This is a genomic window from Streptomyces sp. NPDC043853 (assembly GCF_056436025.1).
On record NZ_JBWKDJ010000006.1, the window covers coordinates 55871 to 111891 of the forward strand.

The 56021-nt window shown below is 73.5% G+C and carries 50 protein-coding genes and 1 pseudogene (1 of these 51 cut by a window edge); 23 read left to right on the top strand and 28 right to left on the bottom strand.

The window, feature by feature from the left end; all coding sequences use genetic code 11:
- Positions 1-14: the 5' portion of a gamma carbonic anhydrase family protein gene (locus tag AC067U_RS17890; RefSeq protein ID WP_478830665.1), read on the bottom strand. It extends 541 nt beyond the left edge of the window; the window shows 14 of its 555 coding nt (coding positions 1-14); its start codon is at positions 12-14; its stop codon lies beyond the left edge, outside the window.
- Between the two features lie 116 nt (positions 15-130).
- Between AC067U_RS17890 and AC067U_RS17895 the strand changes: the two genes are divergently transcribed.
- Positions 131-892 carry an acyltransferase gene (locus tag AC067U_RS17895; protein WP_478830666.1) on the top strand — a complete coding sequence of 254 codons (762 nt, stop codon included), beginning with the start codon at positions 131-133 and terminating at the stop codon, positions 890-892.
- A 251-nt stretch (positions 893-1143) separates the two neighbouring features.
- A complete protein-coding gene (locus AC067U_RS17900) occupies positions 1144-2952 on the top strand; it encodes a serine/threonine-protein kinase (protein ID WP_478830667.1) in 1809 nt (602 codons plus the stop codon).
- 60 nt (positions 2953-3012) lie between these two features.
- Here the strand turns inward: AC067U_RS17900 and AC067U_RS17905 are convergent, their stop codons facing one another.
- Positions 3013-3879 (bottom strand): EamA family transporter, encoded by an 867-nt coding sequence (locus tag AC067U_RS17905; RefSeq protein WP_478830668.1) that lies wholly within the window; start codon positions 3877-3879, stop codon positions 3013-3015.
- Between the two features lie 98 nt (positions 3880-3977).
- Positions 3978-4385: a CoA-binding protein gene (locus AC067U_RS17910; RefSeq protein WP_478830669.1), complete on the bottom strand. Its 408-nt coding sequence runs from the start codon at positions 4383-4385 to the stop codon at positions 3978-3980.
- A 115-nt stretch (positions 4386-4500) separates the two neighbouring features.
- Between AC067U_RS17910 and AC067U_RS17915 the strand changes: the two genes are divergently transcribed.
- Entirely contained in the window at positions 4501-5142 is a 642-nt protein-coding gene (locus tag AC067U_RS17915; RefSeq protein ID WP_478830670.1) for a YigZ family protein, read from the top strand.
- Positions 5143-5158: 16 nt separating this feature from the next.
- On the opposite strand, the gene AC067U_RS17920 is transcribed toward AC067U_RS17915, so the two are convergent.
- The 4 genes from AC067U_RS17920 to AC067U_RS17935 form a co-directional block, all read right to left on the bottom strand.
- Positions 5159-6487, bottom strand: coding sequence for a vanadium-dependent haloperoxidase (locus tag AC067U_RS17920; protein WP_478830671.1), 1329 nt, complete (start codon positions 6485-6487; stop codon positions 5159-5161).
- Between the two features lie 155 nt (positions 6488-6642).
- Complete coding sequence (locus AC067U_RS17925; RefSeq protein WP_478830672.1) at positions 6643-7722, bottom strand: trypsin-like serine peptidase; 1080 nt, start codon at positions 7720-7722, stop codon at positions 6643-6645.
- 18 nt (positions 7723-7740) lie between these two features.
- Complete coding sequence (locus AC067U_RS17930) at positions 7741-13251, bottom strand: trypsin-like peptidase domain-containing protein (protein WP_478830673.1); 5511 nt, start codon at positions 13249-13251, stop codon at positions 7741-7743.
- Positions 13252-13376: 125 nt separating this feature from the next.
- Entirely contained in the window at positions 13377-14249 is an 873-nt protein-coding gene (locus AC067U_RS17935) for a DNA/RNA non-specific endonuclease (RefSeq protein ID WP_478830674.1), read from the bottom strand.
- A 144-nt stretch (positions 14250-14393) separates the two neighbouring features.
- Here AC067U_RS17935 and AC067U_RS17940 point away from each other — a divergent pair, with 144 nt between their 5' ends.
- The 4 genes from AC067U_RS17940 (at position 14394) to AC067U_RS17955 (ending at position 20032) form a co-directional block, all read left to right on the top strand.
- Positions 14394-15239 carry a caspase family protein gene (locus AC067U_RS17940; RefSeq protein WP_478830675.1) on the top strand — a complete coding sequence of 282 codons (846 nt, stop codon included), beginning with the start codon at positions 14394-14396 and terminating at the stop codon, positions 15237-15239.
- Between the two features lie 72 nt (positions 15240-15311).
- Positions 15312-15737 carry a hypothetical protein gene (locus tag AC067U_RS17945; RefSeq protein ID WP_478830676.1) on the top strand — a complete coding sequence of 142 codons (426 nt, stop codon included), beginning with the start codon at positions 15312-15314 and terminating at the stop codon, positions 15735-15737.
- 117 nt (positions 15738-15854) lie between these two features.
- On the top strand, positions 15855-17021 hold the full coding sequence (locus tag AC067U_RS17950; protein WP_478830677.1) for an exonuclease SbcCD subunit D: 1167 nt from the start codon (positions 15855-15857) through the stop codon (positions 17019-17021).
- Positions 17018-20032, top strand: a complete 3015-nt coding sequence (locus AC067U_RS17955) for an AAA family ATPase (RefSeq protein WP_478830678.1) — start codon at positions 17018-17020, stop codon at positions 20030-20032. Before AC067U_RS17950 ends, AC067U_RS17955 begins: the two co-directional genes overlap by 4 nt.
- A 23-nt stretch (positions 20033-20055) precedes the next feature.
- Here the strand turns inward: AC067U_RS17955 and AC067U_RS17960 are convergent, their stop codons facing one another.
- Positions 20056-20502, bottom strand: coding sequence for an Lrp/AsnC family transcriptional regulator (locus AC067U_RS17960; RefSeq protein ID WP_478830679.1), 447 nt, complete (start codon positions 20500-20502; stop codon positions 20056-20058).
- Between the two features lie 94 nt (positions 20503-20596).
- Here AC067U_RS17960 and AC067U_RS17965 point away from each other — a divergent pair, with 94 nt between their 5' ends.
- The gene (locus AC067U_RS17965) at positions 20597-21112 is read left to right on the top strand and encodes a rhodanese-like domain-containing protein (RefSeq protein WP_478830680.1); all 516 of its coding nucleotides are present in this window, start codon (positions 20597-20599) and stop codon (positions 21110-21112) included.
- 95 nt (positions 21113-21207) lie between these two features.
- Here the strand turns inward: AC067U_RS17965 and AC067U_RS17970 are convergent, their stop codons facing one another.
- The 3 genes from AC067U_RS17970 to AC067U_RS17980 all read right to left on the bottom strand — a co-directional run bounded on the left by AC067U_RS17970 (position 21208) and on the right by AC067U_RS17980 (position 26292).
- Positions 21208-22908 (bottom strand): DUF885 domain-containing protein, encoded by a 1701-nt coding sequence (locus tag AC067U_RS17970; RefSeq protein ID WP_478830681.1) that lies wholly within the window; start codon positions 22906-22908, stop codon positions 21208-21210.
- Between the two features lie 98 nt (positions 22909-23006).
- Entirely contained in the window at positions 23007-24422 is a 1416-nt protein-coding gene (locus AC067U_RS17975; RefSeq protein ID WP_478830682.1) for a GNAT family N-acetyltransferase, read from the bottom strand.
- 187 nt (positions 24423-24609) lie between these two features.
- Positions 24610-26292 carry an alkaline phosphatase D family protein gene (locus tag AC067U_RS17980; protein WP_478830683.1) on the bottom strand — a complete coding sequence of 561 codons (1683 nt, stop codon included), beginning with the start codon at positions 26290-26292 and terminating at the stop codon, positions 24610-24612.
- Positions 26293-26793: 501 nt separating this feature from the next.
- Between AC067U_RS17980 and AC067U_RS17985 the strand changes: the two genes are divergently transcribed.
- On the top strand, positions 26794-27561 hold the full coding sequence (locus tag AC067U_RS17985) for a GntR family transcriptional regulator (RefSeq protein WP_478830684.1): 768 nt from the start codon (positions 26794-26796) through the stop codon (positions 27559-27561).
- Between the two features lie 138 nt (positions 27562-27699).
- Here AC067U_RS17985 and AC067U_RS17990 read toward each other — a convergent pair whose 3' ends face one another.
- On the bottom strand, positions 27700-28857 hold the full coding sequence (locus AC067U_RS17990; protein WP_478830685.1) for an ROK family transcriptional regulator: 1158 nt from the start codon (positions 28855-28857) through the stop codon (positions 27700-27702).
- Positions 28858-29117: 260 nt separating this feature from the next.
- Between AC067U_RS17990 and AC067U_RS17995 the strand changes: the two are divergent.
- Positions 29118-29645, top strand: a pseudogene (locus AC067U_RS17995) (IS200/IS605 family accessory protein TnpB-related protein); the annotation flags it as partial.
- Here AC067U_RS17995 and AC067U_RS18000 read toward each other — a convergent pair.
- Both AC067U_RS18000 and AC067U_RS18005 read right to left on the bottom strand, forming a co-directional pair.
- Entirely contained in the window at positions 29547-30197 is a 651-nt protein-coding gene (locus AC067U_RS18000; protein ID WP_478830686.1) for a response regulator transcription factor, read from the bottom strand. The pseudogene AC067U_RS17995 and the gene AC067U_RS18000 overlap by 99 nt on opposite strands.
- Positions 30198-30201: 4 nt before the next feature.
- Positions 30202-31380, bottom strand: coding sequence for a sensor histidine kinase (locus AC067U_RS18005; RefSeq protein WP_478830687.1), 1179 nt, complete (start codon positions 31378-31380; stop codon positions 30202-30204).
- A 107-nt stretch (positions 31381-31487) separates the two neighbouring features.
- Here AC067U_RS18005 and AC067U_RS18010 point away from each other — a divergent pair, with 107 nt between their 5' ends.
- Genes AC067U_RS18010 through AC067U_RS18020 form a run of 3 tightly spaced genes read left to right on the top strand, consistent with a single transcriptional unit; the run spans position 31488 to position 33676 of the window.
- On the top strand, positions 31488-32411 hold the full coding sequence (locus AC067U_RS18010) for an ABC transporter ATP-binding protein (protein WP_478830688.1): 924 nt from the start codon (positions 31488-31490) through the stop codon (positions 32409-32411).
- A 23-nt stretch (positions 32412-32434) separates the two neighbouring features.
- Positions 32435-33190: an ABC transporter permease gene (locus tag AC067U_RS18015; RefSeq protein WP_478830689.1), complete on the top strand. Its 756-nt coding sequence runs from the start codon at positions 32435-32437 to the stop codon at positions 33188-33190.
- A gap of 48 nt (positions 33191-33238) precedes the next feature.
- Positions 33239-33676, top strand: coding sequence for a hypothetical protein (locus AC067U_RS18020; protein ID WP_478830690.1), 438 nt, complete (start codon positions 33239-33241; stop codon positions 33674-33676).
- Positions 33677-33701: 25 nt separating this feature from the next.
- Here the strand turns inward: AC067U_RS18020 and mug are convergent, their stop codons facing one another.
- From mug to AC067U_RS18045, 5 genes are all read right to left on the bottom strand, one after another.
- Entirely contained in the window at positions 33702-34250 is a 549-nt protein-coding gene (gene mug, locus AC067U_RS18025) for a G/U mismatch-specific DNA glycosylase (protein ID WP_478830917.1), read from the bottom strand.
- Positions 34247-35680 (bottom strand): adenylosuccinate lyase, encoded by a 1434-nt coding sequence (gene purB, locus AC067U_RS18030; RefSeq protein WP_478830691.1) that lies wholly within the window; start codon positions 35678-35680, stop codon positions 34247-34249. Before purB ends, mug begins: the two co-directional genes overlap by 4 nt.
- A gap of 71 nt (positions 35681-35751) precedes the next feature.
- A complete protein-coding gene (locus AC067U_RS18035; protein WP_478830692.1) occupies positions 35752-36519 on the bottom strand; it encodes an SGNH/GDSL hydrolase family protein in 768 nt (255 codons plus the stop codon).
- Positions 36520-36551: 32 nt separating this feature from the next.
- A complete protein-coding gene (locus AC067U_RS18040) occupies positions 36552-37565 on the bottom strand; it encodes a hemolysin family protein (protein ID WP_478830693.1) in 1014 nt (337 codons plus the stop codon).
- A complete protein-coding gene (locus AC067U_RS18045; RefSeq protein ID WP_478830694.1) occupies positions 37562-38896 on the bottom strand; it encodes a hemolysin family protein in 1335 nt (444 codons plus the stop codon). The genes AC067U_RS18040 and AC067U_RS18045 overlap by 4 nt, the downstream gene beginning before the upstream one ends.
- A 182-nt stretch (positions 38897-39078) precedes the next feature.
- Between AC067U_RS18045 and AC067U_RS18050 the strand changes: the two genes are divergently transcribed.
- On the top strand, positions 39079-39537 hold the full coding sequence (locus tag AC067U_RS18050) for a GNAT family N-acetyltransferase (RefSeq protein WP_478830695.1): 459 nt from the start codon (positions 39079-39081) through the stop codon (positions 39535-39537).
- Between the two features lie 170 nt (positions 39538-39707).
- On the opposite strand, the gene AC067U_RS18055 is transcribed toward AC067U_RS18050, so the two are convergent.
- The 4 genes from AC067U_RS18055 to bioB all read right to left on the bottom strand — a co-directional run bounded on the left by AC067U_RS18055 (position 39708) and on the right by bioB (position 43922).
- Complete coding sequence (locus tag AC067U_RS18055; protein WP_478830696.1) at positions 39708-40385, bottom strand: class I SAM-dependent methyltransferase; 678 nt, start codon at positions 40383-40385, stop codon at positions 39708-39710.
- A gap of 193 nt (positions 40386-40578) precedes the next feature.
- The gene (gene bioD, locus AC067U_RS18060; RefSeq protein ID WP_478830697.1) at positions 40579-41301 is read right to left on the bottom strand and encodes a dethiobiotin synthase; all 723 of its coding nucleotides are present in this window, start codon (positions 41299-41301) and stop codon (positions 40579-40581) included.
- Position 41302: 1 nt separating this feature from the next.
- A complete protein-coding gene (locus tag AC067U_RS18065; protein ID WP_478830698.1) occupies positions 41303-42616 on the bottom strand; it encodes an adenosylmethionine--8-amino-7-oxononanoate transaminase in 1314 nt (437 codons plus the stop codon).
- Positions 42609-43922: a biotin synthase BioB gene (gene bioB, locus AC067U_RS18070; RefSeq protein ID WP_478830699.1), complete on the bottom strand. Its 1314-nt coding sequence runs from the start codon at positions 43920-43922 to the stop codon at positions 42609-42611. Before bioB ends, AC067U_RS18065 begins: the two co-directional genes overlap by 8 nt.
- Before the next feature lie 164 nt (positions 43923-44086).
- On the opposite strand from bioB, the gene AC067U_RS18075 reads away from it, so the two are divergent.
- The gene (locus AC067U_RS18075; protein WP_478830700.1) at positions 44087-45241 is read left to right on the top strand and encodes an 8-amino-7-oxononanoate synthase; all 1155 of its coding nucleotides are present in this window, start codon (positions 44087-44089) and stop codon (positions 45239-45241) included.
- A gap of 9 nt (positions 45242-45250) precedes the next feature.
- Here the strand turns inward: AC067U_RS18075 and AC067U_RS18080 are convergent, their stop codons facing one another.
- Positions 45251-45469, bottom strand: coding sequence for a DUF397 domain-containing protein (locus tag AC067U_RS18080; protein ID WP_478830701.1), 219 nt, complete (start codon positions 45467-45469; stop codon positions 45251-45253).
- 12 nt (positions 45470-45481) lie between these two features.
- Entirely contained in the window at positions 45482-46378 is an 897-nt protein-coding gene (locus AC067U_RS18085) for a helix-turn-helix domain-containing protein (protein ID WP_478830702.1), read from the bottom strand.
- Positions 46379-46575: 197 nt separating this feature from the next.
- Between AC067U_RS18085 and AC067U_RS18090 the strand changes: the two genes are divergently transcribed.
- Complete coding sequence (locus AC067U_RS18090) at positions 46576-47022, top strand: ATP-binding protein (protein ID WP_478830703.1); 447 nt, start codon at positions 46576-46578, stop codon at positions 47020-47022.
- Positions 47023-47098: 76 nt separating this feature from the next.
- On the opposite strand, the gene AC067U_RS18095 is transcribed toward AC067U_RS18090, so the two are convergent.
- Entirely contained in the window at positions 47099-47554 is a 456-nt protein-coding gene (locus AC067U_RS18095; protein ID WP_478830704.1) for a C40 family peptidase, read from the bottom strand.
- Between the two features lie 619 nt (positions 47555-48173).
- Between AC067U_RS18095 and AC067U_RS18100 the strand changes: the two genes are divergently transcribed.
- The 7 genes from AC067U_RS18100 (at position 48174) to AC067U_RS18130 (ending at position 54633) form a co-directional block, all read left to right on the top strand.
- Positions 48174-48476, top strand: a complete 303-nt coding sequence (locus tag AC067U_RS18100) for an urease subunit gamma (RefSeq protein WP_478830705.1) — start codon at positions 48174-48176, stop codon at positions 48474-48476.
- 18 nt (positions 48477-48494) lie between these two features.
- Positions 48495-48806, top strand: coding sequence for an urease subunit beta (locus tag AC067U_RS18105; RefSeq protein WP_478830706.1), 312 nt, complete (start codon positions 48495-48497; stop codon positions 48804-48806).
- Positions 48799-50520 (top strand): urease subunit alpha, encoded by a 1722-nt coding sequence (locus tag AC067U_RS18110; protein ID WP_478830707.1) that lies wholly within the window; start codon positions 48799-48801, stop codon positions 50518-50520. The genes AC067U_RS18105 and AC067U_RS18110 overlap by 8 nt, the downstream gene beginning before the upstream one ends.
- Positions 50520-51194: an urease accessory protein UreF gene (locus tag AC067U_RS18115; RefSeq protein ID WP_478830708.1), complete on the top strand. Its 675-nt coding sequence runs from the start codon at positions 50520-50522 to the stop codon at positions 51192-51194. Before AC067U_RS18110 ends, AC067U_RS18115 begins: the two co-directional genes overlap by 1 nt.
- A gap of 65 nt (positions 51195-51259) precedes the next feature.
- Positions 51260-51955, top strand: a complete 696-nt coding sequence (gene ureG, locus AC067U_RS18120) for an urease accessory protein UreG (protein WP_478830709.1) — start codon at positions 51260-51262, stop codon at positions 51953-51955.
- Positions 51952-52731 (top strand): urease accessory protein UreD, encoded by a 780-nt coding sequence (locus tag AC067U_RS18125; protein WP_478830710.1) that lies wholly within the window; start codon positions 51952-51954, stop codon positions 52729-52731. The genes ureG and AC067U_RS18125 overlap by 4 nt, the downstream gene beginning before the upstream one ends.
- Before the next feature lie 309 nt (positions 52732-53040).
- Positions 53041-54633: an alpha/beta hydrolase gene (locus tag AC067U_RS18130; RefSeq protein ID WP_478830918.1), complete on the top strand. Its 1593-nt coding sequence runs from the start codon at positions 53041-53043 to the stop codon at positions 54631-54633.
- A 63-nt stretch (positions 54634-54696) separates the two neighbouring features.
- Here AC067U_RS18130 and AC067U_RS18135 read toward each other — a convergent pair whose 3' ends face one another.
- Together AC067U_RS18135 and AC067U_RS18140 are read right to left on the bottom strand one after the other, a co-directional pair.
- Positions 54697-55410, bottom strand: a complete 714-nt coding sequence (locus tag AC067U_RS18135) for a lysophospholipid acyltransferase family protein (RefSeq protein ID WP_478830711.1) — start codon at positions 55408-55410, stop codon at positions 54697-54699.
- 15 nt (positions 55411-55425) lie between these two features.
- The gene (locus AC067U_RS18140) at positions 55426-55908 is read right to left on the bottom strand and encodes a DUF6328 family protein (RefSeq protein ID WP_478830712.1); all 483 of its coding nucleotides are present in this window, start codon (positions 55906-55908) and stop codon (positions 55426-55428) included.
- Between the last annotated feature and the right edge of the window lie 113 nt (positions 55909-56021).

A 56021-nucleotide genomic window follows, 5' to 3' on the forward strand; every position in this document is an offset into this window, starting at 1 on the left:
GTTTGATGCGTCATATCTGGTCTCTTCCCTCTGGTTCACGGTGCCGCGCTCCGCAGCACCGTAGACGATGGGGTGAAGATCACAGCAGCCCGGCCCGGATGCCCGCCGCCCGGCGCACTACCGTGGCCGGGTGCCGAAGAACAGAAACACGTTCTCATCCGTGGCCCCCGCACTGGCGTCCTGGCGCCGCCGCGTGGCCGGCCGTGCCGTGCACGCGGGCTGGCGCTGGATGCAGCAGGCCGGCGCGGTCACCGCACAGACCCCCGGCCCCCACCGGTTCGGCGCCATCGGCGCCGGCACCCGGCTCGCCTTCCCCCAGGGCACCGTCTTCGGCGCGCCCTGGATCCGGCTCGGCGACCACTGCATCATCGGCGAGCAGGTGACCCTGACCGCCGGGATGATGCCCGACCTCGACCTCGGCCCGGACCCGGTGCTGGTGCTCGGCAACGGCGTGGTCCTCGGCCGCGGCAGCCACGTGATCGCCGACACCCGGATCAGCATCGGCGACGACACCTTCTGCGGCCCCGGCGTCTACATCACGTCCACCAACCACAGCTACGACGACCCGCACGAGCCCGTCGGCCGGCAGTGGCCGCGCAGCGAGCCGGTGGAGATCGGCCCGGGCTGCTGGCTTGGCACCGGCTCGGTGATCCTCCCCGGGGCGCGGCTCGGCCGGAACGTCGTGGTCGCCGCCGGCGCCGTCGTACGGGGCGAGGTACCCGACCACGCCGTGGTGGCGGGGGCGCCGGCCCGGATCGTACGGCGCTGGGAGCCCGACACCGGCTGGCAGCCGCCGTTGCGCACCCCGGCGCCGCGCCCGATCCCCGACGGGGTCACCCCCGAACAGCTCCGCGCCCTGGCGGAGATGGCCGAAGCGGAGGAGACGGGCTGACCGGGCCCGACCGGACGGGCCCGCGCCCGTGCCGTCCGGTCGGCGAGAAGCGGCGCTAGTGATTCCGCTTGGCCTGTATCTTTCGCCCTGGCAGGGCCCGATCGGGGTCGGCGCGGCCGGCCGGGGCGGGGAGACCGTACGCGAGGCGCGGGACGGCCGGAATCCGCCGCGCGAACCGCCTGGGCACTGCCATGATGACGGCACTACGGCGGGCCGTGGCCCTCCTTCGGCCGGCCCGGGAGGGGGGCGGCGTGAAGCGCGAACCGGAGGCACTGCGAGCCGGTGATCCCGTCCAGGTCGGCCCGTACCGGATCACCGGACGGCTGGGCGGCGGCGGTATGGGCACCGTCTACCTCGGGCGCTCCCGGGGCGGCCGGGCCGTCGCGGTCAAGGTGGTCCGCCCGGAACTGGCGGAGGACGCGGAGTTCCGGCGCCGGTTCGTCCGCGAGGTCACCGCGGCGCGCCAGGTCAACGGGGTGTTCACGGCCGGCCTCATCGACGCCGACCCGGACGCGAGCCCGCCCTGGCTGGCCACGGCCTACGTCTCCGGCCCGTCCCTCAACGACGCGGTCCGGACGCACGGCCCCTGGCCCGAGCCGTCCGTGCTCGCACTGGCCGCCGGAGTGGCCGAGGCCCTGGAGGCCATCCACGGACACGAGGTCGTCCACCGGGACCTCAAGCCGGCCAACGTACTGCTCTCACCCGACGGGCCGCGCGTCATCGACTTCGGCATCTCCGTCGTCTCCGACGGCGCCACGGAACTCACGCGCACCGGCTTCATGGTGGGCACCCCCGGGTTCATGGCCCCCGAACAGCTCACCGGCGAACCGGTCACCGCGGCCACCGACGTGTTCGCCCTGGGCGCTCTGCTGACGTACACCGCCACCGGCGCGGGCCCGTTCGGCGGCGGCACCGTCTCGCAGCTGATGTACCGGGTGGTGCACGAGGAGCCGGACATCGCCGGGCTGCCCCCGAGGCTGCGCGAGCTGGTCGGCCGCTGCCTGGCCAAGGACCCGGCCGCCCGTCCCACGGTGTCCGGGCTCCTGGAGGAGCTGTCCGGCGACACCGAGGCCACCGCGGGAGCGCGGTGGCTGCCCGCCCCGCTGGCCGCGGTGCTGTTCACCGAGGACGCCGTCCGCGCCGACGGGACCGTACCGACCAAGGTCGACCCGCGGACGCCGACGGCCCCCGACCCGCGCACCCCCGCGCGGTTCGGCACCGATCCCGCTGCCCCGACGGCCACCACACCGGCACGGCACGAGCAGCCACAGCACCCGGAGCAGCCGCCGCCGCAGCCCCGGCAGCCGCCGCATCCGCAGGGGCCGCCGGTTCCGGTGCCGCCACACGGACCCGGTGGCTTCGGGCCGCCGCCCCAGGACGTCCGGCCGCTGCCGCCCACCTTTTCCCAGTACCCGGTGGACGACCGGCTCCGGGGCGGTTCGCGACCGGGGTCGGGCGGCCGGACCGCGCTCTTCGCCGGCGCCGCGGCGGCCGCCGCGGTGGTGATCGGCCTCCTGGCCTGGCTCCTGCCGCGGGCCTGGGAGGAGGCGGGCACGGGCACCGGGAGCGGCCCGGTGTCGGGGCCGTCGTCGTCGGCGCCGTCCGCCTCGGTCTCCTCCGCCCCCGGAGCGCCGCCGCTGGGTCCCCGGCCTTCCTCGCCGGGAGGGTCCTCCGGCGGCACGCAGGCGGCCCCCTCGCCGTCCGCGGACAGCGGACCCGGGGTGGTCGGTGTGTGGCGGGGCACCTACCGGTGCACCCAGGGCCTCACCCGTCTCGACCTCACCATCAACCGGGCGGGCGGAAACGCACTGCAGGCCGTGTTCGCGTTCTCCGCGCACCCGGACAACCCGGCCGTGCCGAGCGGCTCGTTCACGATGATCGGGTTCCACGAGAACGGACGGATGGTGCTGCGCGGCGACCAGTGGATCGTCCAGCCTCCGGGCTACCTGACCGTCGACCTGGAGGCGACCGTGACGGGGACCCGGCCCTCCGTGATCAACGGCACCGTCGTCGCCGCGGGATCCGCCTGCTCCATCTTCGCCGTGGAACGCCAGGACTGACCGGACGCCGGGGACCTGCCCGAGGCCGGCCCCTGGGCGGGCCGGCTTGGGCGGGTCTCCTCAGCCCGCCGCCAGCAGCACGGTGCCGGCCAGGGCGAGGCCCGCGCCGGCCGCCTGCACCGTACGCAGCCGCTCCTTCAGCAGCGCGAACGCCGCCAGCGCGGTGATCACCGGATACAGGGAGGACAGGACCGCGGCCACCGTGACCGGCCCGGACTGCGCGGCGAGCGAGTACGTGCCGTTCGCCGCGACATCGGCCAGGCCCACGAAGGCCAGCGCGGGCACCAGCGGCCACAGGTCACGCAGGCCGGTGCCCTCCGGCAGCACCGCGGCACCCCGGCGGGCGCCCAGCCACAGCGCGGTCCCGCCCGCCGCCACATTGGTCACCCGCTGCACCAGCAGCGCCAGGAACAGCCCGGTCACCGTCGAGGACGCCTCCGCGATCAGGGCCATCACCGCCCCGAAGCCGAAGGCCGCCACCAGGGTGAGCACGACCGCCTGGCGCTGCACCGGCGCCCCGCGCAGCTCGGGCCCGCCGGCCAGGACGATGCCGACCAGGGCCACCGCGATCCCGGCGACCTGCCCGAGCCCCGGCCGCTCGCCGACCATCAGACCGACGGCGACCGGCACCACCACGCCCAGCGAACCCAGCGGCGACACCACGCCCATCGGCCCCAGGGCCAGCGCCTTGTAGAAGCTGAACATCGCGACCGGGCCGACCAGGCCCGCTCCGACCGCGAACCACAGCTGAGGCCCGGCCTCCCGCCAGCCGCCCGTCGCCAGCACGATCGCCCCGAGCACCACCACGGCGATCACCTGCGAGGCCATCACCACCGTCAGGGCCGGCAGCCGCCGCGTCAGCAGCCCGCCGCCGAAATCGGCGAACCCCCACAGCACGGCGGTGGCCAGGGCGAGCAGAACGGACATCCGGGGACCTCACACAGCACGATCGGGCGAACCGACCGAGTACATCACACGATCGGCCCGGCGCACCGGTGAGGAACCCCCGGGGGAGCCCCGGCCGCTCAGCCGAGGGCGGGGATCTCGATGGCGGGGCACCGGTCCATGACCATGTGCAGCCCCGCCGCGCGGGTGCGCTCGTACGCCGCCTCGTCGATCACGCCGAGCTGGAACCAGACCGCCCCGGCGCCCTTCGCCACCGCCTGGTCGGCGACCGGGCCGGCCAGGTGGCTGTTCACGAACACGTCCACCACGTCCACCTCGAAGGGGATCTCCGCCAGCGAGGCGTACCCGGGCTCGCCGTGGACCGTCTCCGCCTTCGGGTGCACCGGGACCACCCGCTTGCCGAACCGCTGGAGCACCTGCGCCACCCCGTAGGCCGCCCGGTTCCGGTTGTTGGACAGGCCCACCACGGCCCAGGTGTCACCGAGCTCGGTGAGGATCGTGCGGATGGTCGCCTGGTCGCCGTACACGTGCGCCGCCTCCTGTGGCCGTTGGCGCGGTCCGGCCGTTCGCCGCACCGCCTGCCGGATCAACCGGCCGCAGGCCCGTACGATTCCCGCCCCGCCGTCCGCATAGGGTGGAGCGGTGAAGGCAGACCAGTACGTGACGGTGGCCCGCGAGGGCGTGCACGAGTCGGAGATCAACCGCTCCAGGTTCATCTGCTCGCTCGCACCCGCCGCGACCGAGGAAGAGGCCCAGGCGTTCGTCGCCCGCATCCGCCGGGAGCACCCCACCGCCACGCACAACTGCTACGCGTACGTCATCGGCGCCGACGCGTCGGTGCAGAAGGCCAGTGACGACGGCGAGCCCGGCGGCACCGCCGGGGTGCCCATGCTGCAGATGCTCACCCGCCGGGACGTCCGCTACGCCGTCGCCGTGGTCACCCGCTACTACGGCGGGGTCAAACTGGGCGCGGGCGGGCTGATCCGCGCGTACGGAGGGGTCGTCGGGGAGGCCCTCGACGCGCTGGGCACCGTCACCCGGCACCGCTACCGGCTGGCCACCGTCACCGTCGACCACCAGCGGGCCGGGAAGATGCAGAACGACCTGCGCTCGACCGGCCGCGCCGTGCTGGACGTCCGGTACGGGGAGGCCGTCTCCCTGGAGATCGGCCTCCCCGAGTCGGACATCGACGCCTTCCGGGCCTGGCTGGCCGACACCACCGCCGGCACCGCCGGATTCGAACTCGGCGGTGAGGCCTACGGCGACGGCGACGGGGTCGGCTGAGGTGACGGGGCGCTGATCACAGGGTGCCGTACAGGCGGTCCGTGTGGCGCAGGGCGTGCTCGCCGACGGCCCGGCCGAGCCGGACGCCCGCCTCGTCCGCCGTACGGCTGTGGATCCCCGACCAGACCCGGGCGTCGACGTTGTCCCGGGTCAGCGCCCCCCAGCTGGTGTACGTGCGCGCCACCCCGGGCGCGGTCGGGCTGGTGAAGGTGAACGGGGCGGTACGCGGACCGGTCAGGGCGTCCAGCACCGCCTGGGCGGCACCGGCGTAGGTGGCGTGGCCGCTGGGATAGTCGGGGTGTGCCGGAGTCTGGTGCAGCGGCCGCCAGGCCGGGTCCGTCCCGAGGGAACCGGTGCGGATCGCGGTCACCGGACGCCAGCGCAGGTACGTGTACTTGCTGTCGGAGGTCGCGATCTGGGTGTCGACCAGCGCGGTGTGGAACAGCGCCAGGAGTTCGGCGCGGTCGGCGGCCGAGCCGTCCGACCGGGCCACGGCCACCCGCAGCGGCTCGGTGTACAGGGTCAGCGAGGAGCCGTACCAGAAGGTCGCGGTCTCGGTCTGCCGCGCCGTGCGGACCGCGCTGTCGGCCGCGCCGTACGCGCGCACCTCGGCCAGGTCGGCCCGGTAGCGGCGGGAATCGAGGGCCGGCGGCGGGCCGAGCCGGTACTGGGACGGCGCGTCCAGCAGGAAGGGCCTGGCCACCCGGTTGCCGTACTGGACGGCCGGGGCGTAGCCGTCCGGAGTCGGCTGCCACACGCCGGGAGCCGCGGGCGGGACCGGGAACGGCGCGTTCACCGAGGCCGGGTCCAGGCCGTCCCCGGTACGGGCGGCGAGGACCGCGCGGGCCTGCCGGGCACCGGCGGCCACCCCGCGGTCCTCCGCCGGGCCGTCCGGCACCAGGGCCAAGGTGGCGGCCAGGGCGGCGTCGAGTTCGGTCCTGCGCGACGGCGCGAGGGCGACCAGGGCGGCGTGCACGGCCGAGGAGATCGCGGCGTCCTCGAAGACGGCCCGGGACCGGCCCTGCGGCGCCTCCCGGGCGGCCCGCGCGGCGGCCAGCCAACCGATGGCCCAGGTGCGGCTGTTGGTGATCTGGGTGGGTGCGGGGGCGGCGTCGACCGTCCGCGCGGTGGTGTCGTACCAGTCGAGCACGACCGAGCCGCGGCCGGCGCCGTGCGCGGGGTCCACCGGGGTGCCGACGGGGGCGGCCGAGGCGCCGGCCGAGGGCAGGGCGGCGGTCAGCGCGAGCAGCGCGGCGGCGACCAGGCCGGGGCGCCGGGTGCGGCTCTGCGTGCGGGTACGGATACGGGTGCGGGTACGGCTGCGGGTGCGTGTGGTCAGCGGCATGCGGCGAAGCAAACCAGTGCCCCACGCCGCCCACAACCACACGAAACAGTCAGGGCAGTTCGGCCACGGAAGCTTCGTGCGGACGTCGTACGGCCGTTGCACGCGGTCGCACGGACGACACACACGTCACCTGGTCGGGGGCGTGCGGGCGCGCGTCAGACGAAGTTGACCTCCGCCCTTTCCAGCAGCGGGTCCTCGGTCAGCGAGAACAGCGGCACGGCGTTGTTGGCGCTGCGGAACCGGCCGCCGTAGTGCAGGCCGAGCACCCGGTGGTCGGCCAGGTCGAACACCGGCGAGCCGCTGTTGCCGCCGAGCGTCGAGCAGTCGTGGTGCATCGTCAGCCCGTCCGGCAGCAGCGCCGTGGCCGTACCGGGCTGGAGTCGCTTCACGTTGTAGACGTCCATGAAGATCCGGCTCATCGCCACCGGCTCGTTGCGGCGGCCGTCCGCCGCCGGATAGCCCACCACGTACACCGGGTGCCCCGCCAGGTCGGGCGGGGCGTCCGCGGCCACGGCGAGGGGGGTCGGCAGCGCCCCGCCGCCGCCCGCCGTGGGCTCGACCCGCAGCAGCGCCATGTCCACCTCCGGGTGGATGCCCACGATCCCGGTGACCGCGAACTCGAAGGACCGGTCCGACGGCGGCGCGCCCAGCTCCTCTACGGTGTCGATCCGGGCGCCCATGCCGGGCCGGAAGGTGAATCCGCCCTGTCCGTCCGCCCGGGTGAACTCCGCGGCCACGTGCCGGTTGGTCATCACCACGTCCGGTGACACCAGGAAGCCGGTGCCCAGCCAGTCGAAGTCCAGGTGGCCGCTGACCTCCACCCGGCCGACCCGGGCGATGGACTCCCGGATCCCGGCCCGCTGCCCGTCCAGCAGGGCCCAGTCGCCCTGCTGGGAGGCGAAGTCCTGGTTCTGGACGAGGATCGCGGGCCGGCCTTCGAGGAGCACGATGGCCTCCACCCCGAAGTCCTCGTCCTCGTCGATGTCCTCGGCGCGGCCCGCGGCCAGCTTCTCCAGCCCGCGCACCCCCGCCGCCAGCACCCGGGCCCGTTCCCCGCGCGCGGCCAGCCGGATCCGCTCGGCCGCCGCCTCCGCCGCGGGGAGCGCCACGTCGGACTCCTGGACCTCCATTTCCGTGTCCGTGTCCAGACCCTTGCGTACGCGGGCGGCGACCGCCAGCAGGTCCTCTCCGAAGACCCGTTCGGGCGGGGTCGCCACCGGGGAACCTCCGCGCATCTCACACCTCCTGGGTTGTTACGGCCGTGCCCGGGCGGCCTGGGCCGCCGTGATCTCGGCGTGCACCTGCGGGGCCTTCTCCTGCAGGTGCCGCATGATCGCCCCGAGCTGGGTGCCCACGTTCACGAACGCGGTGCTCTTGCCCTGGAAGCTGACGTCGGAGACCCGGCGGGTGCCGCGGTGCAGGGCCACCACCGTCCAGTCGTCCGTGAAGACGGGCGAGCCGGAGGAACCGCCCCGGGTGTCGGTGAAGTACTTCAGGTCCCGGTCGTCGGCCTCGAAGACCAGGTTGTTGCGCAGCGCGATCCGCTTCGGCTCCCCGCCGGGGTGCTGGATGATGTTGACCGCGACCGGCAGGTCCGGGGTCACCCGCAGCGGCTCGGCGGCGATCCGGAGGAAGGGCCGCGGCGGTGCGCCGGCGGCCAGCCGGAGGATCGCGAAGTCCAGGTCCTCGTCCCAGGCGACGAGTTCGCCCGCGCCCACCTCCCCGTCGGTGTCCAGGTCCTCCTCGGCCAGGTAGTCGAACCGGGTCCGGGAGTGCGTCGCCTGGAGGAGCAGGTCGGCCGGGTCCACGACGGGGCGCTCGTCGGCGGTGCGCTTGCGCGCGTTGACCACGTGGTGGTTGGTCACCAGCAGGTCGGGGGTGATCAGCCAGCCGGTGCCGTTGTGGGGCAGAGCGAGTGGCTGGAGCAGGGCACCTCCCTGGTACGGCAGCACCTTGATGCGGGCGACCGAGGTGCCGGCGAGTGCGCCGCCGTCCAGGAAGCCGAAGGGGACCGTGTCGTCCCGGAAGACGATCTCCTCCTTGGTCTCCCCGGTGGGCAGGTCCGGTGCGACGTCCGGCTCGCCGGCGGCGTCCCGGGCCACCCGGTCCAGGGCGCCCTGGTAGAGGTCCCGGGCGGCGGCTTCGGTGAGCTGGTCCACGGCGTTGCGCAGCCACAGGGCCAGTGGGACGCTGCCGTCGATCAGCCGTTCCACCCGGTTCATCGCGTTGAGGTCGGAGAGGACCTGCGGGCCGGGCGCCGGGAACGTCGGCAGGGACGCGCGGTACTTGGGCAGGATCCCGGCGAAGAGGAGCGGCCGGGTCATGGGGTCGGCCAGGCCCTGTTCCACCGCCGTGTCCCGCAGGCGCCGGATCTCGTCCTGGGACAGGTAATCGCCGGAGTGGGTCTCGCTTCCGGTGCTGGTGCTGGTGCTGGTGCTGGTGCCGGTGCTGGTGCCGGTGCTGGTCTCGGTCATGTTCGTGCCAGGCCGCGCGGCGGCCGTTCTCCCTTCCACCGCCCCCGATGTCCCCACCACACTCACGCCTGCTGCCGGTGTCCCTGCTGTCGCCGTCGTCTCCCCGACGGCGCTGCCGGCGTCCCGTGCCTCGCCCGGAGCCAGTCCCGCCAGCGCCCCCACACTCATCGCCGCCGCCACGCCGGAGGCCAGCTCACCGCTGAGGTCTTCCACGGCCAGCAGCCGCCGGGCCAGCCCGTCGAGGGTTCCCAGCTGCTGAGCCTCCCGCAGGGAGTCGGGCATGCCCCGCTGCGTGAGGTCTCCGCTCGTTGTCGACGGGATCCGAGGGGCGGCGTTGCTCAGCAAGGCGTTCAGCTCGTCCTTCAGGTGGGGCTCCTCGGCGAGGGCGCGGGTGATCGCAAGGGTGAGGGCGGACACGACCCGCTGATCGTCCTGCGGCAGGCCCACGACCTCCAGGGCGCGTTCCAGCGTCCGCGGATGGCCGCGGGAGACCTCGGCCGCCGCCTCCCGCACGAGTGCGGGCTGGCTGGCCAGGTCGGCGTCCGAGAGCCGGTCCAGCCGTCCGGCGAGCTGATCCCCGGCACTGCCGACCGTCCCTGCTGCGGCACCGGTGCCCAGGTTGGTACGGGCGAACCGCGCGCCCAGTGCCTCCAGGCCGTCGCCCAGCCCCGTGGCGACCCTCTCTGCTTCGGTGAGCTCATCGGCGGCCGTGGTCAGGTCGCCGTCCGCCTCGGCGAGCCAGGCGGACAGCGTCAGCAGTTCCAGCTGGAGCCGCGGGAAGCCCGCCTCCTCGGCCCGGTCCACGGCCTCCGCAGCAGCTGCCCGGGCCTCTGCACGACGGCCCAGCCGGTCCAGGGTCTCCACCCACAGGGGGTGCAGCGGGCTGCCCGCCGTCCACGGCCGGCGCTCCGCGAGCCGGGCGGCGGCTTCGTGCGCGTACCCCTGGGCCAGCAGATCCGCCACCTCATGGGCAGCGATCCGCTCCCAGTCCTCCTGGTCGGCCTCCCTGAGCACCTCGTCAGGGGTGTAATCGCCCAGCTGCCCGCTCAGGTAGGCGGCGGACCGCCCGGCGAGGTCCTCCTCGGCCCCCTCCAGGAACTGCTCGACGCCCGGGAGCCAGCGCCGTTCCACCTCCCGCGGGTTCTCGTTGAGCCGCAGCCGGTGGTAGATCTCCTCCGCCCGGGCCTCCAGCCCCTCGCGGGCCGCGTAGTAGGCGACCGCCCGCTGCCCGACGGCCCGCATCAGGTCCATCCGAGCCCTCTCGGCCAGCCGCAGCATGATGGCGCGCAGGTCACTGCGGTGGCATACGGCTCCCGGCCCGGCGGGCTCCACCAGGTCGAGCCGGGCCAGCAGGCCGAAGAGCTCCCGGGCCTCGTCGTCGGAGTCCACGCGCAGCCCGCACGGTCCGGCGAGCACCTCCCGGATCAGTTCGGGGGTGATGCTCCGGAGCGCCAGTCCCGCGTGGGCCAGGGCGCGGACCCGGTCGTCCCTGATGCGGTCGAGGATCCGCTCGTACAGGGTTCCCTGGATCAGCATCTGGTCGACCTGGTGGAAGAACTGACGACGCTGCGCGGGCAGGCTGTCGATCAGGTCCCGCGTCGACTCGGCCCCGTTGCCGGACTGTTCGACGGCGGTGTGCGCGGCCCGGGCGGCCAGCTTCAGGCTCAGCGGGTGGCCACCCACCCGCTCGGCGAGTTCGGCCGCCAGCCCCCTGTCGGTGACGCCGCCGGACATCAGCAGGGCGACGGCGGCCGCCGGGTCGAGCTCGCCCAGCTCGATGGTGAGCGGTTGCACCACCCGGGCCGGGTGCTCCGCGAGCTTGCGGCCGGACACGACGACCCGCAGCCGGGGATGGGCGTCCTCGAGTGCGGACCAGATGGCCCAGAACCGGCCCAACAGAGGGGAGCCCCGGTACTGGGCCTCCTCGAAGGAGTCGATCACGATCACCAGCGGCGGCTGCGGATCCCCCGCGGGAGTACCGACCGCCTCCAGGACCAGGTTGGCCAGCCGCCCGGCCAGCTCGGCCTCCCGCAGCCTGGCCTGGCTGTGCAGGCCGGAAGAGGAGGACCGCCCCAGCGTGGACCGGGTGGTCGCGAGCCGCTGGAGCGCGTCGACGGAGCTCTGTGCGGCCTGGTGGGCGGTGGCTGTCTCCTCGCACTCGTGGGCCAGGGCGTCGAACGCCTCCCGGTGGTCGGGGTACTGAATGCCGAGCTGGCGGGCCATCTCCGCGATCAGAGTGGAGGGTTCGTGCACCGAGAGGGTGGGCCGCTCGAAGTCGATGTACGCGAAGGGGAACCCGGACGGGAAGTCGCGCAGGCTGTCCAGCAGGAACTTGGCGAGCAGGGTGCTCTTGCCGATGCCCCCTGGGCCGTGGAGCACCACCGGCGGCGTGGGCCCGTCGTCCTGCGGCAGGGGCCCGAGCAGGGTGGGGAGGTCCGTCGGGATGCCGATGTACGCGCGCAGTGTGGCCAGTTCGGCGGCCCGCCCCTGGAAGGAGTCCTGCACCAGACGTCGCAGGGGGTGCTGCAGGCGGGCCCGGTCCAGCAGCCGCTGGACGGTCGGGATATCCGGGATGTGCGTGATGCCCTTGATCTGGGAGAGCCACAGCACGGCCTGGAGGGTGCACGGGAGGTCGTCGGCGCTCTGCCGGGGCAGGTCGGGGGGCATGCCGCTCAGGTAGGCGAGGGTGGTGCGTTCGGTGCCCGGTCCGGCCGGCACCTGATCCAGGTTCGCGAGCAGGGCGAAGCGGGCCGGGGCCGGGCCGGGGAAGCTGCGCAGGGTCTGCTCGCGGACCTCCGGCTTGAGGGTCCAGCTGACGGTGGCCATGTTCCCCCCGCCCCGGCAATCGTCCACCAGCTCCGTCATGGCCCGGCCGGTGGGCTCCTCCTCACCGGCCAGCCGCAGCCGCGTCGGGTCGAACTGGGTGAACAGGCAGGCCGCCTCCCGGTAGGCCAGCCGGAGGTTCGACACCGGCGGCGATGGCGGTGCGGTGTCCGGGGCGGAGAGCTGCCGTCCCAGCCGGGCGACGAACGCCGTGTAGTGGTCCGTGGCAGGCGCGGGGCCAGGGCTCGTCCCCGGCCCGGAGCCCGGACTGCCACCAGGTCCGGGTCCGCCCGGTCCGGGGCCGGAGTCGGGGCCGGGGCCGGAGTCGGGGCCGGGGCCAGGGCCGGAGGACCCGTAGAGCCGGACCACGTGCACCGTCGCCGCGCCCACCTTCCGCATGAAGCTCTCGGGACCGGGGGCCTCGGCAGCAGCGTGCAGTACGGCCGGGACGGCTGCGTCCACCAGGGCGGCGACCCCCTTCTCGTCGGGCGGCGCCGCGTGGTCCGGAGGCGCGGTTTCCCGGAAGAACCGGCAGAAGAATTCCCGCAGGTCGTCGGGTGTGACGACCCGTGCGGTGTCCCGGACCTCGTTGTTGCGTATCTCGTCCCGGAGTTGCCGCATGCTGTCGGAGTAGCCGAGCAGTACCAGGCGCGGTGCGCCCGGCCGGTCCCCGTACTCGTACACCATCTCGGCGAGTTTGCCGATGCAGTCCCAGACGTCGGAGTTGAGGTCGAGCCGGTCGCAGTCGTCCAGGACGAACCAGAACTGCTCCTCGGCGGCGGTGGCCTGCATGACGATGCGGTGCACGGCCTTGTGGACCGCGGGAAGTGGATCGTTCAACTGTGTGGGATTCAACGGTGAGATGCCGGTGTGCGGGTCGGTCACGTAGTCGGCCAGCCAGTGGATCACTTGGTCGGCCGTCGAGGTCTGGTTGAGCGTGACGCGTACCGGCTGGAATCCGTTGTGGGCGCCGAGGTGGCGGATGAGGTTGTAGGTGTAGGAGCGTCCGCTGTCCGGGGCACCGTCCACCACCAGGACCGTTTTGTACTGGTCCTCGGTGAATTCCCGTAGCCGCTCCCGCAGGTCCAGCCGGTCGATGAAGACCTCGGCCCCGTTCTTCAGGACGCCCGCCTGATAGGGGTCGCGCGGTGAACGGTTCAGCTCCCTCGCGGCTGACAGTTCGCCCCGGAACTGCAGGGCGATTTCGAAGTCCGGCAACACGGTCAGCGAGTCGATCCTGCAGAGCGCTTCCAGCAGTTGGAACTGTGCCTTGACGCCTCGCAGCCGTACGGCCCTGACCAGGGCCGTCGCGGCGCTCGAAGCGGTGTCGCCGTAGGGGATGGATGCGGCGAACTCTTGGGAGAAGCCGAGGTTGACGACCTGGGACTGGTAGGCGATCGCCACGTTGAACACGTGGTCCCTGACCCATTCCCTGACGAGGTCCCATTGCGTAGTGGTGAGCGGCATAGCGCACCTGCACGGACACCGCCGCTGCGGCGGCGACACGGACTGTCTGACACCTGTCATGGTTTCACCCGCCCCGTTCGGCTGCAACGCGGCCGAACGGGGCGGGGATGACCTGCGGGGGAAGGCTAGTTCCGCAGGACCATGTCGTCGTAGGACTCCAGCTTCTTCCACCGTTCGGCGGGCGCCCGGGTGACGGGCATCAGGTCGGCGGCGGGCAGCGGGCCGAAGTCCAGCCCGGTGAGTTCGACGATGTCGGTGACCGGCACCTGGAAGGTGCGGAACGGGCCGAGCGGCGGCGGGCCGCCGGGCTTCGCGCCCGCCATGGCCCGTTCGCGGTCGCGGGAGAGGTCGGGGCTCTGGTCCAGGATGTACCCGGTGGCGGCCAGGGAGCCGTCCTGCATGAAGGCGGCCACCTTCCAGAACCGCAGGGGGACCTGGATGCCGCGGTAGGGCGGGTCGGAGTCGTGCAGCACCGGCCCGGTCATCACGGTCAGCTTGCGGTCGAACCGGGCGGCGTGGTCGAGGAGATGGTTCTCCAGGCCCTGCCATAGCTGTTTGCCCTGGTTGAACACGTCGGCCTGCGGGGCGGCGTTGGTGTAGCGGAAGGTGTCGGCGTTGGCGAGGTGGGCCTCCGCGGAGGCGCCCCAGACCGGGTCGAGGCGGCGTACCAGGTGGCCGCGGTCCAGGGTGTTGTTGCGGTAGATGTCGTTGCCGCTCTGGTGGGACTCCGGTACCCGGGGGTCGAAGTCCCAGGCGTCGTCGCGGGGTACGTCCTCCAGGAGCTTCGCGCCGTCGATGCAGACGGCGGTGGAGGCGGCGAGCCGGCGGTCGGGGCGGAGGACGACGGTGAAGTGCGTGTAGGGCAGGACCACCGTCTCGACGTCCGGGGACGCGGGCACCGGGAGGGGCACGACCGGCCCGAGGAATGCCTCGTCGTAGCCGGCGCGGCCGGCGAGGGCGTCCGCGCGGGCCTCGGGAGGCGTTTCGATTGCGTTCATATGATGGAAGTACCGCGCGGGAAGGGGCATTCACGGCGCGGTGCGACGGGCCACCCGAACAGCGGGCCACCCTGATTCGGACGGCGGCGGACGCGGAACCCATGTTGTCGATCCCGCCCGTCCCCCTCCCCCCGAGGAGTCACCGTGCCCACTGGCCTGTCCATCCACGTCGGTCTCAACAAGGTCGACCCGAAGAAGTACGACGGCTGGGACGGCAAGCTCCTGGCCTGCGAGAACGACGCACGCGACATGGCCGCCGCGGCCCGCGCGAACGGCTTCTCCGACACCGTGATCCTGACCTCCGACGGCACCGTCGACAACATCACCGGTGCCCTGCGCGAGGCCGCGGGCCGGCTGCGCACCGGAGACATGCTGTTGTTCACCTACTCGGGCCACGGCGGCCAGATGGACGATCTGGCCGGCGACGACGACGAGGCCGACCGGCAGGACGAGACCCTGGTCTTCTACGACCGGCAGTTCCTCGACGACGAGCTGCACCGCGAGCTCCAGGGCTTCGAGCAGGACGTCCGGATCATCGTGGTGCTGGACTGCTGCCACAGCGGCACCAGCATCGAGTCACTCCAGGCGATGCTCCGGCCCGAGGCGCTGGAGTCCCAGTTCCAGACCCGCGACCCGGCCCGCATCGAGATCACCTCGCGGCTGATGCCCGAGTTCAAGCAGGCCGAGATCTTCGCCCGGGACCGGGACTTCTACGAGGGCCTGCAGCAGGAGCTCAGGAACGGCAACGGCGGGCCCGCGCAGAACGCCGTACTGATCGGGGCCTGCCAGGACAACCAGCTCGCCTCCGACGGCCAGGTCAACGGACTGTTCACCGAACAACTCCTCAAGGTGTGGCAGAAGGGTGCCTTCCGCGGTGACTACCGCACCTTCCACCGCGACATCCAGAAGCGCATGCCGGCCATCCAGAGCCCGAACCTCTACACCACCGGGCGCCCCACCTTCCTCGAGCAGAAGCCGTTCACCATCTGATCTACGCTCGAAGGGAACGGGGAAAGGGCGGGCACGGGGGACCGCCGGCCCGCTCCAGCCCGCGGAGGTCCGATGCGACAGCCCACGCCGGCCGGCGCCCTCACCGGCGCCTTCGCCTTCGCCCGTGCCCTGACCACCCGGCTGCTCGCCGCCCTGCTGCTGACCGCCGGCGTGCTGTCCGGAGCGGCGGTGGCCGCCGCCCCGCCCGCCCGGGCCGCCCCCGGAGACTGCAAGGAGGGCTACGTCCACCGCGCCGCGTTCCCCGGGGACCGCGTGTGCGTCACCCCGGGGATCCGCGACCGCACCGCCGCCGAGAACGCCGCCGGGCCCTCCCGGCGCGAGCCCGGCGGCGGCGCCTACGGCCCGGACACCTGCAAGCCCGGCTTCGTCTGGCGTGAGGCCGGGCCCCTGGACCTGGTGTGCGTGCCGCCCGGGAGCCGGGAGCAGGCACGCCGCGACAACGCCGCCGCGATCACCCGGCTGGAGGGCTACCGCTGACCCGTGCGCGTTACTGTGGTGGGTGCTGCCAGCCGCGCCCACCACCGGGTCCCGCGGCGGGCCTCAAGGTCGAGGAGCGGAAGACATGCAGGTCGGGGCGGGGACTGGGGTGCGCGCGTGAGGTTCCTGCACACCTCGGACTGGCACCTCGGCCGGTCCTTCCACCGGGTCGGCCTGCTCGAAGCCCAGTCCGCCTTCATCGACCACCTGATCGACACCGTGCGCGAGCGCGAGGCCGATGCCGTGCTCGTCGCCGGGGACGTCTACGACCGGGCGGTGCCCCCGCTGCCCGCCGTCGAGCTCTACGACCGGGCCCTGCACCGGCTCGCCGACCTCGGCGTGCCCACGGTGATGATCTCCGGCAACCACGACTCCGCCCGCCGCCTCGGCGTCGGCGCCGGACTCATCGGCCGGGCCGGGATCCACCTGCGCACCGACCCGGCCGGCTGCGCCGACCCCGTCGTCCTGGCCGACGTACACGGCGAGGTCGCCTTCTACGGCCTGCCCTACCTGGAACCGGCCCTGGTCAAGGACCGGTTCGCGGTGGACCGGGTCAGCCACGAAGCAGTCCTGGGCGCAGCCATGGAGAAGGTCCGCGCCGACCTCGCCGGGCGTCCGGCCGGTACCCGCTCGGTGGTCCTCGCACACGCCTTCGTCACCGGCGGCCGGGCCAGCGACAGCGAACGCGACATCGCCGTGGGCGGGGTCGAGGCCGTCCCCGACACCGTCTTCGACGGGGTGGACTACGCGGCCCTCGGACATCTGCACGGCTGCCAGACGATCAGTGAGCGGGTCCGTTACTCCGGATCCCCGCTCGCCTACTCCTTCTCCGAAGTCGACCACCGCAAGTCCATGTGGCTGGTCGACCTCGGGCCGGAGGGCGAGATCACCGCGGAACGCGTCGACACCCCGGTGCCCCGGCCGCTGGCCCGGATCCGCGGGCACCTGGAACAGCTGCTGGAGGACCCCGCCCTCGAACGGCACCGGGATTCCTGGGTCGAGGCCACCGTCACCGACCCGGTCCGCCCCGAGGACCCGATGGCCAGGATCACCGCCCGCTTCCCGCACGCCCTCAGCCTGGTCTTCGACCCCGAGGGCCGCAGCGAGGACGGCACCGCCTCCTACGCCCAGCGCCTGCGGGGCCGCACCGACCAGCAGATCGCCGAGGACTTCGTCGCGCACGTCCGCGGCGGAGGCCTGCCCGACGAGGCCGAGCGGACCGTGCTCCGCGAGGCCTTCGACACCGTCCGCACCGACACCGCCCGGACGGAGACCGCCCGATGAGGCTGCACCGGCTCGAGGTCACCGCCTTCGGGCCGTTCGCGCAGCCCCAGGAGATCGACTTCGACGCCCTCTCCGGCGCCGGGATCTTCCTCCTCCACGGCCCCACCGGTGCCGGCAAGACCTCCGTCCTCGACGCCGTCTGCTACGCCCTCTACGGGTCCGTACCCGGCTCCCGCCAGGCCCCCGGCACCAGCCTGCGCAGCCACCACGCCGACCCCGGCACCCCCACCGAGGTCAGCCTGGAGCTCACCGTCGGCGGCCGCCGCCTGGAACTCACCCGCCGGCCCGAACAGGACCGCCCCAAGAAGCGGGGCACCGGCACCACCAAGGACAAGGCGCAGAGCCGGCTCCGCGAGTACACCGCCGAGCACGGCTGGCAGCCGCTGTCCCGGTCCCACCAGGAGATCGGTGAGGAGATCGAGCAGCTGCTCGGCATGAGCCGGGAACAGTTCTGCCAGGTGGTGCTGCTGCCCCAGGGCGACTTCGCCCGCTTCCTGCGCGCCGACGCCGAGGCCCGCGGGCGGCTCCTCGGGCGGCTGTTCGACACCCGCCGGTTCGCCGCCGTGGAGACCCTGCTCGCCGACCGGCGCCGGGCCGCCGAGGCCAGGGTGCGGGCCGGCGACGAGAAGGTGCTGGCCACCGCCCAGCGGTTGGCCCAGGCCGCCGGGGACACCCCCGACCTGCGGGACTGGCCGCTGCCCGACCTCACCCCCGGCGACCCGGGACTGGCCGGGGCGGTCCGCGCCTGGGCGGCCGTCGCCCGCAGCGGGGCCCGGGAACGGCTGACCGTCGCCGAGTACGCCCTCGCCGCAGCCGAAGGACGGGACGCCGCCGCCCGCCGCGAGGCCGACGAGGCCCGGGAGCTCGACCGGCTGCAGCGCCGGCACGCCGAGACCCTCGCCCGTGCCGCGGCCCTGGAGGCCGCCGCGCCCGAACGCGACCGGGTCCGCGCCCGCCTGGACCGGGCCCGGCGCGCCGACCTGGTCCGGCCCGCCCTGCGGCTGCGCGAGGCCGCGGCCGAGGCGGCCCGGGCCGCCGCCCGCGCCGAGACCGACGCCCGCGCCCGGCTGCCCCACACCCTGGCCGAGGCCGGCACCGAACAGCTGGCCGCCCTGGAACAGCGGCTCCGCGAGGACCTCGGTGCCGTCGGCGCCGCCCACCGCGACGAGCAGCGGAGTGCCGAGATCGGCCGTGAGCGCGCCGCCCTCGACCGGGAGGCCCGTGCGGCCGAGGAACTGCTCCACGAGGACGCCGACTGGCTGGCCCGCTGGGACGCCACCCGCGCCGCCCTGCGGGACCGGGCCGACACCGCCCAGCAGGCCGTCACCCTCGCCGAGCAGCTCGCCGGCGCCCTCGAACCGGCCCGGCTCCGGCTGGACGCCGCCCGCCGCCGCGACACCCTCGCCGCCGAGGCCGGCACGGCCGCCGCCGCGCTGCTCGCCGTACGGGAGGAGTCCGGGGCGGCCCGGGAACGCTGGCTGGAGCTCAAGGAGGCCCGGCTCCGCGGCATCGCCGCCGAACTGGCCGAGGCCCTCGTCACCGGCGAGCCCTGCACCGTGTGCGGCTCGGCCGACCACCCCGCCCCGGCCCGCCCCGCCCCCGGCCACGTGGACCGGGCCGCGGAGGACGCCGCCCACGCCCGCTACGAACGCGCCGAGGAGCGCCGCGCCGAAGCGGAGCGCCGACTGGCCGCCGTACGCCAGGCCGGAGCCGAGGCCGCGGCCGCCGCCGGGGACGCCGGCACCGCCGAACTGCTCGCCCGTACCCAGGACCTGACGGTGCGCCACGCCACCGCGCAGGCCACCGCCGGTGGACTGCACGCCGCCCGCGAAGCCCTCGACGCCGCCGAGCGCGAGCACACGGCCCGCAGCGAGAACCGGCAGCGCGCCGAAACGCTCGCCGCCGCCCGCGCCTCCCGCCGGGAAACCCTCGAAGCCGAACAGGAAGCCCTGGAAGCCGGACTGAGGCTGATCCGCGCCGACGCCGGCAGCGTCGCCGAACGCGCCCGCACCCTGGAGACCCGGATCCGCCTGGTGGCCGCCGCCGCGGAGGCCCTGCGCCGCGCCGAAACCGCCGCACAGCGCCTCAAGGAAGCCGACGACCAGCTCGCCGACGCCGCCTTCAAAGCCGGCTTCGACACCACCGGGCAGGCCGCCGATGCCCTGCTCCCCGAGGACGAACGCCTCTCGCTGCAGCGCCGGACGGACGCCTGGCAGGCCGAAGAGGCCCTGCTCGGCGATCGGTTCGCCGAGGCGGACGCGGCAGCCGCCGCCGAGCGGGAACCCGCCGACCCGGCCGGGTGCACAGCGCGCGCCGAGCGGGCCGCGGCCCGGTTGCGCACCGCCGTCTCCGCCTGCGACGCCGCCCGGGTCCGCTGCGCCGAACTCGACCGGCTGTCCCGCCTGGCGGAGTCGGACCTGCGGGCCATCGGCCCGCTGCGCGAGGCCTACGACCGGGTGGCCCGCCTGGCGGCACTGACCGCGGGCACCTCCGCCGACAACGAGCGGAAGATGAGGCTGGAGGCGTACGTGCTGGCCGCCCGGCTGGAGCAGGTCGCCTCGGCCGCCTCGGCGCGGCTGCTGCGCATGTCCGGCGGGCGGTACACGCTCGTCCACTCCGACGCCCGGGCGGGCGGCCGCGGCCGCTCCGGCCTCGGGCTGCACGTGGTGGACGCCTGGACCGGCCTGGAACGGGACACGGCCACGCTCTCCGGCGGCGAGACCTTCTTCGCCTCGCTCGCGCTGGCCCTGGGCCTGGCCGACGTGGTCACCGACGAGGCCGGCGGGATGCGCCTGGACACCCTCTTCATCGACGAGGGCTTCGGCAGCCTGGACGACCAGGCCCTGGACGAGGTGCTCGACGTACTGGACTCGCTGCGGGAACGGGACCGCAGTGTCGGCATCGTGAGCCACGTCGCCGACCTGCGCAGCCGGGTCCAGGCCCAGTTGGAGGTCGTCAAGCAGCGCGGCGGCTCGGTGGTCCGGCACCGCACCGGCGGCTTCACCGGCTGAGCGGCGTGGGCCTCCGCGCGGTCTCACGGGCTGAGCGGCCGCCGGGGGAGGGGCGAGGAGTAGACGATGCTGGTGGTGACCGGGCCGAGGCCCGCGATCCGCCCGGTGATCTCCTCCAGGTGTCCCATCGAGCGGGCGGCGACCTTCAGCACGAAGCAGTCGTCGCCGGTGACGTGGTGCGCCTCCAGGATCTCGGTGGTGGTGCCGAGCAGGTCGTGGAACGGCTTGTAGTTGCCGTGCGGATAGCGCAGCCGGACCAGGGCGAGGATGGACTTGCCGAGCTTCTCGGGGTCCACCACCGCGGTGTAGCCGGTGATCACCCCGGCCTCCTCCAGCCGGCGGACCCGCTCGGTGACGGCGCTCGCGGACATCGAGACGGTGCGGGCGAGCTCGGCGAAGCCCGCCCGGCCGTTCTCCTGAAGGGCTTCGAGGATGCGCCAGTCGGTGGCGTCCGGGGAATAGCCGGTCATGCTGCCCATGCTGCCGGGCAATCCCCGGTCCAACAAGTGATACGCCGGGGAAAGTCACTTCCAGGAGTCGATCATCGACCGTAGATTTCTGGTCATGACCACGACCGAGAACGCTTCCGCGCCCGCCGTTACCGCCAACCCCGTGCTGCGCGTGCCGCCGGCCACCCCCGCCGCCGCGGCCGCGTACTTCGCCGCCAGCCTGGCCTTCCACGCGGACGTGTCCGATGTCGCCGCCGCCTTCGCGGCCCACCGCGAGCAGGGCGCCGAGCTCGGCTTCCAGCTGATCGACTCGCGCTCCACCGCCTCCTGGGACCAGGCCCACGTGCCCGGCGCGATCCACCTGCCCACCGCCCTCATCCCGGAGCAGGCCGAGCGGCTGCTGGACAAGAACCTCCCCGTGGTCACCTACTGCTGGGGTCCCGGCTGCAACGGCGGTACGCGCTCGGCACTGGCGCTGGCCCGGCTCGGCTTCCAGGTCAAGGAGATGCTCGGCGGCATCGAGTACTGGATCCGCGAGGGCTTCGAGGTCGAGACCTGGCAGGGCCCGGCGCAGCGTTCCGAGGCCGACCCGCTGACCGCGCCCGTCGACTCCGACGACTGCGGCTGCTGACCCGGCGGGCCGCCCGCCCCACGGGGGAGCGGGCGGCCCGTCCGCGTACGCGCCGTACACGTTCGCGCCGTACACGCCGCGGCGGAGCCGGGAGGTCAGAGCCGGGACAGCTCCTCGACCAGGTCGTCCAGGCCCAGCGAGCCCTGCGACAGCGCGGCCATGTGCCACGCCTTCAGGTCGAAGGACTCGCCGTGCGCGGCCCGCGCGTTGTCGCGGCCGAGCAGCCAGGCACGCTCGCCCAGCTTGTAGCCGATCGCCTGGCCCGGCATGGACAGGTAGCGGATCAGCTCGCTCGCGACGAAGTCCGCGGGGCGCCCGCTGTGCAGGCCGAAGAACTCCTCGGCGAGCTCCGGGGTCCAGCGCTCGCCCGGGTGGTACGGCGAGTCGGCCGGGATCTCCAGCCCCAGGTGCATGCCGATGTCCACGATGACCCGGCAGGCCCGCATCATCTGGCAGTCCAGGTAACCGAGCCGCTGCTCGGCGTCCGTGAGGTAGCCGAGCTCGTCCATCAGCCGCTCCGCGTACAGGGCCCAGCCCTCGGCGTTGGCGCTGACGATGCCGACGGTCGCCTGGTAGCGGGAGAGCTGTTCGGCCACGTGCGTCCACTGCGCGAGCTGCAGGTGGTGGCCCGGAACGCCCTCGTGGTACCAGGTGGACACCAGGTCGTAGACGGGGAACCGGGTCTGGCCCATGGTCGGCAGCCAGGTCCGGCCCGGACGGGAGAAGTCCTCCGACGGGGAGGTGTAGTACGGGGCCGCGGCGCCGCCCGGCGGGGCGATCCGCGACTCCACCTTCCGTACCCGCTCGGCGAGTTCGAAGTGCGTGCCGTCGAGCTTCTCGATGGCCTCGTCCATGATGCCCTGCAGCCACGCCCGGACCTCGTCGACGCCCTCGATGTGGGTGCCGTGCTCGTCCAGGTGCTTCAGCGCCTCCCAGGGGGTGGCGCCGGGCAGGATCTTCGCGGCCTCGGTCCGCATCTCCGAGAGCAGCCGGTGGTATTCGGACCAGCCGTAGGCGTAGGCCTCGTCGAGGTCCAGGTCCGTGCCGTTGAAGTAGCGCGACCAGCGGGCGTACCGCTCGCGGCCCACGGTGTCGGGCTGCCCGGCGAGCGCGGGCGCGTACACCTCGCTCATCCAGTCGCGCAGCCCGACGAGGGCGGCGGTGGCGCCGGCGGCGGCCGCGTCGAGCCCGTCCCGCAGGGCGGCGGGTCCGTCCGCGACGAAGGCGGTGAAGAAGTCCGGCCCGTCGCCGTCCTGGCCGGCCCATTCGGTCAGCTGCCCGATGAAGGTGGCGGTGGCGCGGGGGCCCCCGTACAGGCCCCTGGACAGGCCCAGTTCGAGGCAGGCGCGGTAGCCGGCCAGGGCGTCCGGGACGGCGCGCAGCCGCTCCGCGACGGCGGCCCAGTCCTCGTCGGAGTCCGTGGGGGTCAGCGTGAACGCCTCCCGCACCGCGTGGACGGGGGAGTGGATGTTGCTGACCGCGCGCAGGTCCTCGTCGGCGTCGTGCACCGCGAGTTCGGCCGTCAGACGCTCGCGCAGGAGCCGGGCGCAGCGCCGTTCCGCGTCGCTCCCGGCGTCCGGCAGCCGCTCGGCGGCGTCCAGCCGGGCGAGCGTCGCACGGGCCAGTTCCGCGACGGCCGCGCGGCCGGCCGGGGAGAAGTCGGGCAGCCTGCCGGAGCTGGCGGCGTCGCCGAGGTACGTGCCGGTGATCGGGTCGAGGACGATCAGGGCGTCGACGTACGCGTCGGCGACCTGGCGGGGCAACTGGTGGTCCTGCGCAGCGGTGGTGTCTGACATGCGGACATCTTCGTACGGAGGACCCGCGTCCGTCACTACCGTATCGGCCCGGCCGCCTGACGGGGCCGGGCCGACCGTGACGGAACGGCGGCCCCCGCTCAGCCCTCCCGGCGCCGCGGGAGCTCGCCCGGGACCGCGTGCGGGAGTTCGTACGCGAGCCGGGACCGGACGGGGGCGGCGTCCAGCCGGGCGGTGATCACCAGGATCCCCTCCTCGATCTGGTAGTCGAGGGGCAGGCCGAGGCCCCGCATGGCCGCCACCATGCCGGTGTTGGAGGACTGGGTGACGGCGTACACGCTGTCGCACCCGGCCTCCACGGCCATCGCGACGAGTCGGCGCAGGAGTTCGGAGCCGATGCCACGGCGCTGCCACTCGTCCTCGATGAGCAGCGCGACCTCGGTCTCGTCACCGTCCCACAGCAGGTGGCCGAGGGCGACCAGTCGGCCGGAGGCCGTCGTGGCCGCCAGGGTACGGCCGAAGCGTGGGCTGAGCAGGTGGCCCAGGTACCGGTCGGCGTCGGCGACCGGGCCGTGGTAGCGCAGCCCGAGGGTGCGCTCGGAGCACCGCTCGTGCATGGCGACGGCCGCTTCGAGGTCGGCGGAGTCGGCCCGGCGCACGGTGATCTCGTTGCCTTCGGGCAGGGTCAGTACGTCCCGGCTGCGCGGCACGCGCGGGCCGAGCCGGGCGTCGAGCTCGACCAGGGCGCGGGCCCGGGCGAACTCGGTGGGGGTGAAGGGCAGGTAGGGCCGTTCCACGGTGATGGCGCCCCCGGCGGGGTCGCGCAGCCGCATCACCGTGGCCTCCAGGACGCCCTCGACGGGGGCGTCGGCGGCGGTGTTCGGGCGGCCCGAGAGGGTGGTGGCGGGAATCGAGTGGATGGTGCAGCGACCGAGCAGATGGCGCAGCGCGAGGGGGAGTTCGGCGGCGTCCAGGGCGGTCCGGGTGGCCAGGCCGAGCACCCGGGTGGGGGTGTCGACCAGGTCGTGGGCGTCGGCCCGCTCGATCCAGGTGCCGTGGCCGCCCGCCCCGGCGACGGCCCGCACGATGGAGGCCGAGGGCAGCCCCTGCGGGGTGCGCAACAGGAACTCGTCGACGGTGCCGCCCTCGGCGAGCGGGTGCGTCTGGAGGGTGAGGATGTCCACTCCGTGTGCGGCGAGGGCGGTGCACAGCGTGGCCAGGCTGCCCGGCTCGTCCCGCACGGTCGTCCGCATCCGCCACAGGCTGGTGGCGGATGCGGGGGCGGCCGCGGGGACGGCGGTATCGGACGGCGCGGCCGGTGGCGGCGGGGCGTGGCTGTGGCGGCGCGCCCACCAGGTGTGGAAGGCTGCCGTGACCAGCAGTGCGACGGCCGAGGCGATCAGGAGGACCGGGCCCTTCGGACCGTGGACCACGAGGTTGGCGATGGCGTCGGCCACCGCGACGGCGCAGAACAGGGCGGCCAGTTCGACGAGGTCGCGGCGCCAGTGGTGCTGTCGGCGGTGCGAGTGGGCGGAGTGCGCGTTGTGAGCAGTCATGTACACCACTCTGGCGAACTGGTGTTGCGTGATCACGAATGATGTGTGACCGCGCGGTTAAGGATCCCAATGGCCGATTTCGTCCGCTTTTCATGGCAGGGCGGGCGGGGCCGGGGGTTCTGGTGGTTCCGGCCGTTCTGGCGGGGCCGGCCGGGCTGGTGGGCCGTCCCGGCTCCGGCCGTCCGCCTCACTGGCCGATGCGGCCCGGCTGGAGGGTCCGCGTGAAGAGTACGCCCGTTCCCTCGCCGCGCAACCGCACGGTGAGCTCCCCGCTGTCGCCGTCGATGTCCACCTCCCCGTAGTACGGAGGGTGTTCCGCCGGGGACAGGTTGGGCAGCGGGGCCGACCGTACGAACTCCTGGCGCGGGCCGAAGGTGCCGTCGAGCGGGCCGTGCGGGAAGCCGCCGGCGCCCACCGGGCCGGAGACGAACTCCCAGAAGGGCGCGAAGTCGGTGAAGGCGGCCCGCTCCGGGGCGTAGTGGTTGGCCGCGGTGTAGTGGACGTCGGCGGTCAGCCACACCGTCCCGGTGATGCGCCGGTGTTTGACGAACCGGAGCAGCTCGGCGATCTGCAGCTCCCGGCCGAGCGGGGCGCCCGGGTCGCCCTGGGCCACCGCCTCGTAGTCGGTGGCGCCGTCCGGGACGACGATGCCCAGCGGCATATCGGCGGCGATGACCTTCCAGGTGGCCCGTGAGCGGGCCAGCTCGCGCTTGAGCCAGGCCAGTTGCCCGGCACCGAGGATGCCGGCCGGGTCGTCGGTCTGGCGGTTCGGCGAGTTGGCGTTGCGGTGGGTGCGCATGTCGAGCACGAACACGTCGAGCAGGGGACCGTACGGGACCAGGCGGTACATCCGGCCCTCCGTCCCGCCGGGCCCGCCGGGGTACCCGCCGGCTCCCGGGTAGCCGTTGTGGCCGGTGCGTCCGGCGCGGCCGAGGTCCGTGACCGGGAAGTACTCGCCGAACGCCTGCAGCGCGCGGGCGGCCAGCACGTCCACCTCCTTGACCGTGTAGCGCGGGTCGTCCAGCAGCTGCCCCGGGTACCAGTTGTTGCGCACCTCGTGGTCGTCCCACTGGGCGACCACCGGGACCTGGGCGTTGAAGGCCCGCAGGTGGTGGTCGAGCAGGTTGTAGCGGAAGTTCCCGCGGAACTCTGCGAGGGTCTCGGCGACCTTCGACTTCTCCTCCGTGGTGATGTTCCGCCACACGGTGCCGTCGCGCAGCGGGACCTCCGGACGGATCGGGCCGTCGGAGTAGACCGTGTCCCCGCTGAACAGGAAGAAGTCCGGGGAGAGCCGCCGCATCTCCTCGAAGACGCGGTAGCCGCCGCGGTCGGGGTTGATGCCCCAGCCCTGGCCGGCCAGGTCGCCGGACCACAGGAAGCGCACCCCGGAGCGGCGGGTGACCGGGGTGGTGCGGAAGGTGCCGTGGACGGGCTCGCCGGAGCGGCGCGGATCGTCGGGGTCGGCGAGCAGCACCCGGTAGTGGATCTGCCGGCCGGGCGGCAGGCCGTGCAGGGTGGTGATGCCGGTGAAGTCGGTGGCGGGGCCCAGGAAGGGGCCCGGATGGTGGCGCACACCGTAGCGGAAGGACTCGCTCGGGGAGGTCTCGACCGACATCCGGGCGGGCCGGTCGGCGCGCGTCCAGACCACGGCCGAGAACGGGGTGATCTCACCGGACTGGACGCCCCAGGGAGCGCTCGGGCGGCCCGAGCGGTGCAGCGCGGGCGCGCCGGGGGCCGGCCCGGGCACGGACGCGACGGCGGCCGCGGCCGCGGTTCCGGACGAGGCGCGTGCGACAGGGGTGCCGGGGAGGGCGAGGACCGCGGACGCGGCGAGGGAGCCGCGGAACAGGGACCGGCGGGTGTGCGGCATCGTTGCGCCTCCAGGGGCGGGGGCGGCCGGGCGGGCCGTGCGGGTGGGGTCGGGCCAGTGTGCCGCCGCGCCCCCGCCCGGCCGCGTCAAGGACACGAACCGCCGGTGAACAGCGGACGGCGGCGTTGACCAGGGCCCGCCCGGCGGGACGGAATCCGGCCATGGTGCGCGGCGAACCGGCCGTCGAGGCCCTGGCGGAGCGGCCGTCGCGGGCCCGGCGAACCGGCCGTCGCGGGGCAGGGGACGGGCAGTGGAGGGGCCTTCGCGGAGCGCGGACCGGCCGTCGCGGCATCCGCGAACATCCCGTGAACGGCTTGATACGTATGCCCGATCTGCCCGGTCCAGGTACGAGGATTGGTCTTGACCAAGGTGGTGTGCCGCCCTATGGTCACAGAGATAGTGCAGGAACCTTTAATAAACAAAGGCGCGAAACCACGGCATCAGCTGCCGCCGGCACGACGGCGAATCGCGGCGCATGCGGCCAACGCAGGAGGAGTCAGGGTGGGGACGACGCAGCTGGAGACGGTGCCGGAGCCGAAGTACTGGCACCTCAAGACCGTGCTCAGCGAGGCGCTCGATCAGGACTTCGCGGTGGGCGAGGTCCTGCCGAACGAGCGCGAGCTCGCCGCCCGCTTCGGTGTCGCCCGGGCCACCCTCCGGCAGGCCCTGGAGCAGCTGGAGCTGGAGGGCCGGCTGCAGCGCCGCCGCGGCGTCGGCACCACCGTCGCCCCGCCGCGCGTCGGCGTGGACGTCGGCACCACCCGGCAGAGCTGGCCCGGAGAGACCGCCGACGGCTGGCAGCTGGTGACCGCCACCGAGGACGGGCCCGGCCCCGCCGTGGCCAAGCTGCTCGGGGTATCCGCCGACCTGCCCGTACACACCGTGCGCCGTACCCGGACCACCCACGGCCAGGCCGTCGCCGCCGAACTGCTGTACGCGCCCGCAGCCTCGGTGCCCGGACTGTCCGCCATCGACGCACCCTCCGGGCCGGCCCGCGCCCGCGCCGTGCTCCGCGAGCTCCAGCGCCTCGAACTGGAAGGCCAGGACCGGTCGGTGGAGCTCGGCTCGGCCCGCGCCGACGACGCCAGGGAACTGGACCGGCTGCCCGGTGCTCCCGTGCTCGTGGTCACCACCCGCTACATCGCCTCCGGCGGCACGGCGGCCGTCTCGGTGGCCACGTACCGCGCCGATACCTGCCGGCTCACCTTCGGCGACTCCGGCGACATGGAGATCCGGCACGAGGCGGAAGCCGAGCGCGTCGCCTCCTGAGGCGCCGGTGGGAGAGCCTGCACCCCGGCACAAGCGCCCACGCGGGCAACGGGCAACGGGCAGTGAGCAGCGGGTCAGGGCCACCGCCGTCGGGCGGTGGCCTTCGCCGTACGAGGAGGCAAGGGCCGCCGCAGCCGGTCAGCGCCGGCGGGCCGTCACCGACTTCTCCACCGCGAACAGCTCCTCCTCGGCCTGGTCGAGGGCCAGCCGCAGCGCACCCGTCGCCACCGCCGCCTCACCCAGCATCGACAACGTCACCCGGGGCGGCCGCAGGCAGTACCGGGCGAGCTCCCGGCGGAGCGGATCCAGCACGTCGTCCAGGCCGGCCGCCCAGCCGCCGACCACCACCAGCTCCGGATCCATGGCCAGCACCAGCGCGGCCACATCGTGCACCAGGCGCTGCACGAACCGGTCCAGCGCCGCCACCGCCCGCTCCTCGCCGCGCCGCGCCCTCGCGAAGACCTCCGCGACGGCCTGCTCGTCCAGCGGGTGCAGCGGCTCCCCCGTGGTGGACAGCAGCTTCTCCGGCGAGACCTCCCGCCCCAGCAGGTGCAGCGCGCCGATCTCGCCGGCCGCCCCGCCGAAACCCCGGTGCAGGCGGCCGCCGATCAGCGAACCGGCACCCGGGCTGAGTCCCGCCATCACGAACACGATGTCGTCCGTGTCCCGCGCGGAGCCCTTCCAGTGCTCACCGACCGCCGCCGCGTTCGCGTCGTTCTCCACCTGCACCGGACAGCGGAACGAGCGCCGCAGCCGGTCCCCGAGCGGCAGCCCGGTCCACCCCGGCAGCGCCGTGCCCAGCCGTACCGTGCCGTCCGCCTCCACGATCCCCGGACTCGCGACCCCCACCGCGCGCAGCGAGTCCCGGGGTACCCCGGCCCGGCGCAGCAGGTCGGCGACCGTGGCCCGGACCTTCTCCAGCCGGTCGTCGGCGGACGCCGTCTCGGACACCTCCTTGGTGCCCGCCCCGATCACCCGCCCGTCCAGCCCGGACAGCAGTGCGGCGATCCGGTGCGAACCGATCTCGATGCCCAGCAGATGGCCGGCCTCCGCCCGGAACCGGAACCGGCGGGCCGGCCGGCCCTGCCGGCGCGCCCCCTCCTCGACCGCGGCCTCGACGACCAGCCCGGTACCGATCAGTCCCTCCACGACCCCCTCCACGGTCGGCCGGGACAAACCGGTCACCCGGGTCAGGTCCGTGAGGGTGGGCGCTTCGGCCGCGCGCAGCGCGCGCAGCACCACGGCGGAGTTGATCCGTCTGAGCAGAGAGGGATCCCCGCCGGTCAGCTGCCCCAACGTGTGTCCTCCCAGCTAGCGCGCCTGTCAGCCGGATCGTACTGCGCCCCCGCGGGGACGGCGAGAACGAGGGGGGCGGAACTGCGGTGTTGTGGCTGGGTGTGAGTGCGCTCTGGTGTGTATGAGTGAGTGCCGCGTCCGTGGCGGTGGATTGGCGCCGAGTGGGAACGAGGGTTCTCGCATCGAATGTGTGGCCTTTCGTGCGCGGTGATCGTTGGGTGGGGGACGGGTTCTTCGATACCGGGGTGGGTGACGGGGTGGTGGGTGGGCTGCGGGAGTTGTCGCCGCCGTTCGTCGCGCCCAGGCCCACGGGCGTCGCGGCACGGACCCGGCTGAAGGGCCTGACGCCGCGGGACGAGGAGGTCCTGGCCCGGGTCGGCGCGCATCTGGGCTCGCTGGCCTCGAAGGACCTCGCCACTCGTTGCCGTGACGGTCTGGAGCACTCCGCTGATACGTGGGCGGTCCGGAAGCGGGAGCTGACGGCGGTGTCGTCGTCCCGGTGGGCGGGCAGCATCACGAAGGCCACGCATGATCAGTGGGAGCTGGCCCGGCGTGGCCAGGCGCACATCCAGAACCTGGAAGCCGGTGTCCGGACCATCCGGCACCGCCTGTCCCAGCCGGTCGGCGGGAAGGGCGGCAAGCGGGCGCCGGGCGGTTACCGCACCCGGCAGGCCCGCGGACGCCCCCGCTCAGGCCGGAGCGACGAACCCCGACTCGTACGCCGCGATCACCGCCTGCGTCCGGTCCCGCGCGCCCAGCTTCGCCAGCACCGCGCTGACATGGGACTTCACCGTCTCGGTGCCGACGAACATCTCGCCCGCGATCTCCGCGTTGGTGAGCCCCCGCGCCATCAGCCGCAGCACCGCCTCCTCGCGCTCGGTCAGCGCGGCCTTCGCCAACTTGGCCCGCGCCTTGCTGTTCCCGTACTCCGAGGCCATCGACCGGACCGCCGTCGGGAACAGCAGCGAATCCCCCTCCGCGACCAGCCGCACCGCGTGCACGATCTCCGCGGGCCGGGCCCGCTTGAGCAGGAAGCCGTCCGCGCCCGCCCGCAGCGCCCGGTACACGTACTCGTCGTTCTCGAACGTCGTCACCACCAGGATCTTCGGCGGTTCGTCGATGCTCTTCAGCACCGCCTTCGTCGCCTCGATCCCGTCCAGCAGCGGCATCCGCACGTCCATGGCCACCACGTCCGGCCGCAACTGCCGGACCAACGGGATCACGGCCGCACCGTCGGCGGCCTCACCCACCACCTCGATGTCGGGCTGGGCATCGAGCACGGCGCGCAGACCCGCGCGCACCAGGGGCTCGTCATCGACGAGGAGTACGGTGACCGGCATCCCCTCAGCGTATGTGCTCCAGCGGAAGCCGTGCCCGCACCCGCCAGCCTCCCTCGTACGGACCGGAGTCCGCGGATCCGCCCAGCAGAGCGGCCCGCTCACGCATCCCCCGCAGTCCGCTCCCGCTGCCCCCGCCGGACGTCTCCTGGTCGTCCGGCAGCGAATTCGTCACCTCCAGCTCCAGCCGGTCCCCGCTCACGTCCACCCGTACCCGGACCGGCACCGGCCCGCAGTGCCGCAACACGTTCGTGAGCGCCTCCTGCAGGATCCGGTACGCCTCCCGGGTGACCGGCCCCGGCAACGACTCCAGCGGGCCGGACAGTTCGGCCTCCACGCGGGCGCCGGAGGCCCGGGTCGACTCCAGCAGCCGGTCCGCGTCGGCGAGCGTCGGACGCTGCGAGGGCCGGGGGCCGGAGTCCCGCAGCACCGCCAGCACCCGCTCCAGGTCCTCCAGAGCGGCCCGGCCCGTCTCCTCGATGGCGGCCAGCGCCCGCTCGGTGAACGCCGGGTCCCCCGCCGCCCGCGCGGCCCCGGCCTGCACCACCGCCACCGTCAGCGCATGGCCGATCGTGTCGTGCAGCTCGCGCGCGATCCTGGTGCGCTCCAGCAGCTGCTCCGTCCGCTCCTCCAGCACGGACAGCCGCTCCGCCGCCGACGGCCCCAGCAGCCGGGTCGCGACGGCCGTGATCAGCTCGCCCAGCAGGAACACCGTCACGAGCAGCAGGATCAGGGGCAGGGGCACGAGCACGGCTGCCAGCCAGCGCGGCGGTACCAGCGGCAGCATCACGTCCCCCTGTACGGGATACCCGAACGCCGTCGTGAGCAGCTCGACGGTGAACCCCGGCAGCCACACGGTGGCGAACATGGCCACGAACGCCAGCACCAGCCGTATCTCCAGCCACAGCACGGTCCGCCAGCGGTCGCCCCAGCGCGTGGAGGCCACCGTCGATATGACGTTCTCCTCCGAGCCGCGGTCATAGGGGGTGAGCAGGAATTGTGCCTGCAACCCCTCGGCCGTCCGCATCCACGGGATCAGACCGAACGGGGCGATGATCAGAACCGGTGCCCACGGGACCTCGGGCTCTATGAACATCCACACCGCGACCAGCAGCACGGGTACGCACAGGTGCAACCAGCGCGAGTACGTGAGCGGTTGGAGCGGGGCTCTGATCAGTCGGTACATGCCCCCATCGTGACAGCCGCGCGATCACGGCCGTCTCCCCCGCACGGGGGAGACGATCCCCCCGCACGGGGGAGGAACGGGGGTGGGTCGGCAGCCAACCTGGATCCATGAACGCAGCGACGAACAGCATCGAGATCCGCCGGCTGACGAAGGAGTACGGCACCACCCGCGCCGTGGACGACCTTTCCTTCGACGTGCTGCCCGGCCGGGTCACCGGCTTCCTCGGCCCCAACGGCGCGGGCAAGTCCACCACCATGAGGCTGCTCCTCGGCCTGGACAGGGCGACCTCCGGCACCGCCACCATCGGCGGTCACCGGTTCAGCGAATTCACGGAGCCCCTGCGCCACGTCGGTGCGCTGCTGGACGCCCAGGCGGCACACGGAGGCCGGAGGGCGCGGGACCACCTGCTCGCGCTGGCGGCGGCCAACCGGATCCCGGCACGGAGGGTCGACGAGGTCATCGAGCAGGCGGGCATCACGACAGCCGCCCGACGCCGGATCAAGACCTTCTCCTTGGGCATGCGCCAGCGGCTCGGCATCGCGGCCGCTCTGCTCGGAGACCCGGGCGTGCTGCTGCTGGACGAGCCCACCAACGGACTCGACCCGGAGGGGATCATCTGGATCCGTGGACTGATGCGTGATCTGGCCGCCGAGGGGCGGACGGTGCTGGTCTCCAGCCATCTGATGTCGGAGACGGCCTCTTTCGTGGACCATCTCGTGGTGCTGGGACAGGGGAGATTGCTCGCAGATACGTCGATGAAGGAATTCATCGACGAGCGCAGCACCGCCAGGGTCCGGTTGCGCACCTCCGACCCGATACGCCTGCGGGCAACCCTGGCCCGGGACGGCATGGAGCTGGTCGAGGACGCAGAGGGCCGCTGGACGGTCGACGGGGTGAAGGCCGAGCAGATCGGCTCGCTCGCCGCCCGCGAGGGCATCCCGATGTTCGAACTCTCCGACGAGCGAGCCTCGCTGGAGCAGGCCTACCTCGACCTCACGGCCGATCACACCGAGTTCGCCGCCACCCGCTGACCACCACCGGAGGTTCTCCCGCCATGTCCACCCTCGGCTTCCTGCCCACCCGTCCTGTTCTGCACGGCGAATGGATCAAGATCCGCTCCCTGCGGAGCGCCGTGGGCACGCTGATCGCCATCCTCGTTGCCACCGCCGGCATCCAAACCCTGACGGCCGCCGCCATCGGCACGGCGGAAGCGGGCAGCATGGGGGACGACCCGCTGCTCGCGGCCTACTACGGCCTCAACTTCGGCCAGATAGCGGCCATTGCCTTCGGGGCAACCGCCTTCGCCGCCGAGTTCCACAACGGCGCCCTGCGGATCACCCTCACCACGGTCCCGGACCGTACCCGCTTCTACCTTTCGAAGATCGCGATGATCGGCGGCCTGGCCTTCGTGGTGGGCCAGATCACCGCCCTCGCCACCTTCCTGGGCGGGCAGGCGTACATGGGGCCCTACACCCTCGCGCTGACCGATCCGGGCGCCGTGCGGTCGGTCATCGGCTGCGGCTTCTACCTGACCCTCCTGACGCTGTTCGCCGCCGGGCTGACGGCCGTCACGCGCAGCAGTGCCGCCGTGCTGAGCCTCCTCATACCCTTCTTCCTGCTGGTGTCCTTCGTCATCGCGGCGAAGGCGAGTGACCTGGCGCAGTTCCTGCCGGACCGGGCCGGCCAGGTGATCCTGCGGAGCGAGCCGAACGGTGTCCTGGGCCCGTGGACGGGCCTGGGAGTGATGGCGCTGTGGACGCTCGCCGCACTGGTCGGCGGCTGGCTGGCGGTGCGCCGACGGGACGCCTGACCATATGACGGACGGCCAGTTGTCAGTGGCCGCCGGAATACTGACGGCATGACCACGGCAGAGCATCTCGAGACGATCGACCGGCTCCGGACGTGCGGCTTTCCCGAGGTCCGGGGCAGGTCCGGGCGGGTCACCAGCGGGCCCGGGTACCACCTCGCCGAGCTGGGCGGGAGCCGCTGGTACGGGGACGAGGACCCGGCCGACCGGATCGAGGGGGAGGAACAGCTGTCCGCCGAATACGGTGCGCTCGCCCATGCCCTGACGGGCCGCTGGGGAGAGCCCCACCTGGTGTGGACGCGAGGGCTGCTGGAGCGGGCCGGTGCGGGGGACCGGCTCGCCGAGCCCTGGGGGGAGCTGAGCGGTGCCACCGACCACCTTCACCTGTGGAAGGTGGCCGACCGGTGGGTGGCGGTCTACGCCGCCCAGTGGGGCGCGGACCACTCCCCGCAGCTGATGGCCGCGGTCACGGTGATCGACCCGCCCTGAGGCCGGGCCCGGAAGGGAGCGGACCTCAGGCCGGGTCGCCGGCCTCGGCGGCGGCGCGAAGGCGGGCGTACTCCTGGGCCATGGTGTCCGCGGTCCAGTGGGCGTTGAGGCCGCTGGGGTTGGGCAGGGCCCAGACGCGGGTGGACCCGATGGTGCGGGTCTGCTCGCCGATGCCGGCGCGGCGGTCGCCGAAGGCCGTGCGGTAGGCGGTGACGCCGACCACCGCGAGCCAGTGCGGGCGCAGTTCCTCCACTTTCGCGGTGAGGATCCGACCGCCCTCGCGGAGTTCTTCGGCGGTCAGCTCGTCGGCACGGGCGGTGGCCCGGGCGACCACGTTGGTCAGGCCGAGGCGGTAGGCGAGCAGTTCCTCCTGCTCGGCGGGGATGAGCCTGCGGGGGGTGAAGCCGGACAGGTGGAGGACGGGCCAGAAGCGGTTGCCGGGGCGGGCGAAGTGGTGGCCCGTCGCGGCGGAGAGGAGGCCGGGGTTGATCCCGCAGAACAGCACACGCAGACCGCCCGCGACCACGTCCGGGAGGACGCGGTCACGGGCGGCGTTCAGCTCGTCGGGGGTCAGAGGATCGACCCCGGCGTGTACCCGGCGGCCTCCGGGTGCTGCTTGGCGATCTCCTCGATGCGGGAGACCACCACGGCCACCTGGTCGCCCGCAGCCCCGGTGAAGGACAGCTTGTCGGCCATCAGGGCGTCGAGCGCGGCGCGGTCCAGCGGGATCCGCTCGTCGGCGGCCAGCTTGTCCAGCAGCTCGTTGCGCTCCGCGCCCTGCTCGCGCATGGCGAGGGCGGAGGCCACCGCGTGCTCCTTGATGACCTCGTGCGCCACCTCGCGGCCCACACCGGCGCGCACGGCACCCATCAGCACCTTGGTGGTGGCCAGGAACGGCAGGTAGCGGTCCAGCTCGCGGGCGACCACGGCGGGGAAGGCGCCGAACTCGTCGAGCACCGTCAGGAAGGTCTCCAGCAGGCCGTCGAAGGCGAAGAAGGCGTCCGGCAGGGCCACGCGGCGCACCACGGAGCAGGAGACGTCGCCCTCGTTCCACTGGTCGCCGGCCAGCTCGGCGGTCATCGAGGCGTAGCCGCGCAGGATGACCATCAGGCCGTTCACGCGCTCGCAGGAGCGGGTGTTCATCTTGTGCGGCATCGCGGAGGAGCCGACCTGGCCGGGCTTGAAGCCCTCGGTGACGAGCTCGTGGCCGGCCATGAGCCGGACGGTCTTGGCGACCGAGGAGGGGGCGGCGGCCAGCTGGACCAGAGCGCTGAGCACGTCGTAGTCCAGCGAGCGGGGGTAGACCTGGCCGACCGAGGTGAAGGCGTGCGCGAAGCCGAGGTGGCCGGCGATGCGCTGCTCCAGCTCGGCGAGCTTGGCGGCGTCCCCGCCGAGCAGGTCCAGCATGTCCTGGGCGGTGCCGACGGGGCCCTTGATGCCGCGCAGCGGGTAGCGGCCGAGCAGGTCCTCCAGGCGGCCGTAGGCGACGAGCAGCTCGTCGGCGGCGGTCGCGAAGCGCTTGCCCAGGGTGGTGGCCTGCGCCGCCACGTTGTGCGAGCGGCCGGCCATGACCAGCTCGGCGTACTCGCCGGACAGCTTGCCGAGCCGGGAGAGGACGGCGACCGTTCGGTTGCGGACCAGCTCCAGGGAGAGGCGGATCTGGAGCTGCTCGACGTTCTCGGTGAGGTCCCGGGAGGTCATGCCCTTGTGGACGTGCTCGTGGCCGGCGAGGGCGTTGAACTCCTCGATCCGGGCCTTCACGTCGTGGCGGGTGACCTTCTCGCGCTCGGCGATGGAGGCCAGGTCGACCTGCTCCAGAACCCGCTCGTAGTCGGCCAGGGCGGCGTCCGGGACCTCGATGCCGAGGTCCTTCTGGGCGCGCAGCACGGCGAGCCAGAGCCGCCGCTCCAGGGTCACCTTGTACTCGGGGGACCACAGGACGGCGAGCTCCGGGGAAGCGTAGCGGCCGGCCAGGACATTGGGGATGCGGGGCTTGGCAGTCACGTGAAGGGATTCTAGCCCTTGCCGGGTTGTGCGTTTACGCAGGTCCGGGCCCTGCCCCGGGTTGTGGGTTGCTACGAGTACGGGAGCAGCTCGGGGCGCTTGGCGGGTCGGCCGTCCCCGGAGGAGCGGCCGGTCAGACGGCGGCCGACCCAGGGGAGCAGGTGCTGCCGGGCGAAGCGTAGGTCATCGGTCCGCCGGGCCGCCCACCGGGGCGGCCGGGCGGGCGGGAGTTCCGCGCGCCAGTCCTCGGCCGGGGGCAGGCCCAGGGCCTGCCAGACCGCCTCGGCCACCCGGCGGTGGCCCTCGGCGGTCAGGTGCAGCCGGTCCACGGCCCACAGCCGGGGATCGCCGAGCACGGGCGCCCCGTACAGGTCGGCCACCACGGCGCGGTGCCGGGCCGCGAGCTCCTCGAGGATCCCGAAGAGCTCCTCCATCCGCGGGCGGAACCGTTCCATCACCGGGCCGTTGCGGCCGGGGGAGCGCATGAGCACCAGCTGCCGGCACGTCGGGGCCAGGCGTTCCACGGCCTCCTCCAGATGGCCCCGGACCCGGCCCATGTCCACCCGGGGGCGCAGCGCGTCGTTCAGCCCGCCCACCAGGGTGACCACATCGGCCTTCATCGTGGCCGCGGGTTCCACCTGGTCCTCGACGATCTGCCCGATCAGCTTGCCGCGCACCGCGAGGTTCGCGTACCGGAAGTCCGGTTCGCGGGCCGCCAGACGGGCGGCGAGCAGATCCGCCCAGCCCCGGTAGGAGCCGTCGGGCAGCTCGTCCGACATGCCCTCGGTGAAGGAGTCGCCTAGCGCGACGAAACTGGTGTAGGACGCATTCATCTCCATGGCGGTGCGATGTTACCGCGCGGTCGGTCGGTTCACGGAGTCTTGCCGAACAGCTCGCGCAGCACGTCCTCCATCGTCACCAGGCCGGCCATCGCCCCGTCCGCGTCGAGCACCGCCGCCAGGTGCGTGCTGGTCCGCCGCATCGCGGTCAGCACGTCGTCCAGGGGGGTGTCCGCGCGGATCCGGGCGATCGGCCGGACGGCCGACGCCGGGAACGGCTCCTCCCGCGACGGCGCGTCCAGGGCGTCCTTCACGTGCAGGTACCCGAGGATCATCCGCCGCTCGTCGACCACCGGGAACCGCGAGTACCCGGAGGCGGCGGACAGCTGTTCCAGCTCCTCGGGGGTGATCCCCGGCCGGGCCCGGACCACCCGGTCCGCCGGCAGCACCACATCGGTGACCGGCCGGCGCCCCAGCTCCAGCGCGTCGTGCAGCCGCTCGCTCGCCCGGTCGTCGATCAGCCCCGCCTCGCTGGAGTCCCGGACGATCCGCGCCAGCTCGTCGTCCGAGAAGGTGGCCGAGACCTCGCCCTTCGCCTCGACCCGCAGCAGCTTCAGCAGGACGTTGGCGAAGGCGTTGACCGCGAAGATCACCGGCCGCAGCGCCCGGGTCAGCGCCACCAGCGGCGGACCCAGGGCCAGCGCAGTGCGGACCGGCTCGGCCAGGGCCACGTTCTTCGGCACCATCTCCCCGAACAGCATGTGCAGGTACGTCGCCAGCGCCAGCGCCACCACGAAGGAAATGACGTGGGTCAGCCCGTGCGGCACTCCCACGAGGTCCAGCAGCGGACTCAGCAGGTGGGCGATGGCCGGCTCGGCCACGATGCCCAGCACCAGGGTGCACAGGGTGATGCCCAGCTGGGCCGCCGCCATCAGCGCGGAGACGTGCTCCAGGCCCCACAGCACGCTCCCGGCCCGCCGGTCCTCGCGCTCCGCGTACGGCTCGATCTGGCTGCGCCGCACCGAGATCATCGCGAACTCCGCCCCGACGAAGAAGGCGTTGACCACCAGCGTCGCCAGGCCGATCAGCAGCTGGACCGCGGTCATCGTGCCCCCTCCCGCCCCCCGGCGGGCTCCGGCGGCCCGTGCAGCAGCACCCGGGCCGCCCGCCGCCCGGTGGCGTCGACCACGTCGATCCGCCAGCCGTCGAGGTCCAGGCTGTCGCCGGCGGCGGGGATCCGTCCCAGCAGGGTCGCTATCAGCCCGGCCAGCGTCTCGTACGGCCCGTCCGGCACCCGCAGTCCGATCCGCTCCAGCTGGTCGGTGCGCGCCGCACCGTCCGCCGAGTACAGCCGGCGCCCTTCGGCGTCCGTCCCGGCCGCGGCCAGGTCCGGGGTCTCGTGCGGGTCGTGCTCGTCGCGCACCTCGCCGACCACTTCCTCCACGATGTCCTCCAGGGTGACCACCCCCGCCGTGCCGCCGTACTCGTCGATGACCACGGCCATCGTCTGCCGCCCCGACAGCCGGTCCAGCAGCCGGTCCACGGTCAGCGACTCGGGCACCAGCAATGGCGCGCGGAGCAGTCGGGAGACCGGGTACCCGTGCCGTTCGGCGGCCGGCAGGGCCAGTACGTCCTTGATGTGCACGGTGCCGACCACCGAGTCCAGGCTGCCCCGGTAGACCGGGAAGCGGGACAGGCCGGTGGCCATGGTCGCGTTCGCCACGTCCTCCGCCGTGGTCTGCAGGTCCAGCGCGGTCACCTGCACCCGCGGGGTCATCACGTTCTCCGCGGTCAGGTCGCCGAGGTTCAGGGTGCGGACGAACAGCTCGGCGGTGTCCTTCTCCAGCGCCCCCTGCCTGGCCGAGTGCCGGGCCAGCGCCACCAGCTCCTGCGGGGTCCGGGCGGAGGCCAGCTCCTCGGCCGGCTCCAGGCCGAACCGCCGCACCATGTGGTTCGCCGTGGTGTTCAGGTGGCCGATCAGCGGCCGGAAGACACGGCTGAACGCCCGCTGCATGGTCGCCACCCGCCTGGCCACGGCCAGCGGGGAGGAGATCGCCCAGTTCTTCGGCACCAGCTCGCCGACCACCATCAGCACCACGGTCGACACGGCCGTGCCCAGCACCAGGGCGGTCGAGGACGCCACGGCCGGGGAGAGGCCCACGGCCTCGAACGGACCCTGGAGCAGCGCCGCGATCGAAGGCTTGGCGATCATGCCGATGATCAGGCCGGTCACCGTGATGCCGAGCTGGGCCCCGGACAGCTGGAAGGTCAGGCTCTTGACGGCCGACAGGGCGCTCTCCGCGCCCCGCTCACCCCGTTCGACAGCACGTTCGAGTTCGCTGCGCTCGACCGTGGTCAGGGAGAACTCGGCCGCGACGAAGACACCGCAGGCCACGCAGAGCAGCAGCGCCACGATCAGCAGAAGCACTTCGGTCATCGGTCCACCTCCATCCCATGATCAACCAGGACGAGGAGAGACGCGCGGCGGGACGCACCGCGGCGGGACGTCCCGCACGGCGATCCCTCGCCGACCCCCGGGTGCGGCGGTCGCGGGCGCGGCGGTCTCGGGGAACGGAATCCGCTGGCGGGTCCGGCGCCGTGCGTGCTTGGCTGCCGGGCATGATCGAACCGAAACTCCGGTCCGCCGTGCCGGCCGATGCCGAGAACGTCCTCGCCTTCTGGAAGGAAGCCGCCGAAGGCACCTCCATCACGGACGACGTGGCCGGAGTGACCGCCCTCGTCACCCGGGACCCCGAAGCCCTGATCCTCGCCGAGGCGGACGGCCGGATCGTCGGCTCGGTCATCGCCGGCTACGACGGCTGGCGCTGCTCCCTCTACCGCCTGGCAGTCCTCCCCGCGCACCGCCGCCGGGGCATCGCCACCCGCCTCCTCGACGCCGCCGAGCAGCGCTTCCTCGCGGTCGGCGGCCGCCGCGGCGACGCCATGGTGCTGGAGGCCAACGCACGCGCCCAGCACGCCTGGGCCGCCGCCGGCTACCACCGCGAGGACCACTGGCGCCGCTGGGTCAAGCCGTTCCCTGCTGCCGGGGGGGCACGGCCCGAGCGAATGATCGAATGACCAGATGGCCGCACCGGGCCCGGCGTACCGGGGGTCGGCCCCCCGAGGGGCGAAGCTCCCGTGCGCGATCGCCTCGCCGGCGCTCGTCATGACCGCACCGTGGCGCCGGAAGCCGTGCTCTCATCCGGCTTGATCCGCAGGACCCGGTCCGACCGTCGCCCGATCGACGCCTAATCGTCCAACGGCCGGCGCGCCGAGCCGATCACGCAGTACGAGGTCGGCAGCGCGGGACCGCGCTCCGGGAGCCGGAACCGCCGCTGCCCGGTGATCCGGAAGCCGGCCGCCTCGATCGCGGCCACCGGATCGCGCGCCGTGTGGCAGCCGCCGAACAGGCAGGGCCACACCGTCCGGTCCAGGGCCTGCTGCACCGTCGCCATTCCCGGACCGGGCGCCAACCCGTGCTCGAAGAACCGCAGTTCGGCACCGGGCCGCAGCACCCGCCGCAACTCGGCCAGGGAGCGGGGCAGATCCCGTACGGTGCACAGCACCAGCGAGGCCACCGCCCCGTCGAACGCCTCGCTCTTCACGGGCAGGGCCTCGGCGGCCCCGGGGACCACGTCCACCGGGACCTCCGCGCGCAGCGCGGCCGTACGGGCCAGCCCGCGCAGGCTCCGCTCCGGCTCGACGGCGACGACCTCCGAGACGGCACGGGGGTAGTGGGCGAAGTTCAGGCCGTTGCCCGCGCCGATCTCGATGATCCGGCCGGACAGGCCCGCCAGCAGCTCCGCACGGAGTGCGGCGACCCCGCCCCGCGCGTCGGCCTGCACGCTCAGGCGGGCGTAGAACCGGGCGAACAGCGGATGGTGGACGGAGTCCGGGGGAAGCGGCCGTTTCGGGCGCCACGGCATGGTGGTCCTCCTCGCAGCGGAACGTCTCCTACCGCAAGTCTGCCCCCGCAGGGGCGGAGGAACGCCCGCCCGACGGCGGAACGCCCTCCGTCAGACCGGACGCCCCTCCGTCAGACCGGACGCCCCTCCGCCCGGAGTGACGCCCCTCCGCCCGGAGTGACGCCCCTCCGCCCGGAGTGACGCCCCCCCCGCGTCAGGCCGACCAGCGGGCCAGGAACTCGCCGGCGGGCCAACCGCCCCCCAGGACCGGGTCCAGCCAGCCGGACGCCGCCGTACGGAACTCCGCAGGGGCGAGCGCCCCCGCACCCTCCGGCACCGCGCCCAGCAGCGGCAGCCCCGACACCGCGGGCAGATCCGCCAGGTTGCACCGTGACGCCAGGTCGGGCTCGGCCGGCCAACTGCCCACGACCACGCCCGGCGAGCGCAGCGAACGTGCGCGCAGCGCCTCGGCCGTCAGCGCCGTCGAGTTGAGCGTGCCCAGCCCGGACGGGGCCACCACCAGCACCGGAGCGTCGAGCAACCGGGCCGCGTCGGCCAGCGTGTTCCCCGCGTCGTCGAAACGCACCAGCAGTCCGCCCGCACCCTCGACCAGCACCAGGTCGTGCGAGGCCGCCAGCTTCTCCGCGGCCTCCGCGACCCGCTCCGGCGACACCGTCGCCAGCCCGGCCCGGCGCGCCGCCGCCGACGGGGCCAAGGGCTCGGGGTAGCGCGCCAGTTCGGCGGCCGTCACCCCCGGTCCCGCCAGCCGGACGACCTCCGCGGTGTCCCCGGGCTCTTCCGGGCCGACCCCGGTCTGCGCCGGCTTGAGCACCGCCACCGTCCGGCCCGCGGCCACCGCCAGCGCGGCGACCGCGGCGGTCACCACGGTCTTGCCGATCTCGGTGCCCGTCCCGGACACCACCACGATCTCGCCCATCTCAGCCTTCCCGTGCCGCCGCGCACACCGCGCGGCAGATCCGCGCCACATCCTCGTCCCCGGTCACGAACGGCGGCATCGTGTAGATCAGGTCGCGGAACGGGCGCAGCCACACGCCCTCCCGGACCGCCGCCGCGGTCGCCGCGGCCATGTCCACCGGGTGGTCCAGCTGGACCACGCCGATCGCGCCCAGCACCCGTACGTCCTTCACGCCGGGCAGCGCCGCGGCCTGCGCCAGCCCCTCCCGGAGCCCGGCTTCGATCCGCTTGACCTCCTGCGCCCAGTCCCGGCCGAGCAGCAGGTCGATCGAGGCCAGCGCCACCGACGAGGCCAGCGGGTTGCCCATGAAGGTCGGTCCGTGCGCCAGTACGGGCACCTCGCCCCGCGAGATCCCGTCCGCGACCCGCTCGGTGCACAGGGTCGCGGCCATGCTCAGGTAGCCGCCGGTCAGCGCCTTGCCCAGGCACATCACGTCCGGGGTGATGCCGGCGTGGCCGGCGGCGAACAGCGCGCCGGTCCGGCCGAACCCGGTCGCGATCTCGTCGAGGACCAGCAGGACCTCGTACTCGTCGCACAGGTCGCGCAGCACCCGCAGGTAGCCCGGGTTGTGGAAGCGCATGCCGCCCGCGCCCTGCACCACCGGCTCCACGATCACGGCGGCCAGTTCGTGCGCGTGCGCGGCCATCACCGCGCGCAGGTGCGCCGTGTACGCCGGGTCCACGGGCGCGTCGAAGTCGCCGGGCGGGGCGTCCGCGAACACCTGCTCCGGCAGGTGCCCCGACCAGAGCTCGTGCATGCCGCCCTCGGGGTCGCAGACCGCCATCGGCTGCCAGGTGTCCCCGTGGTAGCCGCCCCGCCAGGTCATCAGCCGGGTCTTGCCGGCCCGCCCCACCGAGCGCCAGTACTGCAGGCACATCTTGACCGCGACCTCGACCGACACCGAGCCCGAGTCGGACAGAAACACGTGCTCCAGACCGGCCGGGGTCAGCTCGACCAGCTTCGCGGCCAGCCGCACGGCGGGCTCGTGGGTGAGCCCGCCGAACATCACGTGCGACATGCGGCCCAGCTGTCCGGTCACGGCCTCGTTGAGCACCGGGTGGTTGTAGCCGTGGATCGCCGACCACCACGAGGACATGCCGTCGACCAGCTCGTCCCGGCCCTCCGCGGGGGAGGCCAGCCGCAGCCGGACCCCGGAGGCCGAGGCGACCACCAGCGGCTCCTGACGCCCCGGCATGGGCCCGTAGGGATGCCAGACGTGCTGCCGGTCGAGGGCGAGGAGCTCCTCGACCGGCAGCGGGTGGTGCAGGTCAGGCATTGGGGGCGAGCTCCGTCCCGGCCCCGCGGCGGCGCACCGCCACCAGCTCGGGACGTACCTCTCCGGGCGCGGCCTGCGCCGGGGCGGCGGCCGGCTCAGCGGCCGCCGCAGCCTCCGCCGGCGCCTCGGCCCGTGCCGTGTCCGGCGCATCGGCGGCCTCGGCGGCCGGGGCGTGGGAGCCGCAGCCCCCGCAGCCCGAACCGCAGCCCGCGCCGGCCGCACCCTCGGAGGCAGTGCCGCACACCGAGGCACCGGCCCCGTGCGATCCGCAGCCGCCGCCGGCCCGGGCGGCCGCCACGTCGGCGCGGTGCGCGGGGAGGGTCGTCGAACCGGCGCCCTCCACCTCGAAACCGGCGTCCGCGATCATGTCCAGGTCGGCCTGGCCGGCCTGGCCCTCACTGGTGAGGTAGTCGCCGAGGAAGATCGAGTTGGCGATGTTCAGCGCCAGCGGCTGCATCGAGCGCAGGTGCACCTCGCGGCCGCCGGCGATCCGGACCTCCACATCGGGGCAGACGAACCGGACCATCGCCAGGATCCGCAGGCAGCGCTGCGGGGTGAGGTTCCACTCCTTGGCCAGCGGGGTGCCCTCGAAGGGGATCAGGAAGTTGACCGGCACCGAGTCCGAATCCAGCTCGCGCAGCGAGTAGACGACGTCGACCAGGTCCTCGTCGCTCTCTCCCATGCCCGCGATCAGGCCCGAGCAGGCCGACAGGCCCGCCGCGTGCGCCTTCTGCACGGTGTCCACGCGGTCCGCGTAGGTGTGCGTCTTGGTGATCGCACCGTACGTGGCCTCGGAGGTGTTCAGGTTGTGGTTGTACGCGTCGGCGCCCGCGTCCCGCAGCTTCTCCGCCTGGCCGTCCGAGAGCAGGCCGAGACACGCGCAGACCTCGACGCCCTCGTTCTGCTCCTTGATCGCCGCGATGGTCTTGCCGACCCGCTCCACGTCCCGGTCCGTCGGACCACGGCCGCTGGCCACCAGGCAGACCCGCTTCGCGCCGCCGGCGACACCGGCCGCCGCGGCCTCGGAGGCCTCCTCCGGCTTCAGCCAGGTGTACTTCAGGATCTCGGCCTTGGAGCCCAGCCGCTGGGAGCAGTACGAACAGTCCTCCGGGCACAGGCCCGACTTCAGGTTGACCAGGTAGTTCAGCTTGACCCGGCGGCCGAACCACCGGCGGCGCACCTTTCCGGCCGCGGCCACCACGTCGAGCAGGTCGTCGTCGGAGGTCGCCAGCACGGCGAGCGCTTCTTCGCGGGTCGGCAGCTCACGCCGCAGTCCCTTTTCCACCAGGGTGTTCAGCAGGTCCATGAAGGCGATCCTGGCCCACACCACCCATCCCGGCCAAGGAGGAACCATCCAAGATGGCTGGAAGGGAGTGTGTGTATCGCCACACCAACCACACCGGTCAGAGGCGGATAGGGTCGGACGAGGTCTGTGGACAGCCGACAAAACAACAACGCGAGGACCGGCATATGGACGTGTTCGCCTGGATCGACGACGAGGCGCTGGCCCGGGAACGGGCCGGACTGGTGCGGACCCTGCGCCCCCGCCCCGCCGCGTCGGACCTGCTGGACCTGGCGAGCAACGACTACCTGGGCCTGTCCCGGCACCCCGAGACGGTCCGCGGAGCTCGGGAGGCCGCCGAGACCTGGGGGGCCGGCGCCACCGGATCCCGCCTGGTCACCGGCACCACCGAACTCCACGCCGAGCTGGAGCGCGAGCTCGCCGCCTTCTGCGGCTTCGAGTCCGCGCTCGTGCTGTCCTCCGGGTACGCCGCCAACCTGGCGGCCGTCACGGCCCTCGGCGGTCGCGGCGGCCTGGTGGTCTCCGATGCCGGGAACCACGCGTCGATCGTGGACGGCTGCCGGCTCGCCCGCGCCGAGACCGCCGTGGTCCCGCACTCCGACCCGGAGACCGCGCACAAGACCCTGGCCGCGCGGCCGGCCGGCACCCGGGCCCTGCTGGTCACCGACTCGGTGTTCTCGGTGGACGGGGACGCGGCGCCGCTGGCGGAGTACGCCGCGGTCTGCCGGGAGCAGGGCGCGGCCCTGGTCGTGGACGACGCGCACGGGCTGGGCGTGCTGGGCGAGGGAGGCCGGGGCGCGCTGCACGCGGCCGGGCTGGCCGGGGCGCCCGGGGTGGTCGCCACGCTGACCCTCTCGAAGTCCCTGGGCAGCCAGGGCGGGGCGGTGCTCGGGCCGGAGCGGGTGATCCGGCACCTGGTCAACACGGCCCGGACCTTCATCTTCGACACCGGCCTCGCGCCGGCCGCCGCGGGCGCGGCGCTCGCGAGCCTGCGGCTGCTGGCCCGGGAACCGGAACGCGCCGGGCGGGCCCGGGAGGTGGCCGCCGAACTGTACGGGCGGCTGACCGCGTCCGGCCTGACCGCGGCCCGGCCGGACGCGGCCGTGGTGTCGGTACGCGCCCCGTCGCCGTCGGCGGCACTGCGCTGGGCCGCCGACTGCCGCGGGGCAGGTCTGTCCGTGGGGTGCTTCCGCCCGCCGTCCGTACCGGACGGCATCTCCCGGCTGCGGCTGACCGCCAGGGCCGATCTCACGGGGGACGAGATCTCCCGGGCCGTGGAGACGATCCTGCGGACCGCTCCCGAGGGAGCAGCGGCCCGCTAGGGGGTGTCCTCAGCGGGCCCCGGCCCGTACCGAGACGAGGAAGCCGTGCCAGGCCGGCCCGGTGAAGAGCACGGCCGGGCCGTCCGTCCGCTTGGAGTCACGGACGGCCAGCAGGCCGCCGTCGAGGACGGCGGCTTCCACGCAGTTGTTCATTCCGGTGCTGCGGCTGCTCTTGCGCCACATCGCGCTGTTCAGAAGTCCGCTGGTGCTGGAGGGGGTTGCGGACACGGGGGTGCCTCCTTACGCGCCGTCAGCGGTCACACGGCCCGCGATCACGCTGATCAGTTCCGACGAGTCGCGGGGCGGGAGGGCGTGCGCCTGGATGGTGCGGAACGCGGCGCTGTACGCCTCAAGGTCTTCCTTCCGCTCCAGATAGAGGCTACTCGTCAAATGGTCGAGTACGACCACATCCAGATCGGCGATGTTCGGAAATGAGAAAATAACGAACGGTCCGGTCAGGCCGAGATGACCCCCCACGCTGAACGGCAGTACCTGGAGCCGGACATGGGGCAGGGCCGCCACCTCTACCAGGTGCCGCAGCTGCTCCGCCATCACCTCCGGCCCGCCGATCTGCCGCCGCAGCACCGCCTCGTCCAGCACCGCGTCCAGCTCCAGCGGCGGGTCCGCCCGCAGCACCGACTGCCGGGCCAGCCGTACGTCGACCAGCGCGTCCACCTTCGGTTCCGGAAGCCCGCCCAGCGCGGCCCTGGTGACCGCCCTGGCGTAGGCAGCGGTCTGCAGCAGCCCCGGCACCACCGAGAGCTCCACCGTGCGGGCCGACCGGGCGCCCGCCTCCAGGCTGATGAAGTCCCGGTACTCCTGGGGCAGCAGCCCCCGGTAGTCGTGCCACCACTGCCGCACCCGGCCGGTGTCCTCGCCCGCCGCCGGACCGGCCGCCGAGACCGACAGCGCCTCCAGCAGCGCCCGCTCCCGGTCGCCCACCCCGCCGTAGGCGTCCAGCAACAGCCGGACGTCCTCCGGTTTCACGCCACTGCGGCCCGTCTCGATCCGGCTGATTTTCGACTGGTGCCAGCCCACGATCCGGGCGGCCTCACCGCTGGTGAGCCCCGACCGGTCGCGCAACGCTCGCAGTTCCTCGCCGAGCTTGCGCCGGCGCACCGCGGGACCGTGCTGCATACCCGCCTCCTTCCACCGGCACAGATCGCACCAGTCTGCCTCTCAAATACGGTCTCTCGTAGCAGAGTTCACCGCTTTGAGCGACAGATATATGCATATCTTGGGGGAACGCCCGCAACGGCCGGGTGAAGAGTGGCAGTCTGGCGCGAAGCACAGATCCGGGGCGTATCGCCCCGGTGGGAAAGGGACAGCGCGCCATGGCAGACCACCAGGAAGCATCCGTCACTCTGCCGAGCGATCCCGCCTCGGTGTCGGTCGCCCGCCGCTATGTCGCGGACGTGCTCGGCGCATGGGGCCTGCCGGACGAGGACGCCACGGCGGACACCGTCCGGCTGATCGTCTCCGAGCTCGCCACCAATGCCGTCCAGCACACCTTCGGCAAATCGCCCACCTTCACCGTGGACGTCCGTTTGGAGCGGGACGAGCTGCTGCGGGTCGGCGTGACCGACAGTCACCCGCGCTGGCCCAAACGCCTGCCGGCCGCCGTCCAGCAGGACAACGGGCGGGGGATGGTGATCATCCGCTGGCTGGCCGCCGAGTCGGGCGGCAGGCTGTCGGTCACCCCGACGGCGGACGGCGGGAAGACGGTCTGGATCGCCCTGCCGTGGACCGTCGGCGCCCCCGCCGAGCCGCGGCCCTGCTGACCCCCCGTGCCCCCTGTGGCTGCGCCTGGGCCCGCCCCCCGGACCCGTTCCGAGGCCGGCCCCGGCGCCCGCCCCCTCACCGCACCCGTCCGTACCGCACGCTGCCGGTCCAGATCTTCTCCAGCCGGACCCGCGTCCCCGGCTTGGGCGCGTGCAGGATCCGCCCGCCGCCCGCGTACATCCCCACGTGGTAGACCCTCCTGCCGGACAGGAAGAAGACCAGGTCGCCCCGCTGCGGGGAACGCCCCCCTATCCGGGAGGTCCGGTTGTACTGCTGGGCCGCGGTCCGCGGCAGGTGCTTCCCGACCCGTTTGTACGAGTACTGGGTCAGCCCCGAGCAGTCGAAGGCGTTCGGCCCGGTGCCACCCCACCGGTAGGGCGCGCCCTGCTGGGAGGCGGCGATCGCGAAGGCCCGGGCGGCGTGCGTCGCCGCCTGTGCCTCGGGGGCGGCGCCGGCCACCGTCAGGGTGAGCGCGGCGGTGAGACCGGCACAGGTCATCACGGACGGGAAGGCGTTCTTCAGTGCGGACATCAGGACCCTTCGCACCGGCCCGCCTGGATGGCGGGCTGTCGTCCGGGATCCTGGCGTACGAAATGCCCGATTTAGGCACTGATTCGGCGTGATGTGACCCACATCACTTATTTAGCCCTTACGGCGTTTTGCCCTTTCGGGGTCCGGGTCAGGGTCACCAAACCCGCCCCCGACCAGCGCCGTTGCGCGCGCCGCCGGTCCGGGGGCCGGGCAAGTCGGCTCCGTTGCCGCGTCGTTCCTCCACTACTCCGAACGGGCGAGGGTGTCGCGTGACTGGACGCTCCGCACTGTGTACGGTCCGTAATCGCGGTGGCTTCCGAAGTGCCGTCCGCCGTATACGGGACGGCGTGCGGTGCGGACCTCCCGTTGAACCGGGTCGCCGTCCGAAACGTGGGTTAACGCGCCGGAAAAGCGCGCGGCCTAGCGTGGCGTGGGCGTACCGGCCGGTCTGTAACGGCCCATGAGGCGGTAAAGCGCGGGTAGTTGGCACGGAAAGGGTTTCCCTGCTTGGGCAAGGAGTTGCCCTGTTATGGAAATGCGCAGGTCAACAAGATGTTGAAGGCGGCTAACGTCCCGGACGGCGCGTAATCGATCATGTTGACGGAACTGGGTGATTCAGGTGCAGTTGACACCTCATGAGCAGGAACGGCTGCTCATCCACGTGGCGGCCGACGTCGCCGAGAAACGCAGGGCGCGCGGGGTGCTCCTCAACCACCCCGAGGCCATCGCCCTGATCACGAGCCATGTGCTCGAAGGGGCCCGGGACGGGCGGACGGTGGCCGAGCTGATGGCCTCCGGACGCACGGTGATCGGCCGCGCCGAGGTCATGGAGGGGATTCCCGAGTTGATCCGCGACGTCCAGGTGGAAGCGACGTTCCCGGACGGAACGAAGCTCGTCACCGTCCACCACCCGATCGTCTGACCGCGAAGGAACAGTCGCATGATCCCCGGCGAGATCCATTTCGGAGACGGTCCGGTCACCCTCAACGAGGGCCGCCCCGTTACCCGCCTCACCGTGCTCAACGCCGCCGACCGGCCCGTCCAGGTCGGCTCCCACTACCACTTCGCCGAGGCCAACCCGGGCCTCGAGTTCGACCGGCCCGCCGCGCGCGGACTCCGCCTCAACATCGCGGCGGGCACCGCCGTCCGCTTCGAACCGGGCATCCCGGTCGCCGTGGAACTGGTGCCGCTGGCCGGCCTGCGCACCGTACCCGGCCTGCGCGGCGAGACCGGAGGGCCGCTCGATGGCTGAGATCACCCGCGAGGCGTACGCCGACCTGTTCGGCCCCACCGCCGGCGACCGGATCCGTCTCGCCGACACCGACCTGCTGATCGAGATCGAGCAGGACCTCTCCGGCGGACCCGGCCGGGCCGGTGACGAGGCCGTGTTCGGCGGCGGCAAGGTGATCCGGGAATCCATGGGCCAGGCCCGCACCACCCGGGCCGAGGGGGCGCCCGACACCGTCATCACCGGGGTCGTGGTGCTCGACCACTGGGGCATCGTCAAGGCGGACATCGCCCTGCGCGACGGCCGGATCACCGGCATCGGCAAGGCGGGCAACCCCGACACGATGGACGGGGTGGAGCCGGCCCTGGTGATCGGCCCCGAGACCGAGATCATCTCCGGCAACGGGAAGATCGTCACCGCGGGCGCCATCGACGCCCACGTCCACTTCATCTCCCCGACCGTCCTCGACACCGCCCTCGCCTCCGGGATCACCACCCTGGTCGGCGGCGGCACCGGCCCCGCCGAGGGCACCAAGGCCACCACCGTCACCCCCGGGTCCTGGCACCTCGCCCGGATGTTCGCGGCCATGGAGTCCCACCCGGTCAACATCGGCCTGCTAGGCAAGGGCAACACCACGTCCCGCGAGGCCATGCACGCCCAGCTGCGCGGCGGCGCCCTCGGGTTCAAGATCCACGAGGACTGGGGGGCCACCCCTGCCGTCATCGACGCCTGCCTGGGCGTCTGCGAGGAGACCGGCGCCCAGGTCGCCATCCACACCGACACCCTCAACGAAGCCGGGTTCGTGGGCGACACCCTCGCCGCCATCGCGGGCCGGACCATCCACGCGTACCACACCGAGGGCGCCGGGGGCGGACACGCCCCCGACATCATCAGCGTGGTCGGCGAACCGCACGTACTGCCCAGCTCCACCAACCCGACCCGGCCGCACACCCTCAACACCGTCGAGGAACACCTCGACATGCTGATGGTCTGCCACCACCTGAACCCCGCCGTCCCCGAGGACCTCGCCTTCGCCGAGTCACGGATCCGGCCCTCCACCATCGCGGCCGAGGACGTCCTGCACGACCTCGGTGCCATCTCGATCATCTCCTCCGACTCCCAGGCCATGGGCCGGGTCGGCGAGGTCATCCTGCGTACCTGGCAGACCGCCCACGTGATGAAGAAGCGGCGCGGGGCCCTGCCCGGCGACGGTCCCGCCGACAACCACCGGGCCCGCCGCTACGTCGCCAAGTACACGATCAACCCGGCCGTCGCCCAGGGCCTCGCCCGCGAGATCGGCTCCGTGGAGACCGGCAAGCTCGCCGACCTGGTGCTCTGGGAACCGGCCTTCTTCGGCGTGAAGCCGCTCATGGTCATCAAGGGCGGCCAGATCGCCTACGCGCAGATGGGCGACGCCAACGCCTCCATCCCCACCCCCCAGCCCGTGCTCCCGCGCCCCATGTTCGGCAGCCACGGACGCGCCGCCGCGCAGAACTCCGTCAACTTCACCGCCCAGGCGGCGCTCGACGACCACCTGCCCGAACGGCTCGGCCTCGGCAAGGAGTTCGTCGCCATGGAGTCCACCCGCAAGGTCACCAAGGCGGACATGCGCCTCAACGATGCCATGCCCCGGGTGGAGGTCGATCCCGACAGCTTCACCGTCACCATCGACGGGGAGGCCGTGGAACCCGCGCCCGCGGCCGAACTCCCCATGGCCCAGCGCTACTTCCTGTTCTGATGAGCCGAGCCGCACTGCTGGTGCTCGCCGACGGGCGCTTCCCCGCCGGCGGGCACGCCCACTCCGGCGGGGCCGAGGCCGCCGTCAAGGCCGGCCGGATTCGCGACGCCGCCACCCTGGAGGCGTTCTGCCGGGGACGGCTGCACACCACCGGGCTGGTCGCGGCCGCGCTCGCCGCGGCCGCGGCCCTCGGCCTGGACCCGGGGGCGCTGGACGCCGCCGCCGACGCCCGCACCCCCTCGCCCGCCCTGCGCGCGGCCGCCCGCAGGCTCGGCCGGCAGCTGCTCCGGGCCGCCCGCGCGACCTGGCCCGCGCCCGAGCTCGACGAGCTGGCCGCAGCCTTCCCGCGCGGCGCGCACCAGCCGGTCGTGCTCGGGCTCACGGCCCGCGCCGCCGGGCTGGGGCCGGCGGACGCCGCGTACGCAGCCGGGTACGAGAGCATCGGCGGGCCGGCCACCGCCACCGTACGGCTGCTCGGCCTGGACCCGTTCGAGGCGACCGGGGTGCTGGCCCGGCTCGCCCCCGAGCTCGACACCGTGGCCGGGCGGGCCGAGGAGTACGCCCGCCGGGCCCGGCTGCACGGGACGGACGCCCTGCCGGCCGCCGCCTCCCCGCTGCTGGAGATCGGCGCGGAGGCCCACGCGGCCTGGCCGGTACGTCTGTTCGCCTCCTGACCGGCGTTCCCCGCCCGCCCCTCGCCCCTTCCGCTGTTCGCCCCCACTTCTCCGAGGAATCCGCCATGCACCTGGACCATGCCGAGACCTACCCCCACCGGCACACCCACAGCGCCGCCCCGCTGCGCGCCGACGGCTCCCGGCGAGCCCTCCGCATCGGCCTGGGCGGCCCCGTCGGCTCGGGCAAGACCGCCACCGTCGCCGCGCTCTGCCGGGAACTGCGCGCCGAGTACTCCATGGCCGTCGTCACCAACGACATCTACACCCGGGAGGACGCCGAGTTCCTGCTCCGCGAGGCCGTCCTGCCCCCCGAGCGGATCACCGCCGTCGAGACCGGGGCCTGCCCGCACACCGCGATCCGGGACGACATCTCCGCCAACCTGGAGGCCGTCGAGGAGCTGGAGGAGGCCTTCCGCGAGCACGGTCCGCTCGACCTGGTCCTCGTCGAGTCGGGCGGGGACAACCTCACCGCGACCTTCTCCCGCGGCCTGGTCGACGCCCAGATCTTCGTCATCGACGTGGCCGGCGGCGACGACATCCCGCGCAAGGGCGGCCCCGGCGTCACCACCGCCGACCTGCTGGTCGTCAACAAGACCGACCTCGCGCCGTACGTCGGCTCCGACCTGGACCGGATGGCCGAGGACGCCGCCGGACAGCGGGCCGGCCTGCCCGTCGTCTTCCAGTCCCTGCGCACCCCGGACGGCGTGGCCCCGGTCGCCCACTGGGTGCGCGAGCGGGTCGGCGCCTGGGTGTCCCGGTGAGCACGGTCACCGGGCGGGCCCGCACCGGGCTGCGCGCCACCGCCCGTATCGTCGCCGAGGCCGACGGCCGGGGCGGCACCGCCCTGCCCGTCCTCTCCGGCGAGGGCCCGCTCGCCCCGCGCCGCACCCGCGGCACCGGCCCCGAGGCCGGGGTCATGCTGGTCGGCGCGATGAGCGCCCCGCTCGGCGGGGACCACCTCACCGTGCGGGCCTCGGCCGGACCGGGCGCCCGCCTGGCCGTGGGCTCGGTGGCCGCCACCCTCGCCCTGCCCGGCTCGCACGGCGAACCCGCCCGGTACGACGTGCACCTGAGCCTGGCCGACGGTGCCGCGGTGCGCTGGCTCCCCGAGCCCCTGGTCTCGGTCCGCGGCAGCGACCTGAGGGTCCGCACCCGCGCCGAACTCGCCCCCGGCGCCCGGCTGCTGATGCGCGAGGAGCAGGTGCTCGGCCGGTTCGGCGAGCCGCCCGGACTGCTCCGCAGCCGGCTGACCGTCCTGCGCGCCGGGCGGCCGCTGCTGGACCAGGAGCTGGCCTGCGGCCCCGGCGCCCCCGAGGGCTGGGACGGCCCGGCCGGTCTCGCCGGCTGCCGCGCGGTGGGCCAGCTGCTCGTGGTGAACCCGGCGTTCGAGACGGACCCGCCGGCGGGCGGCCCGCTCGGCGAGCTCGCCGCCGTCACCCCGCTCGCCGGACCGGCGGTCCTGGTCAGCGCCCTCGCCCAGGACGCCCTGCGCCTGCGGGAGTTGCTCGACGAGGCGAGCGCTGCGTACGCCTGGTGACCCACCCCCGGACCCCCCGGACCCCCGGTGGCCCGCGCGGCGCCACCGGGCCCCGCCACCCAAGTGCCGTACGGAACCGAGGAGTCCGGGCGCGTACCGCTCACCGGTACACGCAACTCCGGTTATCGGCTTGGCAAAGAACCCGGCCGGGATCTGTCGCCGGAGGTTACCCGGAAGGAAAGATCTCCCTGCATGTGACCGAGCCGCCACGCGCGGCACACCTGATGCAGGGGGAACCACCACGTGATACGCAACGCGGCGCTGGGGAGCGCCGCCACCCTCACCGTCGGCGCGCTCGCGGCCGGCCTGATGCTCGCCCCGCCGGCCGCCGCCGCGGCCGCGGACGGCCGCTCGTACGGCGTCCCGGAGTCGGTCGGCGTCCAGATCGCCGCCGCCCGCGCCCAGCGCGCCGGCATCGACTGGAAGGACTGTCCGGCCGACTGGGGTCTGGAGAAGCCCATCCAGTGCGGCTTCGTCAAGGTGCCGCTGGACTACGCGAAGCCCTTCGGCAAGACGATCGACATCGCCGTCGACCGGATCGGCAACACCGGCACCAAGGACGAGCGCCAGGGCGCCCTCGTCTACAACCCGGGCGGCCCCGGCGGCTCGGGCATGCGCTTCCCGCGCCGCGTCACCACCAAGAGCCCGCTGTGGGTCAACGCCTCCAAGGCCTACGACTTCGTCGGCTTCGACCCCCGCGGCGTCGGCCACTCCACCCCGATCTCCTGCATCGACCCGCAGGAGTTCGTCAAGGCTCCCAAGGCAGACCCGGTGCCCGGCTCCGAGGCCGACAAGCGCGCCCAGCGCAAGCTCGCCGCCGAGTACGCGGACGGCTGCAAGGAGCGCAGTGGCTGGATGCTGCCGCACATGACCACCCCGAACACCGCGCGCGACCTCGACGTCGTCCGCGCCGCGCTCGGCGAGAAGAAGCTCAACTTCCTCGGCGTCTCCTACGGCACCTACATCGGCGGCGTCTACGCGACCCTCTTCCCGGGCCACGTCCGCCGCATGATCGTCGACAGCGTCGTGAACCCGAAGCAGGAGCAGATCTGGTACCAGGCCAACCTGGACCAGGACGTCGCCTTCGAGATGCGCTGGAACGACTGGAAGGCGTGGGTCGCCAAGAACGACGCCACCTTCCACCTCGGCGACACCCCCGCCAAGGTCGAGGCCCAGTGGCAGAAGCTCCGCGCCACCGCCAAGGCCAACCCGCTCGGCGGGAAGGTCGGCCCGGCCGAGCTGATCTCCTTCTTCCAGAGCGCCCCGTACTACGACTCCTCCTGGGTGCCCGTCGCCCAGACCTGGAGCGCGTACGTCGCCGGTGACACCCAGGCCCTCGTGGACGCCGCAGCCCCCGACATGACCGACATCGCGGGCAACATCGCCTCCGAGAACGGCAACGCGGTCTACACCGCCGTCGAGTGCGCCGACGCCAAGTGGCCCACCAGCTGGAAGCGCTGGGACCGCGACAACACCCGCCTGCACAAGAACTACCCGTTCATGACCTGGGCCAACGCCTGGATGAACCTGCCCTGCGCCACCTGGAAGGCCAAGCAGAGCAACCCGATCGAGGTCGGCGCCAAGCGCATCGCCCCGGTCCTGATCGTCCAGTCCGAGCGAGACGCCGCCACCCCGTACGAGGGCGCCGTGGAGCTCCACCGCCGGCTGGCCGGCTCCCGGCTGATCACCGAGAAGGGCGCCGGCTCGCACGGCGTCACCAGCCTGAAGAACCCCTGCGTCAACGAGCGCGTCGACAGCTACCTGCTCACCGGCAAGGTGGACGCGGCCGACGTGACCTGCGCCCCGCACGCGGCGCCGGTCGCGCCTGCCCCGACGGCCCGGGCGGCCGAGGCCCCGCAGGCCTCGCCCCTGCTGGAGGAGCTGCCGGCCGTCCGGCGCTAGCCGGGCACCCCACCGGTCGCCGGGCGCCGTCCCGGCGACCGGGCCGCAGGCGCGGGGGAGGGGTCACGGCGCACGGCGCCGGGCCTTCCTCCGCGCTTCCTCCTCCTCGGCCTTGACGTCGGCGGCGTAGCGGTCGACGTACTCCTGGCCGGAGAGGCCGAGGATCGCGTAGACGATCTCGTCCGTGACCGCCCGCAGCACGGCCTTCTCGCCCTCCATGCCGGCGTAGCGGGAGAACTCCAGCGGGGTGCCGAACCGGATGGTCACCCGGCGGCCGATCCGGGGGACCACCTTCCCCGGCGGCTGGAGCTCGAAGGTGCCGACCATCGCGCAGGGGATCACCGGGACCCCGGCGCCCAGGGTCATGGCCGCCACTCCGACCTTGCCCTTGTAGAGCCGTCCGTCGTGGGAGCGGGTGCCCTCGGGGTAGATGCCCAGCAGTTCCCCCTTGGCGAGCACGCCGAGCCCCTCGCGGATCGCGGCCTGCCCGGCCTCCTTGCCGGAGCGGTCCACCGGGATCTGCCCGGCGCTGCGGAAGAACGCGGCGGTCAGCCGGCCCTTTGGGCCCTTGCCGGTGAAGTACTCGGCCTTGGCCAGGAACGTGATCCGCCGCTTGAGGATCGCGGGCATCAGGAAGTGGTCGGAGAACGACAGGTGGTTCCCGGCGACGATGGCCGCCCCCTCGTCCGGAATGTTCTCCAGCCCTTCGATCCGGGGCCGGAACAGCAGCCGCAGCAGCGGCCCGAGCAGAACGTGCTTGAGCAACTGGTAGAACACCGGGGCGTTTCCCTTCTACCGGCCTTCGATCCGGACGGACAGCCCAGTCTGCCGTTTCCTGTGCCAGATGGGCATGGCAAACCACCAACCCATCAGCCAGCTCAGGATGAGGCCGCTCAACAGCAGCCCGGCGGGGGACAGGCCGAGCACGATGTTGAGCACCAGGACGAACGCCGCGGTCAGGGCCAGCATCAGCAGCAGCACGCCCCACACCGCGAGCCGGCCGGCGATCCGCACCAGGCGGTCCTTGTCCATCGCGTCGCACAGCCGGTGCAGTGGAGCGGGGGCGGTCAGCAGCCCGACCGAGCCGAAGGCCAGCACCAGCGCGGAGACGTAGACGGCGCGTTCGGCGGGGTGCAGGGACGCGAACCGCGGGGTGACCGCCACGGCCATCAGGAAGCCGAGCAGGAACTGCACCGCCGTCTGGGCGATGCGTACTTCCTGGAGGATCTCGGCGTACTCCTGGCAGGCGCGGCGGTCCTGTTCGGGATCGGACATGATTCCTCCCGGCAGGCATGGGGATCGGCCGTCGCGGGGAACGGCCCGTACCCATTGGTACGGATGCCGTCGCCCGCGGTTCACCTGCGCGCCGCAGGGAATCGGCCATTCCG

What these genes read in the sequence shown, in the direction of transcription:
- AC067U_RS17925 (WP_478830672.1), bottom strand. Translation starts at nt 7,722, where the DNA reads ATGCGCGGAGGTTCCCCGGTGGCGACCCCGCCCGAACGGGTCTTCGGA.
- AC067U_RS18065 (WP_478830698.1), bottom strand. Translation starts at nt 42,616, where the DNA reads ATGCCTGACCTGCACCACCCGCTGCCGGTCGAGGAGCTCCTCGCCCTC.
- AC067U_RS17970 (WP_478830681.1), bottom strand. Translation starts at nt 22,908, where the DNA reads ATGTCAGACACCACCGCTGCGCAGGACCACCAGTTGCCCCGCCAGGTC.
- AC067U_RS18055 (WP_478830696.1), bottom strand. Translation starts at nt 40,385, where the DNA reads ATGCCGTGGCGCCCGAAACGGCCGCTTCCCCCGGACTCCGTCCACCAT.
- AC067U_RS18040 (WP_478830693.1), bottom strand. Translation starts at nt 37,565, where the DNA reads ATGACCGCGGTCCAGCTGCTGATCGGCCTGGCGACGCTGGTGGTCAAC.
- AC067U_RS17935 (WP_478830674.1), bottom strand. Translation starts at nt 14,249, where the DNA reads ATGAACGCAATCGAAACGCCTCCCGAGGCCCGCGCGGACGCCCTCGCC.
- AC067U_RS18035 (WP_478830692.1), bottom strand. Translation starts at nt 36,519, where the DNA reads ATGGAGATGAATGCGTCCTACACCAGTTTCGTCGCGCTAGGCGACTCC.
- AC067U_RS18010 (WP_478830688.1), top strand. Translation starts at nt 31,488, where the DNA reads ATGAACGCAGCGACGAACAGCATCGAGATCCGCCGGCTGACGAAGGAG.
- AC067U_RS18105 (WP_478830706.1), top strand. Translation starts at nt 48,495, where the DNA reads ATGATCCCCGGCGAGATCCATTTCGGAGACGGTCCGGTCACCCTCAAC.
- AC067U_RS17955 (WP_478830678.1), top strand. Translation starts at nt 17,018, where the DNA reads ATGAGGCTGCACCGGCTCGAGGTCACCGCCTTCGGGCCGTTCGCGCAG.
- AC067U_RS18015 (WP_478830689.1), top strand. Translation starts at nt 32,435, where the DNA reads ATGTCCACCCTCGGCTTCCTGCCCACCCGTCCTGTTCTGCACGGCGAA.
- AC067U_RS17965 (WP_478830680.1), top strand. Translation starts at nt 20,597, where the DNA reads ATGACCACGACCGAGAACGCTTCCGCGCCCGCCGTTACCGCCAACCCC.
- AC067U_RS18130 (WP_478830918.1), top strand. Translation starts at nt 53,041, where the DNA reads ATGCTCGCCCCGCCGGCCGCCGCCGCGGCCGCGGACGGCCGCTCGTAC.
- AC067U_RS17945 (WP_478830676.1), top strand. Translation starts at nt 15,312, where the DNA reads ATGCGACAGCCCACGCCGGCCGGCGCCCTCACCGGCGCCTTCGCCTTC.
- AC067U_RS18075 (WP_478830700.1), top strand. Translation starts at nt 44,087, where the DNA reads ATGGACGTGTTCGCCTGGATCGACGACGAGGCGCTGGCCCGGGAACGG.
- AC067U_RS18115 (WP_478830708.1), top strand. Translation starts at nt 50,520, where the DNA reads ATGAGCCGAGCCGCACTGCTGGTGCTCGCCGACGGGCGCTTCCCCGCC.
- ureG (WP_478830709.1), top strand. Translation starts at nt 51,260, where the DNA reads ATGCACCTGGACCATGCCGAGACCTACCCCCACCGGCACACCCACAGC.
- AC067U_RS17975 (WP_478830682.1), bottom strand. Translation starts at nt 24,422, where the DNA reads ATGACTGCTCACAACGCGCACTCCGCCCACTCGCACCGCCGACAGCAC.
- AC067U_RS18140 (WP_478830712.1), bottom strand. Translation starts at nt 55,908, where the DNA reads ATGTCCGATCCCGAACAGGACCGCCGCGCCTGCCAGGAGTACGCCGAG.
- AC067U_RS17920 (WP_478830671.1), bottom strand. Translation starts at nt 6,487, where the DNA reads ATGCCGCTGACCACACGCACCCGCAGCCGTACCCGCACCCGTATCCGT.
- AC067U_RS18085 (WP_478830702.1), bottom strand. Translation starts at nt 46,378, where the DNA reads ATGCAGCACGGTCCCGCGGTGCGCCGGCGCAAGCTCGGCGAGGAACTG.
- AC067U_RS18110 (WP_478830707.1), top strand. Translation starts at nt 48,799, where the DNA reads ATGGCTGAGATCACCCGCGAGGCGTACGCCGACCTGTTCGGCCCCACC.
- AC067U_RS18005 (WP_478830687.1), bottom strand. Translation starts at nt 31,380, where the DNA reads ATGTACCGACTGATCAGAGCCCCGCTCCAACCGCTCACGTACTCGCGC.
- AC067U_RS17980 (WP_478830683.1), bottom strand. Translation starts at nt 26,292, where the DNA reads ATGCCGCACACCCGCCGGTCCCTGTTCCGCGGCTCCCTCGCCGCGTCC.
- AC067U_RS17905 (WP_478830668.1), bottom strand. Translation starts at nt 3,879, where the DNA reads ATGTCCGTTCTGCTCGCCCTGGCCACCGCCGTGCTGTGGGGGTTCGCC.
- AC067U_RS18050 (WP_478830695.1), top strand. Translation starts at nt 39,079, where the DNA reads ATGATCGAACCGAAACTCCGGTCCGCCGTGCCGGCCGATGCCGAGAAC.
- AC067U_RS18095 (WP_478830704.1), bottom strand. Translation starts at nt 47,554, where the DNA reads ATGTCCGCACTGAAGAACGCCTTCCCGTCCGTGATGACCTGTGCCGGT.
- bioD (WP_478830697.1), bottom strand. Translation starts at nt 41,301, where the DNA reads ATGGGCGAGATCGTGGTGGTGTCCGGGACGGGCACCGAGATCGGCAAG.
- AC067U_RS17930 (WP_478830673.1), bottom strand. Translation starts at nt 13,251, where the DNA reads ATGCCGCTCACCACTACGCAATGGGACCTCGTCAGGGAATGGGTCAGG.
- AC067U_RS18090 (WP_478830703.1), top strand. Translation starts at nt 46,576, where the DNA reads ATGGCAGACCACCAGGAAGCATCCGTCACTCTGCCGAGCGATCCCGCC.
- AC067U_RS18045 (WP_478830694.1), bottom strand. Translation starts at nt 38,896, where the DNA reads ATGACCGAAGTGCTTCTGCTGATCGTGGCGCTGCTGCTCTGCGTGGCC.
- bioB (WP_478830699.1), bottom strand. Translation starts at nt 43,922, where the DNA reads ATGGACCTGCTGAACACCCTGGTGGAAAAGGGACTGCGGCGTGAGCTG.
- AC067U_RS18000 (WP_478830686.1), bottom strand. Translation starts at nt 30,197, where the DNA reads ATGCCGGTCACCGTACTCCTCGTCGATGACGAGCCCCTGGTGCGCGCG.
- AC067U_RS17960 (WP_478830679.1), bottom strand. Translation starts at nt 20,502, where the DNA reads ATGACCGGCTATTCCCCGGACGCCACCGACTGGCGCATCCTCGAAGCC.
- AC067U_RS18020 (WP_478830690.1), top strand. Translation starts at nt 33,239, where the DNA reads ATGACCACGGCAGAGCATCTCGAGACGATCGACCGGCTCCGGACGTGC.